54 protein-coding genes, 3 tRNA genes, 2 rRNA genes and 3 pseudogenes (2 of these 62 only partly in view) are annotated in these 57671 nt (G+C 54.2%); 22 read left to right on the forward strand and 40 right to left on the reverse strand.

Annotated features, from left to right (window positions below):
* The 16 genes from WM46_RS13495 to WM46_RS13570 all read right to left on the reverse strand — a co-directional run.
* A protein-coding gene (locus WM46_RS13495; protein ID WP_102602529.1) for a hypothetical protein crosses the window boundary here: on the reverse strand, positions 1 to 1132 show its beginning. It extends 1760 nt beyond the left edge of the window; the window shows 1132 of its 2892 coding nt (coding positions 1-1132); the start codon lies at positions 1130 to 1132; its stop codon lies off the left edge, out of view.
* Positions 1132 to 3840, reverse strand: coding sequence for a transglycosylase SLT domain-containing protein (locus WM46_RS13500; RefSeq protein WP_102602530.1), 2709 nt, complete (start codon positions 3838 to 3840; stop codon positions 1132 to 1134). The genes WM46_RS13495 and WM46_RS13500 overlap by 1 nt, the downstream gene beginning before the upstream one ends.
* Entirely contained in the window at positions 3840 to 4283 is a 444-nt protein-coding gene (locus tag WM46_RS13505) for a hypothetical protein (protein ID WP_102602531.1), read from the reverse strand. The genes WM46_RS13500 and WM46_RS13505 overlap by 1 nt, the downstream gene beginning before the upstream one ends.
* Positions 4283 to 4729, reverse strand: coding sequence for a GNAT family N-acetyltransferase (locus WM46_RS13510; protein WP_102602532.1), 447 nt, complete (start codon positions 4727 to 4729; stop codon positions 4283 to 4285). The genes WM46_RS13505 and WM46_RS13510 overlap by 1 nt, the downstream gene beginning before the upstream one ends.
* 2 nt (positions 4730 to 4731) lie before the next feature.
* Complete coding sequence (locus WM46_RS13515; RefSeq protein WP_102602533.1) at positions 4732 to 6720, reverse strand: hypothetical protein; 1989 nt, start codon at positions 6718 to 6720, stop codon at positions 4732 to 4734.
* Between the two features lies 1 nt (position 6721).
* Complete coding sequence (locus WM46_RS13520; protein WP_102602534.1) at positions 6722 to 7285, reverse strand: hypothetical protein; 564 nt, start codon at positions 7283 to 7285, stop codon at positions 6722 to 6724.
* A 57-nt stretch (positions 7286 to 7342) separates the two neighbouring features.
* Complete coding sequence (locus tag WM46_RS13525) at positions 7343 to 8254, reverse strand: phage capsid protein (protein WP_102602535.1); 912 nt, start codon at positions 8252 to 8254, stop codon at positions 7343 to 7345.
* A gap of 213 nt (positions 8255 to 8467) precedes the next feature.
* On the reverse strand, positions 8468 to 8827 hold the full coding sequence (locus WM46_RS13530; protein WP_102602536.1) for a Gp49 family protein: 360 nt from the start codon (positions 8825 to 8827) through the stop codon (positions 8468 to 8470).
* Positions 8828 to 8860: 33 nt separating this feature from the next.
* Positions 8861 to 9691 (reverse strand): hypothetical protein, encoded by an 831-nt coding sequence (locus WM46_RS13535; RefSeq protein ID WP_102602537.1) that lies wholly within the window; start codon positions 9689 to 9691, stop codon positions 8861 to 8863.
* Complete coding sequence (locus WM46_RS13540) at positions 9678 to 9911, reverse strand: hypothetical protein (protein WP_102602538.1); 234 nt, start codon at positions 9909 to 9911, stop codon at positions 9678 to 9680. Before WM46_RS13540 ends, WM46_RS13535 begins: the two co-directional genes overlap by 14 nt.
* Positions 9908 to 11530 (reverse strand): portal protein, encoded by a 1623-nt coding sequence (locus tag WM46_RS13545; protein ID WP_102602539.1) that lies wholly within the window; start codon positions 11528 to 11530, stop codon positions 9908 to 9910. The genes WM46_RS13540 and WM46_RS13545 overlap by 4 nt, the downstream gene beginning before the upstream one ends.
* 3 nt (positions 11531 to 11533) lie before the next feature.
* The gene (locus WM46_RS13550; RefSeq protein WP_262360390.1) at positions 11534 to 11812 is read right to left on the reverse strand and encodes a hypothetical protein; all 279 of its coding nucleotides are present in this window, start codon (positions 11810 to 11812) and stop codon (positions 11534 to 11536) included.
* Positions 11813 to 11823: 11 nt separating this feature from the next.
* Positions 11824 to 12204, reverse strand: a complete 381-nt coding sequence (locus tag WM46_RS13555) for a hypothetical protein (protein ID WP_102602540.1) — start codon at positions 12202 to 12204, stop codon at positions 11824 to 11826.
* Between the two features lie 278 nt (positions 12205 to 12482).
* Positions 12483 to 12758 carry a hypothetical protein gene (locus WM46_RS13560; RefSeq protein WP_043001672.1) on the reverse strand — a complete coding sequence of 92 codons (276 nt, stop codon included), beginning with the start codon at positions 12756 to 12758 and terminating at the stop codon, positions 12483 to 12485.
* 285 nt (positions 12759 to 13043) lie between these two features.
* The gene (locus tag WM46_RS13565; protein WP_102602541.1) at positions 13044 to 15236 is read right to left on the reverse strand and encodes a VapE domain-containing protein; all 2193 of its coding nucleotides are present in this window, start codon (positions 15234 to 15236) and stop codon (positions 13044 to 13046) included.
* A 3-nt stretch (positions 15237 to 15239) separates the two neighbouring features.
* Positions 15240 to 15452 carry a helix-turn-helix domain-containing protein gene (locus tag WM46_RS13570; RefSeq protein WP_102602542.1) on the reverse strand — a complete coding sequence of 71 codons (213 nt, stop codon included), beginning with the start codon at positions 15450 to 15452 and terminating at the stop codon, positions 15240 to 15242.
* A 120-nt stretch (positions 15453 to 15572) separates the two neighbouring features.
* On the opposite strand from WM46_RS13570, the gene WM46_RS13575 reads away from it, so the two are divergent.
* The 9 genes from WM46_RS13575 (at position 15573) to WM46_RS13615 (ending at position 24086) form a co-directional block, all read left to right on the forward strand.
* Positions 15573 to 16196: a LexA family protein gene (locus WM46_RS13575; RefSeq protein WP_102602543.1), complete on the forward strand. Its 624-nt coding sequence runs from the start codon at positions 15573 to 15575 to the stop codon at positions 16194 to 16196.
* A 547-nt stretch (positions 16197 to 16743) separates the two neighbouring features.
* Positions 16744 to 17670 carry a hypothetical protein gene (locus WM46_RS13580; protein WP_102602544.1) on the forward strand — a complete coding sequence of 309 codons (927 nt, stop codon included), beginning with the start codon at positions 16744 to 16746 and terminating at the stop codon, positions 17668 to 17670.
* Between the two features lie 2 nt (positions 17671 to 17672).
* Entirely contained in the window at positions 17673 to 18974 is a 1302-nt protein-coding gene (locus WM46_RS13585; protein WP_102602545.1) for a DUF2800 domain-containing protein, read from the forward strand.
* Between the two features lie 14 nt (positions 18975 to 18988).
* Positions 18989 to 19537 carry a DUF2815 family protein gene (locus tag WM46_RS13590; protein WP_102602546.1) on the forward strand — a complete coding sequence of 183 codons (549 nt, stop codon included), beginning with the start codon at positions 18989 to 18991 and terminating at the stop codon, positions 19535 to 19537.
* Positions 19538 to 19584: 47 nt separating this feature from the next.
* Positions 19585 to 20223 carry an Nmad5 family putative nucleotide modification protein gene (locus WM46_RS13595; RefSeq protein ID WP_102602547.1) on the forward strand — a complete coding sequence of 213 codons (639 nt, stop codon included), beginning with the start codon at positions 19585 to 19587 and terminating at the stop codon, positions 20221 to 20223.
* A gap of 73 nt (positions 20224 to 20296) precedes the next feature.
* Complete coding sequence (locus WM46_RS13600; protein WP_102602548.1) at positions 20297 to 22363, forward strand: DNA polymerase; 2067 nt, start codon at positions 20297 to 20299, stop codon at positions 22361 to 22363.
* A gap of 4 nt (positions 22364 to 22367) precedes the next feature.
* Complete coding sequence (locus tag WM46_RS13605; RefSeq protein WP_088730989.1) at positions 22368 to 22583, forward strand: ANR family transcriptional regulator; 216 nt, start codon at positions 22368 to 22370, stop codon at positions 22581 to 22583.
* Between the two features lie 88 nt (positions 22584 to 22671).
* Entirely contained in the window at positions 22672 to 22965 is a 294-nt protein-coding gene (locus tag WM46_RS13610; RefSeq protein ID WP_102602549.1) for a VRR-NUC domain-containing protein, read from the forward strand.
* The gene (locus WM46_RS13615; protein ID WP_187394378.1) at positions 22938 to 24086 is read left to right on the forward strand and encodes a DNA cytosine methyltransferase; all 1149 of its coding nucleotides are present in this window, start codon (positions 22938 to 22940) and stop codon (positions 24084 to 24086) included. The genes WM46_RS13610 and WM46_RS13615 overlap by 28 nt, the downstream gene beginning before the upstream one ends.
* 2 nt (positions 24087 to 24088) lie before the next feature.
* Here the strand turns inward: WM46_RS13615 and WM46_RS13620 are convergent, their stop codons facing one another.
* Positions 24089 to 25018 (reverse strand): hypothetical protein, encoded by a 930-nt coding sequence (locus tag WM46_RS13620; RefSeq protein ID WP_102602551.1) that lies wholly within the window; start codon positions 25016 to 25018, stop codon positions 24089 to 24091.
* 110 nt (positions 25019 to 25128) lie between these two features.
* Here WM46_RS13620 and WM46_RS13625 point away from each other — a divergent pair, with 110 nt between their 5' ends.
* Together WM46_RS13625 and WM46_RS13630 are read left to right on the forward strand one after the other, a co-directional pair.
* A complete protein-coding gene (locus tag WM46_RS13625; RefSeq protein WP_102602552.1) occupies positions 25129 to 26523 on the forward strand; it encodes a DEAD/DEAH box helicase in 1395 nt (464 codons plus the stop codon).
* 23 nt (positions 26524 to 26546) lie between these two features.
* Positions 26547 to 26708, forward strand: a complete 162-nt coding sequence (locus WM46_RS13630) for a helix-turn-helix transcriptional regulator (protein WP_229233755.1) — start codon at positions 26547 to 26549, stop codon at positions 26706 to 26708.
* On the opposite strand, the gene WM46_RS13635 is transcribed toward WM46_RS13630, so the two are convergent.
* From WM46_RS13635 to proB, 4 genes are all read right to left on the reverse strand, one after another.
* Positions 26705 to 27877 (reverse strand): tyrosine-type recombinase/integrase, encoded by a 1173-nt coding sequence (locus WM46_RS13635; protein WP_102602553.1) that lies wholly within the window; start codon positions 27875 to 27877, stop codon positions 26705 to 26707. The two genes, WM46_RS13630 and WM46_RS13635, sit on opposite strands and share 4 nt — an antisense overlap.
* A gap of 153 nt (positions 27878 to 28030) precedes the next feature.
* Positions 28031 to 28106: transfer RNA gene (locus WM46_RS13640), tRNA-Thr, on the reverse strand.
* Positions 28107 to 28220: 114 nt separating this feature from the next.
* Positions 28221 to 29474 carry a glutamate-5-semialdehyde dehydrogenase gene (proA, locus tag WM46_RS13645; RefSeq protein ID WP_102602554.1) on the reverse strand — a complete coding sequence of 418 codons (1254 nt, stop codon included), beginning with the start codon at positions 29472 to 29474 and terminating at the stop codon, positions 28221 to 28223.
* A gap of 11 nt (positions 29475 to 29485) precedes the next feature.
* Positions 29486 to 30589 (reverse strand): glutamate 5-kinase, encoded by a 1104-nt coding sequence (proB, locus tag WM46_RS13650; RefSeq protein ID WP_042324793.1) that lies wholly within the window; start codon positions 30587 to 30589, stop codon positions 29486 to 29488.
* Positions 30590 to 30877: 288 nt separating this feature from the next.
* On the opposite strand from proB, the gene phoE reads away from it, so the two are divergent.
* Complete coding sequence (phoE, locus tag WM46_RS13655) at positions 30878 to 31930, forward strand: phosphoporin PhoE (protein WP_061076521.1); 1053 nt, start codon at positions 30878 to 30880, stop codon at positions 31928 to 31930.
* 81 nt (positions 31931 to 32011) lie between these two features.
* Here phoE and crl read toward each other — a convergent pair whose 3' ends face one another.
* From crl to gpt, 3 genes are all read right to left on the reverse strand, one after another.
* Positions 32012 to 32413 carry a sigma factor-binding protein Crl gene (gene crl, locus WM46_RS13660; RefSeq protein WP_102602555.1) on the reverse strand — a complete coding sequence of 134 codons (402 nt, stop codon included), beginning with the start codon at positions 32411 to 32413 and terminating at the stop codon, positions 32012 to 32014.
* Positions 32414 to 32470: 57 nt separating this feature from the next.
* A complete protein-coding gene (frsA, locus tag WM46_RS13665; RefSeq protein WP_061076519.1) occupies positions 32471 to 33715 on the reverse strand; it encodes an esterase FrsA in 1245 nt (414 codons plus the stop codon).
* Positions 33716 to 33814: 99 nt separating this feature from the next.
* Positions 33815 to 34273: a xanthine phosphoribosyltransferase gene (gene gpt, locus WM46_RS13670; protein ID WP_061076518.1), complete on the reverse strand. Its 459-nt coding sequence runs from the start codon at positions 34271 to 34273 to the stop codon at positions 33815 to 33817.
* Positions 34274 to 34597: 324 nt separating this feature from the next.
* Here gpt and pepD point away from each other — a divergent pair, with 324 nt between their 5' ends.
* Positions 34598 to 36055 carry a cytosol nonspecific dipeptidase gene (pepD, locus tag WM46_RS13675; protein ID WP_102602556.1) on the forward strand — a complete coding sequence of 486 codons (1458 nt, stop codon included), beginning with the start codon at positions 34598 to 34600 and terminating at the stop codon, positions 36053 to 36055.
* Positions 36056 to 36193: 138 nt separating this feature from the next.
* Here the strand turns inward: pepD and WM46_RS13680 are convergent, their stop codons facing one another.
* The 3 genes and pseudogenes from WM46_RS13680 to lafU form a co-directional block, all read right to left on the reverse strand.
* Positions 36194 to 36646 (reverse strand): GNAT family N-acetyltransferase, encoded by a 453-nt coding sequence (locus tag WM46_RS13680; protein WP_102602557.1) that lies wholly within the window; start codon positions 36644 to 36646, stop codon positions 36194 to 36196.
* Positions 36643 to 37698 (reverse strand): DNA polymerase IV, encoded by a 1056-nt coding sequence (dinB, locus tag WM46_RS13685; protein WP_061076515.1) that lies wholly within the window; start codon positions 37696 to 37698, stop codon positions 36643 to 36645. The genes WM46_RS13680 and dinB overlap by 4 nt, the downstream gene beginning before the upstream one ends.
* A 112-nt stretch (positions 37699 to 37810) precedes the next feature.
* Positions 37811 to 38670 (reverse strand): annotated as a pseudogene (gene lafU, locus WM46_RS13690) (putative lateral flagellar export/assembly protein LafU).
* On the opposite strand from lafU, the pseudogene WM46_RS13695 reads away from it, so the two are divergent.
* A pseudogene (locus WM46_RS13695) lies at positions 38642 to 40354 on the forward strand (flagellar biosynthesis protein FlhA); the annotation flags it as partial. The pseudogenes lafU and WM46_RS13695 overlap by 29 nt on opposite strands.
* 105 nt (positions 40355 to 40459) lie before the next feature.
* Positions 40460 to 40696, forward strand: coding sequence for a hypothetical protein (locus tag WM46_RS13700; protein WP_102602558.1), 237 nt, complete (start codon positions 40460 to 40462; stop codon positions 40694 to 40696).
* On the opposite strand, the pseudogene WM46_RS13705 reads toward WM46_RS13700, so the two are convergent.
* Positions 40693 to 41442, reverse strand: a pseudogene (locus WM46_RS13705) (C40 family peptidase). The gene WM46_RS13700 and the pseudogene WM46_RS13705 overlap by 4 nt on opposite strands.
* Before the next feature lie 348 nt (positions 41443 to 41790).
* Here WM46_RS13705 and dpaA point away from each other — a divergent pair.
* On the forward strand, positions 41791 to 42531 hold the full coding sequence (gene dpaA / locus WM46_RS13710) for a peptidoglycan meso-diaminopimelic acid protein amidase (protein WP_061076514.1): 741 nt from the start codon (positions 41791 to 41793) through the stop codon (positions 42529 to 42531).
* Here dpaA and WM46_RS13715 read toward each other — a convergent pair.
* Together WM46_RS13715 and lpcA are read right to left on the reverse strand one after the other, a co-directional pair.
* Positions 42502 to 43269, reverse strand: a complete 768-nt coding sequence (locus WM46_RS13715) for a class II glutamine amidotransferase (RefSeq protein ID WP_061076513.1) — start codon at positions 43267 to 43269, stop codon at positions 42502 to 42504. The two genes, dpaA and WM46_RS13715, sit on opposite strands and share 30 nt — an antisense overlap.
* A gap of 44 nt (positions 43270 to 43313) precedes the next feature.
* The gene (gene lpcA / locus WM46_RS13720) at positions 43314 to 43892 is read right to left on the reverse strand and encodes a D-sedoheptulose 7-phosphate isomerase (protein ID WP_028017728.1); all 579 of its coding nucleotides are present in this window, start codon (positions 43890 to 43892) and stop codon (positions 43314 to 43316) included.
* Between the two features lie 239 nt (positions 43893 to 44131).
* On the opposite strand from lpcA, the gene fadE reads away from it, so the two are divergent.
* A complete protein-coding gene (gene fadE, locus WM46_RS13725; protein WP_102602559.1) occupies positions 44132 to 46576 on the forward strand; it encodes an acyl-CoA dehydrogenase FadE in 2445 nt (814 codons plus the stop codon).
* A 109-nt stretch (positions 46577 to 46685) separates the two neighbouring features.
* Positions 46686 to 47456 (forward strand): amidohydrolase, encoded by a 771-nt coding sequence (locus WM46_RS13730; protein ID WP_102602560.1) that lies wholly within the window; start codon positions 46686 to 46688, stop codon positions 47454 to 47456.
* A 62-nt stretch (positions 47457 to 47518) separates the two neighbouring features.
* Here WM46_RS13730 and WM46_RS13735 read toward each other — a convergent pair.
* Together WM46_RS13735 and dnaQ are read right to left on the reverse strand one after the other, a co-directional pair.
* A tRNA-Asp gene (locus tag WM46_RS13735) sits at positions 47519 to 47595 on the reverse strand.
* Between the two features lie 131 nt (positions 47596 to 47726).
* Positions 47727 to 48455 (reverse strand): DNA polymerase III subunit epsilon, encoded by a 729-nt coding sequence (dnaQ, locus tag WM46_RS13740; protein WP_102603839.1) that lies wholly within the window; start codon positions 48453 to 48455, stop codon positions 47727 to 47729.
* Between dnaQ and rnhA the strand changes: the two genes are divergently transcribed.
* Complete coding sequence (rnhA, locus tag WM46_RS13745; protein ID WP_187394379.1) at positions 48409 to 48987, forward strand: ribonuclease HI; 579 nt, start codon at positions 48409 to 48411, stop codon at positions 48985 to 48987. The two genes, dnaQ and rnhA, sit on opposite strands and share 47 nt — an antisense overlap.
* Here rnhA and WM46_RS13750 read toward each other — a convergent pair.
* Positions 48984 to 49706 carry a class I SAM-dependent methyltransferase gene (locus WM46_RS13750; protein ID WP_102602561.1) on the reverse strand — a complete coding sequence of 241 codons (723 nt, stop codon included), beginning with the start codon at positions 49704 to 49706 and terminating at the stop codon, positions 48984 to 48986. The genes rnhA and WM46_RS13750 overlap by 4 nt on opposite strands.
* A 37-nt stretch (positions 49707 to 49743) precedes the next feature.
* Here WM46_RS13750 and gloB point away from each other — a divergent pair, with 37 nt between their 5' ends.
* Together gloB and mltD are read left to right on the forward strand one after the other, a co-directional pair.
* Positions 49744 to 50499 (forward strand): hydroxyacylglutathione hydrolase, encoded by a 756-nt coding sequence (gloB, locus tag WM46_RS13755; RefSeq protein WP_102602562.1) that lies wholly within the window; start codon positions 49744 to 49746, stop codon positions 50497 to 50499.
* Positions 50500 to 50570: 71 nt separating this feature from the next.
* Positions 50571 to 51938 carry a murein transglycosylase D gene (gene mltD / locus WM46_RS13760; protein ID WP_102602563.1) on the forward strand — a complete coding sequence of 456 codons (1368 nt, stop codon included), beginning with the start codon at positions 50571 to 50573 and terminating at the stop codon, positions 51936 to 51938.
* Positions 51939 to 51986: 48 nt separating this feature from the next.
* Here mltD and WM46_RS13765 read toward each other — a convergent pair whose 3' ends face one another.
* The 3 genes from WM46_RS13765 to WM46_RS13775 form a co-directional block, all read right to left on the reverse strand.
* On the reverse strand, positions 51987 to 52757 hold the full coding sequence (locus WM46_RS13765; protein WP_102602564.1) for a class I SAM-dependent methyltransferase: 771 nt from the start codon (positions 52755 to 52757) through the stop codon (positions 51987 to 51989).
* 77 nt (positions 52758 to 52834) lie between these two features.
* Positions 52835 to 53635 (reverse strand): endonuclease/exonuclease/phosphatase family protein, encoded by an 801-nt coding sequence (locus WM46_RS13770; protein WP_042324835.1) that lies wholly within the window; start codon positions 53633 to 53635, stop codon positions 52835 to 52837.
* A gap of 131 nt (positions 53636 to 53766) precedes the next feature.
* A complete protein-coding gene (locus WM46_RS13775) occupies positions 53767 to 54945 on the reverse strand; it encodes an MFS transporter (protein ID WP_102602565.1) in 1179 nt (392 codons plus the stop codon).
* A 104-nt stretch (positions 54946 to 55049) separates the two neighbouring features.
* On the opposite strand from WM46_RS13775, the gene yafC reads away from it, so the two are divergent.
* Complete coding sequence (yafC, locus tag WM46_RS13780) at positions 55050 to 55964, forward strand: DNA-binding transcriptional regulator YafC (protein WP_102602566.1); 915 nt, start codon at positions 55050 to 55052, stop codon at positions 55962 to 55964.
* 22 nt (positions 55965 to 55986) lie between these two features.
* Here the strand turns inward: yafC and dkgB are convergent, their stop codons facing one another.
* The 4 genes from dkgB to WM46_RS13800 form a co-directional block, all read right to left on the reverse strand.
* Positions 55987 to 56790, reverse strand: coding sequence for a 2,5-didehydrogluconate reductase DkgB (gene dkgB, locus WM46_RS13785; protein WP_102602567.1), 804 nt, complete (start codon positions 56788 to 56790; stop codon positions 55987 to 55989).
* A gap of 164 nt (positions 56791 to 56954) precedes the next feature.
* Positions 56955 to 57031 (reverse strand) — tRNA-Asp (locus WM46_RS13790).
* A 54-nt stretch (positions 57032 to 57085) separates the two neighbouring features.
* Positions 57086 to 57201 (reverse strand): 5S ribosomal RNA (gene rrf / locus WM46_RS13795).
* Positions 57202 to 57399: 198 nt separating this feature from the next.
* Positions 57400 to 57671 (reverse strand): 23S ribosomal RNA (locus WM46_RS13800); it runs 2634 nt beyond the window's last position.

A 57671-nucleotide genomic window follows, 5' to 3' on the forward strand; every position in this document is an offset into this window, starting at 1 on the left:
CCGTTTCTTGCACCACGGGGTTAGCATGCACATCGCCGCTACGCATGGCGTTGCCGACTTCCTCCCGGAACGATGCAAAGCTCATATCGCCGCCATCCGATTTATATTTTGCGTATGCCTGTTTGTTAGTTACCACCACCGCAGCTTCTTCCCTACGCCACCCACGGACGCGGGTTTCCGCTGCAACGGGCGTTTCAATACCCCGCGCGTTTCCCTCGAGAGTGAAGTTATTCTCTGCCAGTTCCAGCGCCGTACGGCGTGCTGTTTTCGACGGTGACTCCATCAGGCGGGTGATCGGCGTCAGGTAGCTACCTGCCCTACGCGCGGCCTTTCCGAGTGGCCCACCAGCAACCGGAGTTAAATCTTCGAGTGTCGCTTCGCTGATCCGCGCCGCGCCAATACTCCCGCCGTCAGGAAGCGAGGCTGCTGCGGTATCCACCGGCGATGTGACGCGCATATTATCCAGCGCCTCCGCAACTTCCCGCGTGGCCGCATTTTTTACCGAAGGCGTGAGCATGGTTCCGGCGCTGGCAAAAACACCGCTCATCAGCGCGCCGGCGGCGACGTGTGCGGCGCTCTCACCCCACGTACGTGTTATCTGCTGGTTGTTGAGCGCAACCTCACTCAGCGCGGTACCCGCAGCGCCAATAGCGACCTGTGAACTGATACGCGCCAGTGCACCGCCTTGCGTACCGGGAATAAACATCGATGCGACAGTTACCGGATCGACAACCCCGGCGGCGATGCTGGCTAACACACCCTCGCCCCCCGCCTCGGACAATACGCGACGGTCCTCGTTTTCGTCATCAATCTGCTGTTTCAGCCAGGCGGTTTCTTCCGGCGAACGGGAATCAGCGAACGCGGATCCCCACTGTTCGTAACCATGCAGTTCGTTTTTATCCATATACGGGTTGTAACCCTCCGCCGGTTCAAACTGTTTAGACGGGCGGAACATATCGCCCAGCAGGTTATTCTGGCGGAATGCCGCGCCCCAGACAGAAGGCTCCGGCTGCTGTGGCTCTGGGTTTGCCCCTTCAGGAAGAGGAACATCAAAGCCTGTCGGTTCGGCCAGCACGTTGCCCGACGGGGTAAATCCGTTATTCAGTTCATCAGGTGCTGCGTAGACTGGCATCAATTTGCCCCCCCGCCATAAATAAACTTAGGTACGCTGTTAATGCGTTCGTTATGCAGCCGCTTGTACTGCTCATCCAGCGCACGATGCTTGTCTTTAAACCCACGGATAGCCTGACCGCGCGTAATTTCTTCCTGGTCACGCTGTTCACGTTCCTGCTGCATTTTCTTGTACGGTTCCCATTCTTCAAGCGACGGTTTCCAGCGCATGGGGCGACGATGCTTATCGTAATACGGCTGCACTGCCTCGATACCATCTTTATCCTTCGTTCGCACCATGATGGCGTAATCCCCCTGGCGGGATGTCAGCACGTCGGGAGTAATCTCCAGTTCACCACCGATACGGCTTTCAGGCGTTTTTGTCTCAACTACAGGGGCGTTACCTGACGTGATCCCGAGCTGCGTCGGACTGGTGGTTATTGTCTCCTGGCGGTCGCCGTACATAAGCAGCTCTTTTTCGGCTTTCCACTGTGCCGCCTGCCAGCCTGATGGGCCGTAGTTATAGAGCGCCTCCGGCGCGTACTTCATGAATTTAGCGTCGCCGTTCACCTCGCTGATACTCCAGGTGCGGGCTACCTGCTGGTTGGTCATTTTCTTCGCCGCATCGGCGTTACCGCCAGTGGTGCGATAGTTAATGTCATACAGCGCCTGATAGTCATTACGGAAGCGCGCCGCTTCTGGAGTCTGGTCATCCGCAGACGGATCCCGGCGGAACCACTGCGCCATGCTGCTGGCAGCAGAGTCCATCGCCTTGCTGCGATCCTTTTTGTACTCTTTAGTGCCCTGTGCGGAGGCCAGTTGCGCTTTAAGCGCGTCGGTCTGGTTGTATGTCAGGTTCTGCGCCTGCTCAATGGCCGTGTCAGAAGACATACCGGAATCAGTAAGCTGTTTGACCGTCAGATAAAAACCCTGCATATCCTTCGGCATGTCGCCGACAGACGCAGGATCTGTATCGTACAGTCGGTTGAACAGCTCCGCCCCCTGCCGTACTGCCTCAGGACTACGGGCGCGCGAAATGGCAGAAAGCTGTGTTGTCACCTGTGACGGGATAATGCCGGTCTGCGCCACCTGCTGCACGATGCCGTCGTGCGTGGTGGCATCATTAATACGGAAGCTCTGCGCGGTATCGGTCGCATCAGCGGCTTTCTGCATGGATTTGTTCGACGGGTCGAGTTTCTCCCCCATCGACAACGCTTCGTTGAAGCGACGAGCGTCACGCTGTGCCTGCATAGCTTCATTACTTTTTTGTACCAGCGCGCCCAGTTTGCCGTAAGCGTCGAGTTTCAGTGCATAGTCCGGGTCATTGGCCTGAGGCTTCGCCTTTGCCAGTTCTTCCTGTTGTTCGGCGGGGGATACGTACTGGATAGCCTGAAAGATACGGGCGTTATCGATGGCAATATCCAGTTGTTTGACCTTCTGCTCCCCCTCTTCTCCCCAGGCTTGCCTGATCGTTCCCTCGTCCAGCATGGCATCTGGGATGTCTCCATTATTTAATTGTGCCAATGTGTTATCGAAAACAGGCTCAACCTGTTCGCGTAAGGCTTTCCTCTGCTCGCGAAGCTGAGACTCTGCAATATTATCGACTTTATAAACAGATACCGGATCCAGCCCGGTTTTATTTTTACGGTACCGGGACAGCCAGCCGCGCGTTTCGGTTGGGAGTTTACTGATAAACTCCGCCTCGGAAATCTCACCCTTACGCGGGTCACCTACTTTCTCGATCAGATTATCAACATTACCCATACCCCAGTTATACGCGGCCCCGGCCAGCGTTTCAGAGCCGTATTTACCGTACAACTGGTTAGCGTAATCGCTCGCCAGCAGCGCGTTCTGCTCTTCGTCAGCCGGGTTATATTCAACACCGCGTTTTGCAGCCAGTTCTTTCCCCGTGTCAGGCATTAACTGGTATTTACCCTGAGCGCCCGCCCTGGATGTCAGAATGCTGCCATCAGGTTTAAAATGTTTACCGCCGGACTCAACAATGCTGATTGCTCGCATATCCATGCCGCCGCTGTCTTTAACGGGGAACTCACCGTTAAGCCAGCCCTGCGGATTGGTAACCGCATAGTTTTGCGCGCGCTGTTCCAAAGCGTTTAAATCAGCGGATGAAATAGCCTGCGCTATCTGTTCTGCTGACCATCCCTGTGCCTGCCCGTAAAGTTCAATCGAATGCTTACGCGCCCCCCGTGCCAGTGCTGCGGCTTGTGGATCGTCGTATGCGTTGGCTTCCTGCTGAACAGACGTTTTTACCGTGGTTTCAAACTGATTTTGCTGTGCTGTCGCTGTCTGAGCACGTTCGAAAGTATTGTAGGTGCTAAATCGCTTAACCTGGCTTGCCTTCCACTGTGCGTCAAAATAGTCCAGTTGGCTGGGCGGAATTTTTTTGCGGGCCTCCTCATAGTCCGACGCATCAAGTTTATCCATATCTGCGCCAACACCCGTAGAGTTAAACCCCTGTCTGGTGACCAGGGCACCTGTTTCCGGGTTTTCCCATCGATCTGTTGATTTGGCATAGAGATCATTTAACGCCGCCTGCGTCGCTGCAAGGTCTTTCTTATTCTGTTCTGCCTGTATTGCATCCGACACATTTCCCAGCGATGCGCCAACACGTGAAAGGGCCGCACCGACAGCTCCAACATTTCCCTGAGAGATTCGCCCGGTTGTTGCCTGCGGCGTAAGGTTGCCGAAATTACCCGTTGGTATACGCATTATCGTTTCCACCCGCTATACATCTGAGATCCCGAAGACAGCAAAGAACTACCCGCATTCATCATTCCGGCTTGCTCCGCTTTTTTACCGCTGATCACGTCCGCCTGTGCCTGCGTACGCATCCGGTTAGAGCTGTTGACACCATTAAGAATGGTTGTGTAAGCATCCTGTTCAGCGTCACCCGCAATACCTGATGTGACACGCAGCGCGGTACCAGAATCTGTTTCAACACCGGACGCGCCAAAAGCGGATGTTGCCTGTGATGCCTGTTGCGCTCCCTGCTGACGAATACGCTGCGCCTGCACTTTGGCTGCAGCGGTATTGGCATCCGCATCTGCTTTTGCCTGCGCAGCGTTGTAATTCGCCGCCGCTTTTTCATCCTGCCCCTGTTTCATTGCGCCAAGCGCAGACACAGCCGCAGCCGCCAGAGCAACCCACGCCATTATTTACCTCCTGAAAATACAATGCCGACGTGCTTAAGCCCGAGACGCTCATACATTCGTCCGGTACGTTCTTCATCAATGCCCGTCGTGATCCCCATGTCGATCTGGTCAACATCTTTTGACTTCGCCCAGGAGATGTACTCTTTTGCCAGGCGGTAACCGGCTAACGTTCCGCGATGAGCTTTTTCAACATAAAGCCCCAGTTCGTACGAAATCGTCGCATCGGCAAAGTAGTGTTCGGTAACAACCGCAGCGATCGCGCCGATGATAGCTCCGTCTTTTTCCGCCACAGCGACCATACCGTCGGGGGAATCGATCAGGCGACGTAACAGAGCAGAAAACTTGACTCCGTTGTATGGCAACGTCCGGTACCGGGATTCCTGGTGCATAATTTCCGAAAGTCGAATAATTTCCGGGATATCTGCGGTGCTGGCTGGTCTGATCATGTTTAGCCCCCGTTACTGGTGAACGTGAAAATAATGGCGAGGATATGGAAAGGCAGCGGCTGACGCTGTTGAATAAGCAGAGAATCTTCGCCGCGTTCCCAGCCGAGCTTTCCCCAGTAGTGATCGCCGGTGAACAACGGCGCGGGCTTATCCAGGACCTGCGGTCCGAAGCGACGGAACGGGATAACCTGACCGTTACACTCTGCGCCGGTAGTCTCAAGAAAACGCATGGTCACTTCGCTGGTCCGTTTTTTCGCGTTCTGCGTTGTGCCTTCTGACGTGGCGACTTCCGGCGTTAGCGTCTGGATTGTGGTTTCGTAATGCAGGCCAGCTTCGATTGATTTCGCTTTTCGGGTTAGCGTGATTTGACCGCCAGAAACTACCGCCTGCGGCATAACGGAACCATCCGCAACCACATCAATGGTTTTCCCCTCGAGGTGGGCGAATCCAGTCCATGTAGTGGCGCCTCCGGTACTCGTTCCTGTTACGGCGGAATCGGTACGCAGGGTACTGTCCAGAACCTCAACAAAGCGTACCGTCTGCCCGTTCACCTCACGGCGAACCAGTACATAAACCACATCGTCAGTATCGGAAGGGATACTGGTGACAGATTCGAAAGCGCCATCGGTGGCATGGCGTGACCATGCGATCACATCCTGCGTACGGTCTATCGCCATTGATGCCGCTGAACCATCCTTACGCGCTATCCACACGAACGGATCCGGTTGCTGCTGATATGCCATGTCGCTGATACCGCTGGCCGTAATGTGCTCAGCCAGCACCGTCATATCATTGGCGGTGTACGCAACAAATGAATCGGGATCGTACGCTGCTGCGTAAAGCTTTCGACCGGCTCGTTGCACAAACATAATTTCGGTACCGACACGGATCGGACGGATATTATTACAGCCGTATGGACTGGGGTTTTTAACCGAAATATTGGTCGGAGTGATAGCGGATTCATTGCCCGCAGTGATCGTAAACTCACCGCCATAGGTCAGCGCTATAAGGGTGTTCATCTGTGCCAGATGCACAATAGGATTGAGTTGATCAGAAGACAGCGTAAAGCTCATAGCGTTATCGTCGTCTGTTCCCAGCTCGAACGACAGATAAACACCGGTTTCACTGAACCAGATCGTTTGTGGAAAACGCGGAGAACCGGCCAGAACCAGACGCTGCTGATACAGCGTAACTGCGCCGGGGTATCCCATACTGCCACCCCAGACGGAATCCTCACGTGTCCACGCGCCGGGTGATGCAGCCTGTGTAGCAGAAAGTACCTTGCGGATGGTTCCAACGGCCTTCTGTGAACTGGTTATGCTGTCAATCAGCACCAGCCCTTCATTGATGCGGACATAAGAACCCACATCTGCTGACACCCACCCGGCCCCTGTGAGCGTACCGTCACTACCTGCAGGCGGTTCGTCGTCGCTGAGGGTGAGCGTAACTTCTGAGCCGATAAATTCTTTGACGGAGGGCTTACACCACTTCTGCGGTGTATCACGAATCTCGTCGAATGGTTCAACAATAAACGGTGCCGGCTCAAGTACCCAGTTTGTCTGTCCGAGGCGTTGCAGACGTTGTGGCGGGACATTCTCATGCGCCAGAAACATGGTGTCAGCGCCCTGCACATAATTCACATCTGGCAACATAGCGGCGGTGTAGGGACTGGCAATTTCATACGGCGTATTGTCGCTGTTGACCACCTGCTTACCATTCTGAAATACGCGCATGTAACCGTCGCCAAACTCCAGAACGTACGCCTGTGAGCGATTGAACACGTAAGGGATAAGGCGGGCTGTTTTGTTGCCGAATTTCGCAGCGGCCGCAAATCGCGTACCCGGTCGGCGCACTACCCCACCCTGAACCACAACAACGCCATTCTCGATCACTTTGGCACCGTTGGCATAACGTGCAATATCAACACGTCCCATCAGACGGGGGGACAACTCACCGGCGGTAAAATTGGTTTTTATCAGATTAGCGCGCATGTCAGAACCTCGATTCCAGCGTGGGATAACCGTCCAGCGTTTCCGGTGGTTCCTCCTGCCCGTCGATAGATTTAGCCTGGCGCAGCAGGTAAGCCGCTTCCTGGGTCAGCGTGTCGCGCAGACTGGTGGATCCGGTGACCGCATAGGCAAGTTTCGCCTGCATGGTGGCTTCGGCAACGTTCACAAGCGCTGCGTCCCACGTGGATTCGTCTTCATTGCGGAAGACATAGCGCAGCAGTACAGCGTTGACGTTTGCCAGCAGTTTGTTGCCCTCAATGCGGTACGGAATATCATCCTGTGGCTCACCGATGGACAGAACGCGGATTAAATCGCCGGGGAGAGAAAACTGGTATCCGAACCCAAAAATCGGGGTGTCGCTGACAGGGGAAAGAACAACGCGCTTAATGGCGCAGTTCCACGGATGCGCGCGCAACAGGTTATTGCGAACGGTCGGATAAAGGTTTGAGCACAAGCGGGCGTGGTCGGTATCTTCGACAAAATCGTTGATTGGATGCGCACCCAGCGCCAGCAGTGCGTTTGAACAAATCGAGACGCTCGACGTCATGGTAATACCTCAGATGGAAAAAGGCCGGGGGTTACCCCGGCAAGTACACCAGCGGCATTAAGCAACAAAATCGATGGCGACGACTTTCTTCTCGTTGGCACGACCTGCACCGTAGGACGCATCAACAGAGATCTGAATGGTGTTGTTTTTATCGCGGCGCGGGCCGATATCGACGTTATACTCAGCGCCGGTACCGAAATGCACAGCGGATTTACACCACGCAGCTGCGGTTTTGGTGGTTACAGCTGGGTCACCTGCGGTCGCAGAGTCCAGCTTTTCGTAAGCCAGCCAGTTAAAGCCCAGCCACTTGGAAGACACCGCGCCTTCCTGGAGCATTTTCACCGCCATAAAATCAGCAGAAGTCAGCGTGGTATCGCTGAGGATCTGCGTCAGCATGTCGGCGTTGTACGTCATGTACAGCTCTTCGCCGTTCTGCTCGTCACACTCGTTACGGCGGAACATCGCTTTCGCGGCGATCAGCTTGGCCTTGGTCATACCTGTGCCACCCGCAACGATTTTCTGCGCAGCCGGGAGAGCAACCGGAGCGTATGCGCCGTTGTTCTCTGTCTTACGCAGAACGGTATCGAGCAGCGCGCGATAGATAACATCGTCTTTTTTGCGGTTGGCTGCTGCCAGGGTGAGTTGCAGATACGGCCCCTGCGGGTCAGCGATCAACTTGCGCAGGTCGCGTTTTTCAACCGGGACGAATACGCCATAGTCAGCCATCAGCGCATTACGGGTACCGGCTTCCGGCACATCCCAGACGGTGTCACCGAAACGCGTGGTGATCTGCGTCATTTCGATGGTGCCCATGTCGTTGATGGTGAACGACGCACCGGTAATCATTCCACGATCGTTTACCGCAGCCTGCAGGCGGGAATCCTTCTGCTGTGAGGCAATTTCAAAGGAATCATGAAACTGCGTTACAAACGCTGCGGTGATCATGTTTTTGTTAGCATCAAAAGCCATGACAATCACTCCAAAAATTATCGCCTTGCGGGGTGTCGGTTTCCCGGCCCGAATATCACAATGCGACTGGCGCTTACGCACTGCGGGAAAAATCAGGTATCCGGCGTCCCCGCCGGGCTGGTTGTGGGGAGATTGTTAGCGAGATGCGCGGTCGGAATCCCGACCAAATGAAAAAAGCCAGCAATTAGCTGGCCTTTGGGTGGGGAATTACAACTAGCTTGATTCGTGCAGGCGCTGTTTCAACAGATAACCTTCCAGCATCCAGATTTTATTAACCGCGTTTTCACGGGCAATTTTACGCCCGATCTCAGGGTCGAAGTTTTCAGGGCTGGCACAGGCGCTTTCGCCAGTCACAGTAAATCCGTTGCGCAGCACCAGAACGCAAATGGTTAAAAGGTTTAACGTTGGGCTGCAAGCATCCATCGCCGATTTATCGGGCCATGCATCTTGAATCTTTTCACCAACATTCAAATAATGGCACTCAGAAATAATATCTTCGACATGCTGCGGCGTTACACGCGGCGCGGTTAAGCCTTTGGCCTTAATTTGCTGCTCGATATCTTTGTCGCTCATCGGTCTTTCCTCGATTTAAGTTGTCGTGACATGTCACGCTACGGACTGATCGCCGTAGGTTTTCTGGTAGAACGCTTTGACCTGGGCGGATACGCGTTCGTGATCAGCGTGTTTCGGGTCCATATACGCCGGGGATTTCATCAGGTCGCGAATGGTCTGCTGCTCTGCGAGATTAATTTCGCCGCCCGCTGGCGCGTCTTCCTGCATTTCCGCGCCCACTTTCGCCAGCATGCGAATGACCATAGGGTTATTGCCGATCGCGTTGATATCGTCGCCCTGCTCTGCCAGTTGCGTAAACGCGCGGTAAGCCAGGCCGATATTCTTTTTAAAATCCGCGTCTGTCTTCCAGACTTCACGCAAAGACGTGGTGGCCGCTTCGGCATCCAGTTCCGCCGAACCAGTGGCAATCTGCTGGGCGTTCTTCACGTACTCGCCCAGGATAAAACTCATTTGGTCATTGGTAATGCCTTTGGCATGAGCAGCTTTCAGAAAGTTTTGGGTGCCGGGGTCGGCTTTAAACTCATCCCACTTAAAACCCTCGACGTCTACCTTTGGCGCATACTCATCTGATGTTTTCGGCGCCGTGCCGATGCTCCCCATGCGCTTCTCCAACGCGACATGAGCCTCCGCCAGCTTACGGGCTGATTGCTCAACGTTAAGCGCACCATCTTCGCCACTGACACGGTATTTTTCCGGTAACCAATCATTCGCGCCCGGTTCGCTCGCGCCGGTGCTGAGTAAAGAATTACCAGAAGGATCGCCAGCCCCCGGATTATTACCGCCATCGTTACCACCTCCGTTCCCGCCGCCTGGCTGTTCTGCACCCGGTTCGGCATTCATGAATAAGTGTTTAAGCTTCCACATCGTCTTCAACTCCATCGGCTTTGTTGATTTCGCGCAGGATGAAATCCAGTACGGATCGCTGCCCTGCCCGGTAACATGTTTCACGGTCGCCCTCGGTACCGCCGGAGACATATGCCTCACGCCCGAAGCGGCGGGTTAGTGCTTCAAGCACCTGCTGACCACCAGGCATTTCCTCGAAAACGCGTTTGAAGTCAGCGGGGGTTACCTGTTTTTTCATCAGCCACCTGCCAGTTGTTTGCCTAAGGCAGCGCCAGCGGTCTGGCCTGCTGCACCCGCCGCCTCACTTCCTGCCTGCATCATCAACGCCTGCTGTTGGGCGTCAGCCTGTTCTTTACGGCGACGTTCGCGCAGGTCTGCTATCGCATCCGTTGAGCGCATGACTTTAGCCGGTACGCCCAGCGCCTCACCCACAACGCGACTCGCTTCGTCGCTGTCCATGTTGTCCGTGACATCCGGGAATATTTGGGCCAGTTGCATGATGTTCTGGCCGTAACGTTCGATTGCAGTGACGTCCTCCAGCTGCTGCGCGCGTGCCAGCGGGGAGATGTAGCGTACGTTGAAATTCGCGTTCTGGAGGCTTTCAGGCGGTTGTGGGAATACCCCGGCGCGGAAGGCAATGCCGAAACAGCGCACAACCAGCGGTTGCAAATACTCAGCCTGGAAGCGTCCATAGACCGGGCCGAGCAACTGGCGGATAAGTGCAACGCGCACATGCACTTCCGTGGCGGTCATAGCCGGTCCGTCCTGCGGCTGGAGCTGGTCGGCCATCATGATCTTGCGGATAGATGCCTGCAGACGTTCTTCTGCGGTGAATGCAACGTTGAAGTCCGCGCCAGTCAGCAAAGGTTTCATGCTGTCGGTGCTGTTCGCCACGATGATGCGACGTGGACCAACCTTGACCGTGCGCGGGTTGAGTACGCCATCGTCTTCGGCGATCCACATGCCGGAGATAGCCAGGTCCTGCGCGGCCTTCTCCATGCGTTTGGTTTCGTTCAGCTCTTTGCAGTCAGGCAGCGCGTCGTACACCGGGCCGATACCGTACGGACCACCGGGGATTTTCATCCAGCGCGGAACGCAGCAGGGAAATTCGTGATAACCGGATTCGCGCACAACGCGCTTATTGCTCACATCGATGTTGAACGATGCAAAACGCATGTTCTTCGCCATGCGGGCGTTAACGAGATAGGTGTCACGCGGGAAGATGCAGTGCAGGAAATCGAATTTGTCATCGGGTTTTTTCTTCGCCGCGTCGAGGATTTTCTCGCTGACATTATCCCTGCCAAACTCTTTGATGGCCTGCTCTGCCGTGAGCTGGTAGCGGCGGTATATCGTGTCCACGATGCCATCCTTGCGGGTGGACGTGACAAAGCACTGCGCCAGCGGCCACTGCTGGAACATGAAGCCGCCCTCTTCGCGGTCTTCGTCGATGTACAGCACGAACCAGCCCGCGCATACTACATCGAGATTGGCCTCGTATCCTTCCGCGTCGAAGTTGGCAGCGTGGATATTTTCCCACACCAGCGTTGCGCACTCAGACAGCCAGGCTTTCGCATCGTCCGGAAGCGACTCGCTGTCGAGGTTCAGCCACTGCGCGTTTGCCGGGGTCATGCCGGACATGAGCGCAGACGCCAGCATGCGGGCGCTGTCGGTGGCTGTGCCATCCAGTAGCTTAGCCACCTTGTGTTTTGCGCTCTGGGCGTCGAGCACCTCATCAGAGAATCCCGCGCCGCGCAGCGGATAGGTGTAGTCATAGCACTCGCGCCAGACGCTTTCGTGTTGCTGGCGGTTTGCTTTCAGCGTGTCAGAACGCTTGATCAGCTTTACGGCGAGTTCATCCATCAGTTACGCCCCCAGTGAACGTTTTGTTCCGGATGCCGCAGCACCGGAGCCGAGCAAAGAGGTGCCGGAATCGTCCGTTCCGCCTGCGCCACTTGCCAGCAGGGAAGAACCCTGTTTACGTTTCTTGCGTGCTGCTGCGTCAGCGTTAGCCGCTTTGGCTGCTGCGTTCGCTGCTGCATCGGCTTCCGCCTGTGGATCCGTGGTCTGGACGTCGGGCGTTTTGTCCTTAGCCCAAAGACCAGCTGGATCCAGTATTTTTTTAGGGTCAAATCCGCCACACATAGCGATTCTCCTTAGCCTGGTACGTGCCAGCCGTGTTCAGTCAGCACGGGCTTACCCGTCACCGGCTGGCGCTTGCCCTCTTCGTTCGTCACGTAGCCGTGCGGCGCAGCGGGTGCCGCCGTGGTGGCCTTTTTAACGAGTTCGAGGAAATCAATGCAGTTGGTCAGCGGGTTACCGACCAGGTCGGTGAAGGCGTAATCTTCAAAGCGAGCGATGATAGCCGCGCCCTGTTCGTTGATGGTTGTCAGCACCGTATTGCGCTCATTAAGCGCTGCGTCGTCGAGCAACTCACCAACGCGCTGCTGAACGGTCTGTTCGTCTGCACGTGGTGCATCTGCCTGCGGTGCGGAATCCTGCCCGGGGACTTCAACGGTTTTCTTCTGTCGTGCCATTGTGATGGCTCCTGTCGATGATGGAGCCGTAAGTGTGAAACGGGGTCGCGGTCGGGATCCCGACCAAATGGAAGATTTGCTAAAAACAGGGCCTATTTAACATAATGACCGTTACACGCCCCGGCGAAAGTGGACTCATAACGGATTCAGCGTAAAGGGGTTATTTGTTGCGGTTTGCTGGCGGGAAATGGTGAAAATGGACTGCATAAATCGTGCATAAAACAGGGCAGTTTTTGCATAGCGTTTTTTATCATTGAACGCCCCGTTTTTGCAGGTTTTCATTGCGGTAATCGCTTTGTGCGCCAGGCGTAAACGAAACGCCTTGATGTGACCTGCGCAGGCAGTTCGGAGCGCGGGCGTTGCGTTACGTAGCACCAGAAATCTATCAGCGCTTCACCTGTGTGATGGTTCGGTGCTGCGCCCTGCTTCCAGCCGATGATAGCAGACTTTGACACGTCCAGCTCTCTGGCAATCTCCTGCAGGGGAATGCCGCTGCGCGTGATGTCGTTAATCACCCGGAACCAGTCTGTTTTGAACGTTGCGACAACTGGCATAGATCACCTCGCAAAACGCGCGCACGCGCGAGCATAGAGAGCAATTTTATTGAGCTGCTGGCGCTCGTTAATCGCCGTGATGGAATCAAATCGTGTTTGCATATCGCTACCCGCAATAAATTACATGTTCGCCCTGTACCAGCCTGTACCCACCTGTACCAGCTCTTTTCAAACCTTTCCCCCAAACGACTTATATATATATATGGGGTTCTTAGTAATTAGGTTGGTACAGTTGGTACAGTTGGTACTGACGTTTAAATTCAATTAGTTAAAATGTACCAACCTCTATTTTGAGGTTGGTACAGGTTGTGACACTGCCTCGAATATGCGAGTCATTTTCCCGTCAACACGACGCTGAACGCGCTTATATCCGCAATTTTGCAAAACATTACTAATTCGCATTTCTTCGCGTTTTCCGATGCGGTCGGGATTTAAGCCAATCGCATCGCGCATAACGTCACTAGCGCGTAAAAATTCGCAATTTCGCGGAATGTCGTTAGTCATCAGGTCTGGCGTGTCGAGCCATTTCTCGACCGTTTCGAGCCAAGCGTCCTTAATGGTGTACTGCTCATGGACATTTACGCCGAGGCGCTCAGCATCGCGGAACTGGATACCGCCAAGCCGCTTAAACGTATCGCGGGCCTCAGCCCACAGCAGCAGCAAATCGCGCTTAATGGCCTGCACATCGACGCTGGAGACCTCGACAGGGAGCCAGCGACGGTTACCGGTCTTGTCAGCGAGGAACTCGTCTTCGTTGGTGGTACCGATGAACACCAGGCGACGCGGGAACTGGGTAGCGAACTCGCGGTATTTGGGGATCCAGTTCTCATGCGTACGCGTCACGAATGCCTTAATGCTTTCCAGCTCTTTGGTATTGAGGCCGCGCAGCTCGCCAATCTCCGCCACCAGACGCCCACGCATCTTGCGTGCTAGGTCGTCGTCTTTCTCAGCGAACGATATCTCGGTGAAGAACGCCGGATCGGGTGATAAAGCCTCAACGCCGGACGATTTGCCGCAGCCCTGCGGGCCGACCAGGATCGGCACCATATCGGCTTTGACGCCGGGCTCCAGTACCCTGCCCGCCAGCGCCGTCCACATATACATGGACACCGCGCGGGTGTATGGCGTGTCGGCGGTACCGAAGTGCGTATGGTAGAAAGATTCAATGCGCGGTACGCCGTCCCACTCCAGCCCGTTCAGCCAGGTAGTCGCCGAATCGAATGGCTGTTCGTCAGCGGCCAGCAGAACAACGTCGCGAATGAGCTCGCGCCCGACGGGTTTAAAGCCACGCTTTTCCATCGTGATGCGCAGGCGCGCATAATCTGCATCGGTGAACGCCTGCCACTGGCCGGAGCCTGCCTGGGCGAACATGATTTCATCGCGGAACTGGTCAAAGCGGATATCGATGTCAACAAAGTCAGAACGCACAACGGCTTTCGCCGCGTTGCTGATGGTGGCCTCAATGCGGCCCCACTTATCGCGCTCGAACGCCGGCAGAGGTAACGGCTCGGCTACTTCGGTACCGGTCAGGTCTTCGAAATCGTCGTTGCGGATCCCGATGGCATTAAGGAAATCGCCGTCATCGCGGTGCGCGCAACTGGCGTGCAGACATTTGAAATGCCCCTGCTCAAAGCCAGCGGTACCGCCCGGGAAGTAAACCGTGCTCGTCGGGTCGCCGCCGGTGCTGTGGCCATCCTCGAACGGGCAGCGGATGTATCGCTCACCATTCGCGCCGTCGAGCAGCGTCCAGCCGTTCGCGTCCAGATAATCCGCTGTCTCATCCGTGGCGCCGGGCATGAACGTTGAGCGGTCGCGCATCTTCGTGCTGCCCGCTTCGGTGGTGACCGATACAGGCAGCTCATCAGCCAGGCTCTGCCACAGCGTCTCGAGCTGGTCAGCAGTTATGGCTGGAGGTTCATCCGGCAGACCGCCATCCCATTCAATACGTGCGCCGCTGCTGTGTGTACCACATGCGACGAACTGCTGCCCGTTCGCCAGTAGCTCAATAATGCCAAGCTCGCCCTCGAGGCGGTGGATGCGCTTACGGAAATCGCCGTCAACACCCAGCAGGTACAGACATTTGTTGCTGTTGGCGCGCCAGCGTCGCGGCGGCAGCTCGCCAAGCAGCTGCACCAGCGTCTTGCGAATATCGGCCTGGATGTCTTCGTCTTCGCTGTCGCAGTCCAGCGCCAGCCAGCCGAAGCCGGTGCGCACACAGATGCCGTAATCAGGCTCTTTCGACCAGCGGGCAAAGTCGCGTTCCGTTACGACGTGCTCGGTCCAGTCCTTGATCCCGGTAGCCAGGCGGTCGCGGTTATACAGGCTCGGCGTCTTGCCAAGCGCTTTCAGTTTACTGTTGGGGGATATCGTCGCACCCGGGTTGCACACGACCGGCAACAGCTGGTCAGTACGCCCCAGCACCAGATCGAAGTGGAACCATTCGTCAGGCGTCGCCCCCCAGTTCTTTTTCTCTGGCATGGGTTACGCCTTTTTATCGTTTTGTGAGCCGTGCAGCAGCCAGTTAGGGTCGCAATCGAGCGCAACAGATATCTCAATAATGTAACGGGGGCGGGAGATAACACCGCTTTCGATTCTGTTAATTGCCTGCTGACTAACCCCTGTTAGCTCAGCCAGCGTGACCTGCGTCATTTTAAGCTCTTTACGTCGCTCTTTTAATCGGGTTGCCAGAGTCATAGTTATCACCTCATACAATTTTAGTGGTATTTAGCAACAACCAATGATGTTTGTCAAATACAACAAAAATTGTATTTAATAGTGGGAGGTCATAATTTCAACTATTACAAGGTACTAAAAATGTCTCTCGCAGCACGCTTCAAATCCCGCCGTCTTGAACTCGGAATGACACAAGTAGAGGTCGCAAACTCTGCTGGGGTCAGCCAACAGTCGATTGAATCCATTGAAAGCGGACGAACAAGAAAGCCGCGCAACCTTCTCGATCTGGCTAAGGCATTGCAGTGCAATCCAGACTGGCTTTTGAACGGAAAAAACATCATGCCACTGGCAGAAATAAGCACCAGGCGGATTCCTGTTTTAAGCTATGTGCAGGCAGGTGAATTAACAGAGGCGAGAGACGTGACCGATCTGACTGGAGAACTCGAATATGTTCTGGCGGATTCCGACGTACCGGAAACGTGCTTTGCCCTTCGCATTGATGGCGACAGCATGCAACCTGAATTTAAAGAGGGGGATATTGTAATCATCGACCCCGATCTGTGCCCTATGCCTGGAGAATTTGTTGTAGCCAAGAATGGCGGACACGAAGCCACTTTTAAGAAATACCGTCCGTTAGGGATCGGTATTGACGACTTTGAATTGGTACCGCTAAACCCTGACTATCCTGTTTTACGTAGTGCGGATATGAAGTTACAAATCATAGGTGTGATGATTGAACACCGTATTTACCGCCGTAAACGCTAGTATCTCCCATCCTTTCTGGAGGGCTTAACAGCCCTCCCCCACCTTACATGTAAAACCTTACAAACTAAATTCACTTAAATATCAATTACGTGGTATTTGCACGCTACAAAATACCACATTTGTGGTTTACACAATACAACTCAAATTGTAGATTTAATCCCAAGTAGTAATGCTCTTTAACAAACAGAACCGCGTGACAGGCAAGCCGCTGTGCCCTGGCAAAACGAAATAGCGCCGCGAAGGATCGCAGGCAATCGGGGGACGCAAGGCGAACCAACCCGTAGAGGACTACACCGCGACAAGCCCATACGTCACGCAAGTCGAAACGCCCCGATGATGGGGCGTGCAGTGAATTAATAAAAGGCTTCGGCCTTTTACTAATCCACTTAGGAGCACCACCGATGAAACCTGAACACCTCCACCGGCTGACGGGGCGCGACGTGCTCCGCTATCGCCGCAACCACTTCGATTTAGTTACCGGCCTGGCCCTCGCCACTGCGTGCGGTCTGGTTATTACCTTCATTCTCCTTGTAGCGAGGACCGCAGTATGAGCTTAGAAACCAGTCTCGAACTTAATAACAAGCTGCTGACGCAGCACAACGCCCTGCTTGAACAGCTGATTACGGCGCTGGCTTCAGGCCAGACAATTCAGCCGCAGACCGTCGTCACCCAGGTACAGGAATATCGCGAAACGGTACCGGACAAATCGGCTACAGATGACGAACGGCCGGATCTGGAAACGCTGGAAACGCTGGAATTCAGTGATGTTATCGCGCTGGCCTGCTTCTACCCGGTGCCGGTTATGTACAGCTCTGAGATGTTCCAGCGCGCTATTGATTATCGCGATGCTGTTGGCGAAAAACGTGTGGTGCAGATCGATGCACTGGACATGGCATTGGGCGGGGTGAAACGCGCCAACCATCTGAGCAAGCCAGCACTGTTAGATCTGGCTCGACACGTTATTCGCTTCTGGGATGATTTGCCGACGATTGAATCACGCCGCGATTTTGCCGAACGCCTGCTGGATGCACCTGCTGCTGGGCGCGATGAAGTAAAACCGAAGAAGGCCAGCGGCAAAGACAAACAGTCTGAAGAACGCACCGGGCCGTTTTACTGCAAAAGCGTAGACGGCACTGCTGCCAGCGAACTCCACTCTTTACGCAAACTGAACGCGATGCTGGAGAAAGGCCACGTTGAGATCAGCCGGGTTGAATACCTCCAGTTACAGGAAGAATTCGCACGTAAAGATGCCGCAAATAACAATCAGCAAGTGACCACTGACACTGAAGACAAACCTGATTTTGCGGCTCTGCGTAAACAGGCCGAAGGCCTGATCCTGCAACTGGCAAAAGGCGGTTACCGCGCAGAGGCTGTCGCCATTCTGGAAAAACAGGGCGCTCAAAAACTTGGCGGCGTTGCTGACGAGAAGCTCGCAGACGTGATCGCTCAGGCCGAAAAAGCACTGGAGGGTTAACCATGCCAGACGTTCATGCACGACTTTCCCCGTCTTCAGCGCATCGGTGGATGCGCTGCCCCGGTAGCCTGGCGCTGGAAGCCACTCAGCCTGACAAAGAAACGTCCTTTGCTTTAGAAGGTACAGCAGCGCATACACTTGCCGAAAAGGTGCTGCGCAACCGCCAGAGCCACCCGGAACACTATGCGGGTTGCAATGTCGCAATGTTCCTCGGCTCCTATCCTCTTGCTGAGCACCCGGATGATACTTCCGGTCCTCAGGTAGATGAGGAAATGGTCGAAGCCGTTGGCCGTTACGTCGACACCGTCTGGTCGCTGGCCGACGGCAACGAGTTGCTGGTCGAGCAGCGCGTCGACTTTTCTCACATCGTGGGCGTTCCCGACTCATTCGGTACCGCCGACGGCGTAATCATCGCGGGCAACGAGTTACAGATCCACGACCTGAAATACGGTAAGGGTGTGCGGGTCGATGCTGAGCAGAACGAGCAGCTGCAGCTGTATGCCCTGGGTGCGCTCGAGCAGTTCAGTATGCTGTACGACTTCGAGACGGTACGTCTTTTCATCCACCAGCCGCGGCTTAACCACGTTTCAGAGTGGGCGCTGACGGTGGAAGAGCTCCAGGCGTTCGGCGAACGGGCGCAGGAAGCGGCGGCCAGCGTGATTGTGATGTTCAACATCGCCGATTGCGAAGGCGTCGAAACCCTGCCGCTGGATAGCTTTATCCCTGGTGAAAAACAGTGCCGGTTCTGTAAAGCAAAAGCCGTCTGCACTGCTCAGAAAATGCAGCACATGCAAACAGCTGCCAACGATTTCGAAGACCTGACAAAACCTGTCAGTGAAATCATCACTGCTGCCAGCACGCGCGTACCGCTTCTGACCATCGAGGAACTGGCGGAGATCTACAGCCAGGCAGATGCTATCGAATCGTGGCTAAAGGCAGTGCGCGACCGGGTGAATAGTGAGCTGAACGCCGGGCATCCGGTACCGGGCTTTAAGCTGGTTACTGGCAAACAGGGCAATCGTGCCTGGAGCGATGAAGAAGCCGCCCGCGCGCTGCTGAAAGACCAGTTCCGTTATAAAACTGAGGAGGTTTTCGACCTTAAGCTGATTAGCCCAACCAAAGCCGAGAAGCTCATCAAAAAGGCCAGCCCTCGCCGCTGGACGAAAGTCGAAGCGCTGATCACCCGCGCTGACGGTAAGCCCACCGTCGCCCCCGAATCCGACCCGCGCCCTGCGCTCAATATCAACCCTGTTAATGATTTCGACGACGTGTCCGACGACGCGCTCGCCGCAGACCTCATTTGATTAAGGAAATACTCATGAAAATTAAACTGAACAACGTCCGCCTGGCCTTCCCTGCTCTGTTTGAAGCAAAAACCGTAAACGGCGAAGGCGACCCGCGCTTCTCTGCTGTTTTCCTGATGGATCCGAAACACCCGCAACTGGAAGAAATCCGCAAGGGCATGAAGCAGGTAGCGAAGGAAAAATGGGGTGAGAAGTGGGAAACCATTTACAACCAACTGGAGAAAAAGCTCAACCTCTGCCTGCACGACGGCGACGAGAAAGCCGAATACGAAGGCTTCCCGGGTAACTTCTTCCTGAACGCTGCCAACAAAGCGCGCCCTGCAGTCATCGATCGCGACCGTTCTCCACTCATCCAGGCTGATGGCCGTCCTTATGCGGGTTGCTACGTCAACGCGGTAATCGACATCTGGGCGCAGGACAACAACTTCGGCAAACGCGTCAACGCATCGTTGGGCGGCGTCCAGTTCCTGCGTGATGGCGACGCATTCGCTGGCGGCGGTGTGGCAAGCACTGACGACTTCGACGATATCAGCGAAGGCGCAGACGCCGACGCGCTGATTTAACCCATTATCACCCGGCTATGTGCCGGGTGCTTTCCGAGGTCAGAACAATGGCACAAACGATATTAACCAGCGGTATTAAAGAACAAATCATCTGTAACGCGCTGACAAAAGCAGGAATACCTAAGCGCAAAGCGGCTTTGCGTGCTGCGAGAGTTGCATGGGCCGAGCGTGTTCGCCTTGCGGCGATTGGTGGTCAAGAAGTTGAGGCCGAGATAACCAAAAACCTCAAAAAAATAGAAACGCTGGCGTCCAAGTTCCCCGAATCACTCAAAACCGCCAATAGCATTATCCGTAAAGATAACGACATGTATCTGAATCTGGCAGGCTCCAGGGTTAACGTGTATTTCAACGGTAACTACCGGGGGTACGAATCAGGATCCCCAGACCATATTCACAAAATCGCACCGAGTGAATTTACCCTTCTGGCTGATGACCCCCTCGTTACTGAGTTTTACGGGTTTGATGCACTTTATAAGCAGATTCAGAGCGATGAGTCAGACATTCGCCAGAACGTCAGCGCCGCATTGAGCAAAGTACGCACTGTTAAACGTCTGCTTGAAGAATGGCCCGAAGCTAAAGAGCTTTTGCCGGCCGACGCACCATCGGTTCCGCTACCACCAGCGATACGACGCGAAACCCTCAACGAAATGATCGGCCTCCCTTCTGACGAAGAAGCCACTGCGTAAACTCCCACCCGGCAATGCGCCGGGTGTTTTGCAAAGAGCCACCCTTTTCGCAAAGCACCCGCGAGGACTATCTATGCCTGAAACCATTCTCTGGGGCGACCTGGAAACCTATTGCGAAATACCGATCAACAACGGCACACACGCTTATGCGGAGGGCGTCGAAGTAATGTTGTTCGCCTGGGCTATCGATGACGGCCCTGTCAGTGTCTGGGATCTGACTGCTGGCGAGCCGATACCCGAGCCGTTGTGGTTCGCCCTTCGTGACCCCGATACTCTGCTTTATTTTCACAATTCTCATTTCGACCGTACCGTTCTGCGCCACGCTCATCCTCGACTGGCGCCTGACGTCACCCGCTGGCGCGACACGATGGTGCAGGCGCTGGCGCACAGCCTCCCCGGCGCGCTGGGGGCACTCTGTGAGGTGCTCGGAGTCCCGCAGGACAAGGCGAAGGACAAAGAGGGTAAAGCGCTGATCCAGCTGTTCTGTAAGCCCCGCCCGAAGAACAGCAAACTGCGCCGGGCCACCGGCAAAACACACCCGGAAGAATGGCGGCGCTTTGTAGCGTACGCTGGCCTTGATATTGAGGCCATGCGCGAGGTGCATAAACGCCTGCCGAAGTGGAATTATAAGGGTGCAGAACTGGCGCTGTGGCACCGCGACCAACGGATCAACGACCGCGGCGTCTGCATGGATGTGCAGCTCGCGCAGGCGGCGATCGAGGCGGTAGAGCAGGAACAAAAACGCCTGGCAAAACGCACGCAGGTGATGACCGACGGCGAAGTGCAGGCGGCCACGCAGCGCGATGCGCTGATTAAGCACATTGTTGAATCCTACGGCGTGGATCTGCCGGACATGCAGCGCAGCACGCTGGAGCGCCGCATTGCGGATCCTGATTTACCGTCTGCGGTGAAAGAGTTGCTACACATCAGGCTCCAGGCCAGCACCACCAGCACCAGTAAGTACAAATCGCTGATGAAGGGGGTGAGCAGTGACGGACGTCTGCGCGGCACGCTGCAGTTCTGCGGCGCATCGCGAACCGGGCGCTGGGCCGGACGATTATTCCAGCCCCAGAACCTGCCCCGCCCTTCGCTTGAGCAGGAGCAAATCGACGAGGGCATCGAGGCACTGAAAGCCGGTTGTGCCGATCTGCTGTTCGATAACATCATGGAGCTGACCAGCTCAGCGCTACGCGGCTGCATCATGGCCCCCGCAGGCAAAAAGCTGGTGGTTAGCGACCTGTCGAACATCGAAGGCCGTAAGCTGGCCTGGCTTGCCGGCGAGCAGTGGAAGCTGGACGCGTTCCGCGAGTACGACGAGGGAACCGGGCCTGACTTGTATAAACTGGCCTACGCCCGCGCCTTCAATATCTCGCCGGACGATGTTGATAAATACCAGCGTCAGATCGGCAAGGTGATGGAGCTGGGCCTCGGCTTTGGCGGTGGCGTTGCTGCGTTTCTTACCTTCGCACAGGTCTACGGCCTCGACCTCGACGAGCTGGCGAACGCCGCACTGCCGAACATCCCCCGCGATGTTATCCGCGAAGCAAAAAGTTGGTATGACGAATCCGTTAAGCGTAAGGCGACATATGGCCTGTCAGAGCGTGTATTCATCGCCTGCGACTCGCTTAAACGTCTCTGGCGCAGAGCGCACCCGGCAACCTGCGATTTCTGGTATGAGCTCGAGCGCACCGTCCGTACAGCAATAGCCACACCGCAAAAAACGCTGTACTGCGGTTATCTGAAAGTCCGCCGCGATGGCGCATGGCTGCGCATCCAGCTGCCATCCGGGCGCGCGCTGTGCTACCCGTCCCCGTCCATCGAGAAGGGGAACATCACCTATCAGGGTGTTAACTCTTATTCGCGCAAATGGCAACGGCTCAAAACCTACGGCGGGAAACTGGTGGAAAACGTCACACAGGCGGCCGCCCGCGACGTTCTGGCCGGAAACATGCCGCTGATCGAGGACGCCGGTTACAGCATTGTACTGACGGTACACGATGAGGTGATTTGTGAAGCGCCGGACACTGACGATTTCAACGATAAAGCGCTCTCCGCGCTGCTCTCCACTAACCCCGAATGGGCACCCGACATCCCGCTGAACGCTGGCGGCTTTGAGGCATACCATTACCGTAAGGATTAACTCTATGTCATTCAAATATCGGGACAGTCCGCTGTATTACCGGTCTGCGCGGGAGGCCGTTCAACTGGAACAGGCGGGCGAGTATGACCGCGCGGCAAAGGTCTGGGCGAAAGCCAACCGCGAATCGCGCAACGAACTTAATCAGGACTGGAGCGAACGGCGGAATGATTTCTGCCTGATGCAGAACATGCGCGAAAAACGTAAGGCGGTGGACGAATGAGCTTACCCCCTGTGAAAATCATTGTTATCACCGTCGTGTTAATTGTGATTTGCCAGGTTCTCGCCGAAACATCGTGGGGGATCTGGTGATGACATATGAGCGTGAAAGCATTATCGAAAAGCACCTCGTCGCCGAAGTGAAAAAGGCTGGCGGGGTCGCCTTTAAGTTCGTCTCCCCCGGTCGCCGCTCGGTACCGGATCGCATTGTCCTGCTACCCGGCGGCCGTCTCGTTTTCGTTGAATGCAAAGCACCCGGCAAACCACCACGCGCCGACCAGCTGCGCGAGCACAAACGGCTTCGCGCGCTGGGCTTTACCGTGGTGGTGCTGGATAGCAAAAATCTGGAGGGGATATTGTGCGGGGAGCCTATTACAACGAAATAGACCCGAACGCAGCGCAATGGCTGCGCAACCTTATTGCGGCGGGGCATATCGCCCCGGGTGAAGTTGACGAGAGGAGTATCGAGGATGTCGCACCAGACGACTTGCGCGGCTTTACACAATGCCATTTCTTCGCCGGAATCGGCGTCTGGTCTTATGCTCTGCGTCTGGCCGGATGGCCGGATAACAAACCGATCTGGACAGGAAGTTGCCCGTGCCAACCTTTCAGCTCGGCTGGTAAAGGCGCTGGGTTTGATGACGAGCGGCACCTATGGCCAGCACTATTTCACCTCATCAGCGAGCGACGCCCTGAGCTGGTATTTGGCGAACAGGTTGCGGGAGTCAATGCCTGGTTCGATCTTGTACAAACTGACGTGGAAGCAGTGGACTACGCCTTTGGGCTTGTCCCGTTTCCGGCTGCGGGCGTCGGTGCCCCGCATATCAGAGACAGAGCTTATTGGGTGGCCGACACCAGCAGCGACCGATCACAGCGGTGGCGGAAGCGCCTCGATAGCACTGAGGAAAATGTCTGGGGATCGGCGGCCGTCAGGCAACCCCTTGCACAGCTCCCTAAGGGACTTTTCCCACCTAGCGGGATGGTACACGCCAACCTGCAACACCAATCCACAGCCGGAGACAAAACGCGGTCTGGAAACCTTAGCGGGGCTATCCAGACTTGCGGGCTGGCCGAGCCCTCTAGCGAGCAATACCAAAACGGCCTATCAGGATGTAGAGAAAGTGATAGCACGTCAGCAGGCAGGACGGCAGCCGAACTTGCAGGATTATGCCTGCTTGAGCGGATGGCCGACGGTGACGACGATCGACAACAATCAGGTTCGGGGCGAGGGAGCCGCAGCCAATCATACCGAACGGGGAACTACTCTCGGCGGCGCAGCGAGAATCTGCGGCCCAATACGATTAACGGCTGCTGGGATGATGCTGACTGGCTCCTCTGCCGGGATGGTCGCTGGAGGCCAGTTGAATCCGGCTCATTCCCGCTGGCTCATGGGGTTACCGCCAGAGTGGGACGACTGCGCGCCTACGGCAACGCGATAGTCGCGCCAGCTGCCGCAACCTTCATTCGCTCGTTTATGGAATGTGCCGGATATGACCTCATCTGTTGATATTATTGGTTAGGCAATGCACGATTATTAAAATTATCAATAATTTGCAACGCCGCCGTTTGTCCGCCAGCCAATAGCCCTGCTTTACCCAGAAGGTATTTGGGGAATTTGGTTGGCAAATAAACCGCACGAAGCCAGTGCCTGAATGCAGCTAAAGCATTATCAGGGTACGCATAAATCATTTGGGGATTACTTGCAGATTGGTTGAATTCTTCAGGGTAATAGTGCTGGCAGCGTTGTCTAGGGCCAATCGTCGTATCGTAGTTGGAAGAAGACCAGTAGCGAGCCCAGTGCTGGCCCACACTGATATCCGGTACAGTATACTGGTTTACTGCTAATCCAGCATGGATAAGGTCTACCATTAAACCGGCAATTTCATTAAACACAATGAAGTGTCCAGCAGGAACCGAGTTTGCCCCATGCATGATTGACACACGAGAGTGGTAATGGCGCCAAGGGTCATCAGGTATGTAGCCAAGCGCTGTATAGATGTAACCACGCATACCCGCACGGGATAGCTCGCGGAAAAACTGTAGCGCAGTAGGAGTCGCAGCACTTTGAGATACAAATGCGTAGAACTCCAGAATAGCCATACATACTACTTCTGGGTACGCATAGTGGACGGATCCATCTTTGTGGATTGGGATATAAAGAGTCGGCTCATTATATTGCTCACGATGTAAATATGAGCTGATAAACTCCATACGCCCTCGAGCGAAAACTCCGTGGCGGAAGCTCTCTTCCCACTCTCGAGAAATATCCGCGATATTACTGCGATGCACCCCGCAAATTCTGGCCAGCCCATTTTGCGTAAGGTAGGAGATCCCGTTCTGAAGAACCCCCATTTCTATTTCGTTAAAAACACCCTCAGTACTAACACCTAAGTCCAGTACTTGTTGGGGTGCGGGTTGCTGACCACCAAATCCACTCATCTTATTGTTTATCCTTACATTTAACCCTGTGGGTTACCTTCACTGTGAATAGTAAAAATTGCCAGGCCAACTGGTGCGACTTCTAACTAGCAAAAATTTGCGAGATTATAATGCCTCAGAACTTTATCCCTCGCCCCTACCAAGATCTCATTATCAATCATGAAATTGACAACCTACGCTGCAACATTTGGGCGGGCATGGGCATGGGTAAAACCGTGGCGACGCTCACCACTCTGGAAGATCTCTTCATGGCGGGAGCGGAGACACAGCCCGCGCTGGTTCTCGCGCCGCTGCGCGTGGCGGCCAGCACCTGGCCGGATGAAGCGGTGAAATGGGGGCATCTGCGCAATATCGAGGTGCAGCCGATTGTCGGTAACGCCAAAACACGCGCGGCGGCGCTGGCGAACAGTAACGCGAGCGTGTTCACCATCAACTACGACAATCTGGTCTGGCTGGTGGAAGAACTGGGCGGCCGCTGGCCGTTCGGCACCGTCATCCCGGACGAAAGCACCCGGCTGAAATCCTTCCGGCTGCGCGGGGGTGGTAAGCGTGCGGCAGCGCTGGGGAAAGTGGCGCATAAGCATATCCGGCGCTGGATGAATCTCACCGGTACGCCAGCGCCGAACGGCCTGGTGGATTTGTGGGGGCAAGCGTGGTTTGTGGATCAGGGGCAGCGCCTCGGACGCACTTACGGCGCGTTTACCTCCCGCTGGTTCAACTCGATACAGTTTCCGGGGCAAAGCTGGACGAAACTGGAGCCGTTCGCCCATTCGCAGGACGAGATACAGCGAGCGCTGGCCGACGTCACTATCTCACTGGACGCCGCCGACTGGTTCGACATCAAAGAGCCCATCCATAACGTGATCCGTGTGGATATGCCGCCGAAGGCCCGCCAGCAGTATCGCGAGATGGAAAAGGAAATGTTCCTCGAACTCAACGGCGAAGGTATCGAAGCGCCGAATGCCGCGGCAAAGACGGTGAAGTGTCTGCAAATCGCCAGCGGCGCGGTGTACACCGACGACGCCGGGAGCTGGTCAGAACTGCACGACGCGAAGCTGCAGGCGCTGGACAGTATCCTCACCGAAGCAGCAGGCGCACCGGTGCTGGTGGCCTATCACTGGAAACACGACCTTGAGCGCCTGCTTAAAGCGTTCCCGAAAGGTCGCCATCTCGACCAGGATCCGCAGACGCTGCGCGACTGGAACGCCGGAAAAATCCCGGTGCTGTTCGCGCATCCCGCCAGCGCGGGCCACGGCCTGAACATGCAGGACGGCGGCAACATACTGGTGTTTTTCTCTCACTGGTGGGATCTGGAGCAGTATCAGCAAATTATCGAACGTATCGGGCCAACCCGGCAGATTCAGGCCGGGCACAACCGCCCGGTATTCATTCACCACATTATCGCCGCCGACACTATGGACGAAATGGTAATGGAGCGGCGCAATTCAAAACGAACAGTGCAGGACATCCTGCTCGATGCCATGAAGAAGAGAGGCGTACTATGACACCTGCAATCTCTGATACCGACATGATTACAATCAAAGAAGTAGAGCGATCTGTCGGTCATAAAAAATCATTTATTTATGACCGCATAAGTAAGGGCGAATTTCCGTCCCCGAAGAAACTAGGCTCCCGAACCTCACGCTGGTTACGCAGTGAGGTTGAAGCATGGAAAAAGCAATTTCTTTAAATCAACCGCAGTTGGTCAATATAGTCCGCATACCACTGCATCATTTCCCGACGCCCTTCCATATACAGGGCATGGTTATAAACCCCGCGTATATTATTCTTGTCCACGTGAGCGATCTGGAGTTCAACCCAGTCAGAGTTGAATCCTTTATCGTTCAGGATGGTACTGAACGTATGCCGGAAGCCATGCCCCACTACCCTCCCCTTATACCCCAGCATGTGGATCATCCTGTTTATTGTGTTCTCGCTCATGACCTTCGACGGGTCATTTCTGCCGGGGAACATATTCACGTATCGACCTGTCATACCGTGCAGCTCTTTCAGCAAAACAACAAGCTGATCGGAAAGCGGTACCAGGTGCGGACGGTCCATCTTCATAAATTCGGCGGGTATCTCCCACAGCCGGTTATCGAAATCTACCCATTCCCATTTTGAATGTCGCAGTTCGTAAGTACGTAGCCCCGCCAGCATCATGATCTGCAAGCCTAACCGTGGGAGCGGACTTCCCATATAACTTTCAACCGCTACCAGAAAATCGGGTAGTTCTTCCGCCGTCAGGAAAGGAAAGGACTCACCTTTATGGCCGGTCATTGCACTGTTCAGTTCGCTGACGGGGTTATACTTCGCACGCCCGGTCGCGACGGCATAACTGAATACCTCACCGCACCACCGGCGCGTTTTCGCCGCTTTCTCAGTTGCGCCGCGATTCTCAATTTTGCGTAGCGCCGTCAGCATCTGGACAGGTTCGATTTCTGCAACTGGTAATTTGCCAACCGCGGGGAAAATATCTTTGTTGAACGCTTCGAGAATGTCAGAAGCATAGCCAGAGGACCAGCGCGGCTTCTTGAATTCATGCCACTCTATGGCAATATCTTTAAAGGTAATGGAGTTTGCTACAGCAGTTGCGACATGATTCTTTGCCTTCACCGGGTCAACACCCGCCGCAACGTTACGCCGGGCTTCGTCTCGTTTTTCGCGAGCTGCCGCCAGCGAAACAGCCGGATACACACCGAGCGCCAGCATCTTTTCTTTACCCGCGAAGGTGTAGCGATAGCGCCAGTATTTTGCCCCGCTGGTTTTCACCAGAAGAATAAGCCCGTTACCATCCGGCAACTTGTAGTCTTTCTCGCCAGGCTTTGCCGTCTCGACTTGCCGCGCGCTTAGTTTCATAGGTACCCGCCTCAAACTCAGATACCCGATTATGTACCCGTTTTAAATTCGGATTGCAACGGCTAAAAGCGGATTACTACGGACAAACATTACGACGAAAGCCGCGTAAAATGGGAGTTTTTGGAGGTCAGGGGATGTTAGCGGATGAAAAATTGGTGCCGATAATAGGAGTCGAACCTACGACCTTCGCATTACGAATGCGCTGCTCTACCAACTGAGCTATATCGGCCCTGATAAGGACGTGGCCACGAGTGTGAACACGGGGTAGAAGGTTAAAACTAACCGAGTGATGCGTCAATAGTCTTGCGAATCAAGTGGCTGATTTTGCATCACCCGGCGTTAATTAGGCACGAATCGTATCGTCACCAAAGCCGATCCACTTATAGGTGGTCAGCGCTTCCAGCCCCATTGGACCGCGGGCATGTAATTTTTGCGTGCTGACGGCGACTTCCGCACCGAGACCAAACTGCCCGCCATCGGTAAAACGGGTCGAGGCGTTGACGTACACCGCAGACGAATCCACTTCGTTCACAAAACGGTTCGCGTTGTGCATGGTACGCGTCAGGATGGCGTCGGAGTGCTGGGTACCGTGCTCGCGAATATGCGCGATGGCGTCATCCAGGTCAGCGACGATTTTGACGTTCAAATCCAGCGACAAGAACTCGTCGTCAAATTCTTCTGCTTTCACCGCCACCACGTTTGCTGGCCCCGCGTTCAACAGGGCAAACGACCGCTCGTCCGCATGCAGCGTCACGCCGCTCTCCGCCATCTGCTGACTCAGCGCCGGCAGGAAACGCGTCGCGATGTCCTGATGCACCAGCAGTGTCTCTACCGTGTTACAGGTACTCGGACGTTGCGTTTTCGCATTGACGATAATCTTCAGCGCCGGGGCAATCTCTGCACTGTCGTCGACAACGATATGACACACGCCAATCCCGCCGGTGATCACCGGGATGGTCGACTGCTCGCGGCACAGCTTATGCAGACCCGCGCCGCCACGCGGGATCAGCATGTCGATATACTTGTCCATGCGCAGCATCTCATTCACCAGCGCACGGTCGGGGCTTTCAATGGCCTGAACCGCCGCTTCCGGTAAACCGCAGGAGGTTAACGCCTGCTGGATCACGCGCACGGTGGCCGCGTTGGTGCGATATGTCTCTTTACCGCCGCGCAGAATCGCCGCATTGCCCGTTTTCAGGCACAGGGAGGCGACATCGACGGTGACGTTTGGACGCGCTTCATAAATGACGCCAATCACGCCAAGCGGCACGCGGCGACGCTCCAGACGCAACCCGCTGTCCAGCAGTCCTCCGTCAATCACCTGCCCGACCGGATCCGCCAGATTGCAGACCTGACGGACGTCATCAGCAATCGCCTTCAGGCGCGCAGGCGTCAGCGCCAGGCGATCGAGCATCGCCTCGCTCAGGCCGTTCGTGCGCGCTTCGGCCACGTCCTGCGCATTAGCGTTCAGGATAGTGTCAGTTTGTGCTTCAAGCTCATCAGCTATTTTTTCCAGCACGCGATTTTTTTCGCGGCTGGAGAGCAGCGCCAGTTTGTACGACGCGGCTTTGGCAGCAATGCCCATTTGTTCCAGCATTTATCTGCTCCTTAACGGGTAATCATGTCATCACGATGGACAGCGACAGGGCCATATTCGTAACCCAGAATCGCGTCAATCTGCTGGGAGTGGTGTCCGGCAATGCGGCGCAGCGCGTCGCTGTTGTAGCGGCTCACGCCGTGGGCGATGTCGCGCCCTTCCAGATTACAGATGCGGATCACTTCACCACGCGAGAAGTTGCCTGTCACGCTTTTAATGCCTTTGGGCAGCAGGGAACTGCCACGTTCCAGAATCGCCGCCGTCGCCCCTTCATCCACGGTGATTTCACCGGCAGGCGGCGCGCCGAAGATCCAGCGTTTGCGGTTCTCCAGCGGGGAAGCCTGCGCGTGAAAGCGGGTGCCGACAGAGATGCCTTCCATCACGTCACCAATCACTCCCGGCTTGCTGCCAGCAGCAATAATAGTGTCGATACCGGCACGGCAGGCGACGTCAGCTGCCTGTAGCTTGGTGCCCATGCCTCCTGTTCCCAGCCCCGACACGCTGTCACCGGCGATGGCACGCAGGGCGTCATCAATCCCGTAAACATCTTTAATCAACTCGGCTTGCGGATCGGTACGCGGATCGGCGGTAAACAGCCCCTGCTGATCGGTTAACAACAGCAGTTTGTCCGCTCCGGCGAGGATCGCCGCCAGCGCGGAGAGATTGTCGTTATCCCCCACTTTAATTTCCGCCGTGGCAACCGCATCGTTCTCGTTGATAACCGGAACGATATTGTTATCCAGCAGCGCACGCAGAGTGTCTCGCGCATTCAGAAAACGCTCCCGGTCTTCCATATCCGCCCGCGTCAGCAGCATCTGCCCGACGTGAATGCCGTAAATCGAAAACAGCTGTTCCCACAGTTGAATCAGACGGCTCTGCCCGACTGCCGCCAGCAGTTGCTTGGTGGCAATGGTTGCAGGCAGTTCCGGATACCCCAGGTGTTCACGCCCGGCGGCGATAGCGCCCGACGTGACAATAACAATACGATGTCCTGCGGCATGCAGCTGCGCGCACTGACGAACAAGTTCTACGATGTGGGCACGGTTAAGGCGGCGCGATCCGCCCGTTAGCACACTGGTGCCGAGTTTTACCACCAGCGTCTGGCTGTCACTCATGATTCTCTGCCGTTCAAAATAGGGAAAATGATAGTAAACGAACGTTTTAGCAGGACTGGCCCCGGTTGCCAACAAGCAGCGCACAAAGCATGAAATTTTGTTGTGCTGGATCAGCAAGCGTAGCGGCAATGTTTGACGTTTTTATTACCGAAACAGAAAAACATCCTTTTTTAAAATTATTCTTACTTTGTCATAAAACCTTCACCCCAGAACGATAAAAACCCTCCTGTCTTTCAACGGGGATCACACCCAGTAAATATTAGCGCGTACTTTAAATCAGGACTGAAAATGAAAAAGAGCACTCTGGCATTAGTGGTGATGGGTATTGTGGCATCGGCATCCGTGCAGGCAGCGGAAGTGTTTAACAAAGACGGGAATAAACTGGATGTGTATGGCAAAGTCAAAGCGATGCACTACTTCAGCGATAATGATGACAAAGACGGCGACCAGACCTATGTCCGCTTTGGTTTTAAAGGCGAAACGCAGATTAACGATCAACTGACCGGCTACGGTCGTTGGGAAGCGGAATTTGCAGGCAACAAAACCGAAAGCGAATCCGGTCAGAAAACGCGTCTGGCGTTCGCCGGGGTCAAGCTGAAAGATATCGGCTCTTTCGATTACGGTCGTAACCTGGGCGCACTGTATGACGTTGCCGCCTGGACCGATATGTTCCCGGAATTTGGTGGTGACGGCCTGGCGCAGACCGATAACTTTATGACTAAACGCGCCAGCGGCCTGGCGACATACCGTAATACCGACTTCTTCGGCGTGATCGACGGTCTGAACATGACCCTGCAATATCAGGGCAAAAACGAAGATCGTGACGTGAAGAAACAGAACGGTGACGGATTCGGGACATCACTGAGCTACGACTTCGGCGGCAGCGATTTCGCGATCATTGGCGCCTACGCCAACTCTGACCGTACTAATGAGCAAAACCAGCAGGCACGCGGCCATGGCCAGAATGCTGAAGGTTGGGCGACCGGTCTGAAATACGATGGCAACGATATCTATCTGGCGACCATTTATTCTGAAACCCGCAATATGGCGCCGATCTCCGGTGGTTTTGCCAACAAAGCGCAAAACTTCGAAGCCGTCGCACAATATCAGTTTGATTTCGGCCTGCGCCCGTCCATCGGTTACGTTCAGTCGAAAGGCAAAGATATTGAAGGTATCGGTGATGAAGATATCGTGAAATATATCGATGTCGGCGCAACCTATTATTTCAACAAGAATATGTCGGCGTTTGTTGATTATAAAATCAACCAGATTGATGATAACAACAAACTGGGCGTCAACAGCGATGACATCGTGGCGCTGGGTATGACCTATCAGTTCTGATGCCAGAATGGTCCGGATAGTCTGACTTATCCGGCGAACAAAACAGAGAAGCCGGATGATTCATCCGGCTTCTTTTTTGGATTACGCCGTTAGCTTCACCGGTTCATCACGGAAATCGTCAGCGGGTTCCAGTGACAGATGCAGCGTGTTTAACAGCTCACGCAACTTCTCATGAAACTCACGAAGGGTATATTCCAGTCGCTCAACCACTTCTTTATCTTTGATCGCCACAGTCGTCCAGTCGCCCGCTTTGTCAAACAGACCAAATTTGTAGCTATAGGTAAAACGCTTTTCCTGTGCTTCCAGCTCCATCCACCAACCCCAGAATTCGCGCAGTTCAGGCGCGGGCTTCACGTTGACGCAAACGGCCAGACAATCGAAAAAAAATCGATTATCTTCGCACTTTCCTTCCCGGATATAGGGGCCAAGCGCGGTGAATTTCTTGATCAATCTGCTCTTCGGGTGTCCACTCGGTAACGTCATTGCGATCTCCTGTTGTGAAGCAACTGTTTTACCAAAACAGTAGAATTTAGCAAATTATTAACACAATCTCTTTTCAATCCAGCGGGCGATTTCCTGTAGCGCGTTGTCAAAATTGCGATACACCGGATTAAATGGAATCTCCAACAGCTTACCGTCAGAAGATGAAGAGGTGATTAAACGCGACTCCTCTTCCGGACTGAACGGATCGTTCTTCCAGAAGCCCGACAGCATTGGCGTCGGGCAACGTCTGCCAAGCAGTCCCTGTACCTTCAGCGAGTAGCGATTGAGCTCCACGCGCAGCGCTTCATCGGACGCATCGTGCATCCCCAGTCGGCTCGCCAGAACGTCAAGATACATTTCCGGTACCGCTCCCTGACGCAGCGGGTCGCTCAACAACGCATGCACAACCGGACCGAGACAGGCCACCGCTTTCAGACGCGGCGATTCAAGATAGGCCAGACGCACCGCCACGTTGGCGCCAAAACGGAATCCGAACGCCGCCACCCGGGTATGATCCACCCACGGCACATTTGCCAACGCTTTCAGCACATGCTGATGCAGCAGACTGGAATCCTGAGAGAGCTTCCACTTTGACGAGAAACCGACGGAAGGCATGTCCAGCGTCAGCATAGCGATGCCGCGCGGCGCGAAATAGCGCTCATACAGGGTGTAGTAATCGGTTTGCATCGAATCCAGACCGCCGCACATGAGCACCGTCGGGAACGGGCCATCGCCTTTTGGCATATGCAAGAACCCGGTGACGGGAGAGCCGCCGGGTACCGAGAACTCCATCTCGCGCAGCGTACCGGGCAGTCGCTGCGCGGCTTCCTCATAAGCGCGGTTGGCTAACGCCTGCGCCTGCTCCGCCAGATCGTCCCCTTTCAGGTGGGGATAGGCGGCGATGTTGTACAGCGTCGAGGCGTGCAGCCAGTAGCGGCCACTGCGCTCAGGATCCGTTTCCTGGCAGGCTTTCTGCTGCCAGTCCATCGCCTGCTTCGCCCATTCATAAATCCAGTTGCCGCCACGGTAACCAATCACCGTATCGTAAAGCTCGGCATCGGTGCGCTCGGCGTCACTCATCACGATGCGCGCCTGAACATCAAGAATTTCTCGCGGATCCACCCCGCGCCAGATCCACATCAGGCGGTTAATCATGCGATACCAGTGGGGAACGTTCTTGCCATCCAGCGCCGATTGCACAGGCGGCTGCGTCCCGGCATTAAAACGGCGGACAAGGGTCGACGTTTCGGGATGTTTAAAACGGGGTTTGAACAGGATTTCGCTAAGATTAGCCTGTGACATGCGTACAGCCTCCTGAAGTACTCACTGAGGCTTATTGTAACCCGACACCGGCTAAATAGAACAACGCCCGGCAATGCCAGGCGTTGAAAAAGTCAGAGATTAGCGGCCAGAAATCGGCGGAACGAAGGTCACGCCCATGTCCCACGGCTGCTCAATCCAGGTATCCTGCGGGATATCAATCACATAATCGTCGACTAACGGACGACCCGCTGGTTTGGCGAAGATAGTGACAAAATGCGCTTTGGGATACATATCACGGATAGCCACGGCGGTACCACCGGTATCCACCAGATCGTCAATGACGATAAAGCCTTCACCGTCGCCTTCAGCGCGTTTCAGAATTTTCAGCTCACGCTGGTTGTCGTGATCGTAGCTGGAAATGCATACGGTATCGACATGACGAATGCCCAGTTCACGTGCCAGCAATGCGCCCGGCACCAGACCACCACGACTAACGGCAATGATGCCTTTCCACTGTTCTGAAGGCATCAGGCGGTTTGCCAGTTTGCGTGCATGGATCTGCAGCATGTCCCAGGTGACGACGTATTTTTCGCTCATGTGAAGTGTCCCAGCCTGTTTATCTACGGCTTAAAATGTGTTCAAGGGGGAAATGGGTTGCGCGAGATTATAGAGATCTGAGCCACCAAAAACCAGTGTTTCGCGGAATCGGGCCCTCTTTTTACGTGCTTTATACTCGCAGCGGACGCAGAAAGTGGTATTCTCAAGCGCATCTCGCAAGCCAGACTTGTGGTAATAATTAACCTGCTAACCCTGTGACCTGCAAGCCTGTTTGCAGAGCATCGATACCTTAAATCATTCGCGTTGCAGGAAAACCAACACCCATGCAACCTGAAGTATGACGGGTATACAAGGAGAATTATCGTGTCTGAATTATCTCAACTCTCCCCGCAACCGCTGTGGGATATTTTTGCAAAAATCTGTTCTATTCCTCACCCGTCCTATCATGAAGAGCAGCTCGCTGAGCACATCATCGGCTGGGCAAACGAGAAAGGTTTCCACGTAGAGCGCGACCAGGTAGGGAATATCCTGATTCGCAAACCGGCTACTGCGGGTATGGAAAACCGTAAACCGGTGGTTCTGCAGGCGCACCTGGATATGGTGCCGCAGAAAAACAACGACACTGTGCACGATTTCACCAAAGATCCGATCCAGCCTTATATTGATGGCGAATGGGTGAAAGCGCGTGGTACCACGCTGGGCGCCGATAACGGCATCGGGATGGCGTCCGCATTGGCGGTTCTGGCTGACGACAGCGTCGTTCACGGCCCGCTGGAAGTGCTGCTGACCATGACCGAAGAAGCGGGTATGGACGGGGCATTTGGTCTGCAGGCCAACTGGCTGCAGGCAGATATTCTGATCAACACCGACTCGGAAGAAGAAGGTGAGATCTACATGGGTTGCGCGGGTGGGATCGACTTCACCTCTAACCTGCCGCTGACCCGCGAAGCCGTTCCGGCGGGTTTCCAGACCTTTAAGCTGACTCTGAAAGGGCTGAAAGGCGGTCACTCCGGTGGCGAAATCCACGTTGGTCTTGGCAACGCGAACAAACTGTTGGTTCGTTTCCTGGCCGGTCATGCCGAAGCGCTGGATCTGCGTCTGGTCGATTTCAACGGCGGTACGCTGCGTAACGCGATTCCGCGTGAAGCCTTTGCGACCGTTGCCGTTGCGGCGGACAACGTCGAGGCGCTGAAAGCGCAGGTCAACGCTTATCAGGACATCCTGAAAAACGAACTGGCTGAAAAAGAGAAAAACCTGGTGGTTCTGCTGGAGAGCGCCGCGAACGATAAAGCCGCGCTGACCACGCAGTCTCGCGATGGCTTTATCCGTCTGCTGAACGCCACGCCGAACGGTGTGATCCGCAATTCCGACGTCGCAAAAGGCGTGGTTGAAACCTCACTGAACGTGGGCGTCGTCACCATGACCGACGACAACGTCGAAATCCATTGCCTGATCCGTTCGCTGATCGACACCGGTAAAGACTATGTCGTTAGCATGCTGGATTCGCTGGGCAAACTGGCGGGCGCGAAAACCGAAGCCAAAGGGAGCTACCCTGGCTGGCAGCCGGATGCAAACTCGCCGGTGATGCATCTGGTGCGCGAAACTTATCAGCGTCTGTTCAACAAGACGCCAAACATCCAGATTATCCACGCGGGTCTGGAGTGCGGTCTGTTTAAGAAACCGTACCCGGATATGGATATGGTCTCTATCGGGCCAACCATTACCGGTCCACACTCACCGGATGAGCAGGTGCACATTGAAAGCGTCAGTCATTACTGGACGCTCCTGACCGAACTGCTGAAAGCGATTCCGACGAAGTAAGTCACGATCGTTATGCTTTAAAAATGCCGGATGGCGGCGCGTTGCGCCTTATCCGGCCTACGAACTCTCAGCAAATTTGTAGGCCGGATAAGTGAAACGCCATCCGGCAGTTTTCATACCCGTTCTTGCAAAATGCATTTATGACGCGTGCTGATATTGCATCCGATAATTAACAAACCATTCCCCCCGACATTCCACATTTTGCCGGGCAACGACCAGAAACCCCTGACGTTCAAAAAAGGGTTTTGCAGTAATACTGGCATCAACAGTTAACACATCACCCCGCGCAATCCACGGTTTCAACAAGTGATGTGCAATCCCCTGACCATTGAATTCCGGCGCAACAAATAACAGATCAATATAGTTCCCCGCCACGCTTATAAACCCAACGGGTTGTTCATCAACGACAGCAACCTGTACTTCAGAGACGGCAAGCTTTTGTCGCCAGGTCGCTTCGTCAATTTGCGCCCAGGCCGCAACTTGCGATGCGGAATAATCGCGACGCGCCGTTTCCTGAACGGCTCGCAGGAATATTTCACACAGGGCCAAAAAATCACTCTCTTTATATTCTCTGATGTTCATCGCGGTTATAACCCCAGTAATAACTGCCGTTCCAGTTGCGGATCAAGCAGTGTAACGTGCAGCCCCACCAGACGTACGCCCCGCCCTCCCCGGCGCTCGTCCCAGGTTTTACGCGCGGTAGAAATCAGGTCTTCTTTATTCAGTCGCGGCCAGACGTGTTCCTGGGTGGTTTGCTGAAAATCATTAAACTTTAGCTTCACGCCCTGACGGGCGATGAGCAGATCGGGTTTCACTTTCGCCAGTCGCCGCTCAAGTTCCGGATATAATCGCTCAATAATCGCTTCACAATCAGACCACTGATGAATATCTTCCGCCATAGTGCGTTCCACGCCGACCGACTTGCGTAAGCGTTCATTATTGACGTCCCGTTCGTCGATTCCCTGGCAGCGCTCCCACAATACCCGACCAAACTTACCGAAGCGCTTAAGTAATGTCGCCAGATCGCACTGCTGAACATCACCGCAGGTGCGTAGCCCCATGCTTTCCAGTTTTGCCGCAGACACTTTACCGACGCCAGGTATTTTCCCCAGCGGCAACGTTTTGAGGAACGCCGGCACATCATCTGGCGTGATGACATATTGTCCGTTGGGCTTATTCAGATCGGAGGCGATCTTGGCCAGAAACTTAACCGGCGCCACGCCCGCGGAGGCGGTGAGTTGCAGCTCGTTGAAGATAGTCTGGCGGATCTCCTGGGCGATGAGCGTTGCCGAACCATGACAAAGCGTGCTTTCCGTGACATCCAGATACGCTTCATCAAGAGACAGCGGCTCAATTAATGAGGTGTAGCGTGAAAAGATGTCCTGAATCTGGCGAGACGCGTCCTTATAGGCTTCGTAGCGTCCGGGTAATAGCGTGAGGTGTGGGCACAGCTTCAGCGCCATTCCGGTCGGCATCGCGCTGCGTACGCCAAATTTACGGGCAGGATAGTTTGCGGTACTGATAACGCCTCTGCGCTCACGACTACCGCCAATCGCAATAGGAATGTCGCGCAGCGCCGGGTTGTCACGCATCTCAACCGCTGCGAAAAAACAGTCCATATCAACATGTATGATTTTACGCATCACTCACCTCCAAAGTACTGTTTAAGTATACAGTGCAATACAAAAATGGGAAGTGATTGCTCACACCGGAAAACGCGACCGCAGAGTGGTCTGGCGCTTCACAGCAGTGTGATTACTGTGACGGCGCTGGGCGGTGCAATGCTGCCAGTTGCTGTTTCTTATCGAGTTTTTCGACCAGCGGTTGAACCACTTTTTCACCATGCTGACCAAAGTACTGATACAGCGTATCTGCTGCACTTTGCGTGAGTATCATAATCTCAATTCGCCGGTTCCCGGCGCTGTCCGGATTCTTTGTATCTAACAGCATCTGGTCAGCCATCGCGCTCACCTGCATAACCTTATCCTCTGGCATTCCGGCTTCTTCCAGCACCCGGCGCGCGGATAACGCTCTGTCTCCCGACAAATTCCAGTTGTTATAAATATTATTTTTATAGCTAATGGCATCCGTATGCCCGGTAATAATGATCTTATTGTCCAGTGAGTCAAAAATCGGTGCCAGCTCAATCAACAACGATTTAAAGAACGGCATGATCCGTGCGCTGCCGCGTTCAAACATACTGCGGTTCTGGTCGTCTTTAATCAGCACACGCAGCCCCTGGGGCACAATCCCATTTCCAGGTTAGTTTCCATGTGCGCATTTCGGGCGACGGTATTAATGCTGGTTGCTAATTCACCTAACTCGGAGGCCGATTTTTTCTTCAGCAGCGCCGTCTTCTCATTCACGTCACGCGCTTTCCTCTCGGTTTCGTCGCTCACGTTCACCCACTCTTTCGGCGGCGTTGCGCCCCCCTTCGAGGGGGTTTTGCGGGCAGAATGTTTACTGCTTGCGACGGAGGTCACAGGCTTCTGCCCAATTTTATTCAGCGCCGTCAGACCGCCACCTGTAAAGATCGACTGGCCATGCAGCGCCGCCACGATGTTTTCACGCTCGGTTTTACTGACGCTATTCACAATTAACTTTATCGTGGTCACCAAAGGCGCCGAACGTACCTCCGAAGTGTCCGCCCGCTTTACCCTTGATGCGATGCCGGGCAAGCAGATGGCGATCGACGCCGACCTGAATGCCGGACTTATCAATCAGCAGCAGGCGCAGACGCGACGTAAGGACGTCGCCGGCGAAGCCGATTTCTATGGCGCGATGGACGGGGCCTCGAAGTTCGTTCGCGGCGATGCCATCGCCGGGATGATGATTCTGGCGATCAACCTGATCGGCGGCGTGTGCATCGGGATTTTTAAATACAATCTCAGTGCCGAAGCGGCATTCCAGCAGTACGTGCTGATGACCATCGGTGACGGTCTGGTGGCGCAGATCCCTTCCCTTCTGCTCTCTACCGCCGCCGCGATCATCGTGACCCGCGTCAGCGACAATGGCGATATCGCCACTGACGTCCGCGCACAGTTACTGGCCAGCCCGTCGGTGTTGTATACCGCCACCAGCATTATGTTTGTGCTGGCGGTGGTGCCGGGGATGCCGCATTTCCCGTTCCTCGCGTTCAGCGGCCTGCTGGGCTTCACCGCCTGGCGGATGAGTAAACGCCCGAAAGCCGCCGAGGCTGAAGAGAAAAACCTCGAAACGCTGACGAAAACGATCGTCGAAACGACCGAGCAACAGATTACCTGGGAGACCATTCCGCTGATTGAGCCAATCAGTCTGAGCCTGGGATATAAGCTGGTCTCACTGGTGGATAAATCAAAAGGCAATCCGCTGACCCAGCGGATTCGCGGCGTGCGCCAGGTGATATCCGATACCAACGGCGTGTTGCTACCGGAAATTCGCATCCGTGAAAATTTCAGATTAAAGCCCAGCCAGTACGCGATCTATATCAACGGTATTAAGGCCGATGAAGCCGATATTCCGTCCGATCGCCTGATGGCGCTGCCTTCCAGCGAAACTTACGGCGAGATTGATGGCATTCTCGGTAATGACCCGGCGTACGGTATGCCGGTCACCTGGATTCAGGCAGCCCAGAAAGCGAAGGCGTTAAATATGGGATATCAGGTGATCGACAGCGCCAGCGTGATTGCCACGCACGTGAATAAGGTGGTGCGCAGCTATATTCCCGATCTGTTTAATTATGATGACATTACTCAGCTTCATAACCGTCTCTCGTCAATGGCGCCGCGACTGGCGGAAGATCTCAGCGCCGCGCTCAACTACAGCCAGCTGCTGAAAGTGTATCGCGCGCTGTTGATTGAAGGCGTTTCATTGCGCGACATCGTGACCATCGCCACCGTGCTGGTCGCCAGTAGCAGCGTGACAAAAGATCCCATTCTGCTGGTCGCTGATATCCGCCTTGCGCTGCGTCGCAGTATTACGCACCCGTTTGTCCGCAAGCAGGAACTGGCGGTCTATACGCTGAATAACGAACTGGAAAACCTGCTTTCTAACGTGGTGAATCAGGCGCAGCAGAGCGGTAAAGTGATGCTCGATAGCGTGCCGGTGGATCCGAACATGCTCAATCAGTTCCAGAGCAATATGCCGCAAATTAAGGAGCAGATGAAAGCTGCCGGCAAAGAGCCGGTGCTGCTGGTCGCGCCGTCGCTACGTCCGCTGTTGGCGCGCTACGCCCGACTCTTCGCGCCAGGTCTGAACGTTCTGTCTTATAACGAAGTGGCGGATGAACTGGAGCTGAAAATTATGGGGGCACTGAGTTAAAAAATTACCCGGCGGTTTAAGTTGGCGTTTTTTCTGCCGCTTTATAGAGATGACGCGACAAGGAGGTTGCGTTTCAAATGCCTGCTCATGTTAAAGGATGAATGAGTGACCATTCAGCAGAATATCCCAGACCCTTTCGAAAACGACGCTCAGCACGATGACGTCAGATTGTACTGGCGCACATACCGGGAATTTGTGCACCAGCAAGAGTTAAAACAACATAATGAAATGCTATCAGCAGATGACGCGATGCCCTTGCCCGTCGCGCTCATCGAGCCCGTCGATCTGCTGCTGGCAGGAACGATGATGCTTGTCTTCATCATCCTGCTGCTTGCCTGTTAGATGATGGTATTTTCCTTCAGGATCCGCCGTGCGCCGAGGAAGTGATCCTGCCAGAACGGGTCGGTCAACTGGCTCACCCGGATGGTTTCGCCAGTACGCGGTGACTGGATAAACTGCCCATCCCCCAGATAAACCCCCATATGATCGGCAATCTCCTGGCTATGGATGTGAAAGAACAGCAGATCGCCACGGCGCAGATCATGATTAGAGACAATCGTTGCCCGACGGTAGTGATACATTTCATTTGCTGTGCGCGGTAATTTTGCCGCCAGGATTTTATTGTAGGCGTAGAAAACCAGCCCACTGCAGTCAAATCCGCGATCCGGATTGACGCCCCCCCACACATAAGGTTTTCCGAGCTGAGCTTCCAGGCGATGAATGGCCACGTCCGTGATGTTCTGTAAATGATCGCTGCTGAGGAAGGTGTTATTTTCCGCCAGTTCCTGCCAGCGATGGTTATCCGATCACAGCGGCCCCGGGAACCATTCCGGGTGCTGTTCAAGCAGGACACGGTTGTGCTGGCGCAGCGCTTTTTTGCTACCCGGCGTTCCGGAAACCATATAATGCGCCTGCCTTCTGAGTTTTGCCTGATATTTGCCGAGCAGCCGTTCACGGTTATGCATCCGCAACTTCGCGGCATAGCTAAACGTCTGATGGGAAGAGACAGCTGCAGACAATGGTGAATAGAGGACACACAACGAAAGCAGCCCCGGCAGAATGGAGCGCGGAGCACCTGATAAAAACATAAAAAAACATAACCTAAATAAACAGTGAGACCACAGTTTAACCAGGCGAAGAATTGACCAGGCTTAATAATCAATAATTAAAAAATTAATGGTTTATTATCAGTTAATTATACCCGGCAAGCCGCTGCCGACGAGCCTGATATGCGTTCTGCGGAAATGGACAAATTAGGGCCGGTTCTGACAGCCATTGTCGCTAACGTTCTGTATAAATTGTAAACGCGCCACGAGGGACTTGCGAAAAACTGTCGTGGTGTTAATGTGAGCGTTCCAAATCCAGATTAGTCCGATTTGGGGATCTTATTTTTGCCGTTCTGGCGTGTGCAATCGTTTTATCAAGGAACAAGCAGTATGCGTAAAATCGCATTATTTATTGCGATGCTTTTGATCCCGTGCGTGTCATTCGCCGGCTTGCTGAGTAGCAATAGCTCCACAACACCTATCAGCAAAGAGTATAAGCAGCAATTGATGGGATCGCCGGTCTATATTCAGATCTTCAAGGAAGAGCGCGCGCTTGATCTCTACGTCAAGATGGGCGAGCAGTATCAACTTCTCGACAGCTATAAAATTTGTAATTACTCCGGCGGATTAGGTCCAAAACAACGCCAGGGCGATTTTAAAAGTCCGGAAGGTTTTTATAACGTCCAGCGCAGCCAGCTCAAACCTGACAGCCGCTTTTATAAAGCCATTAATATTGGCTTCCCCAACGCCTATGACCGCGCTCATGGTTATGAAGGCAAATACCTGATGATTCACGGTGCCTGCGTCTCGGTTGGCTGTTACGCCATGACCGACAGCGGTATTGATGAGATTTTCCAGTTTGTTACCGGCGCGTTGGTCTTTGGTCAGTCGAGTGTGCAGGTCAGTATTTATCCCTTCCGCATGACTGATGCCAACATGCAACGCCACAAGTATTCCTATTACAAAGAGTTCTGGTCGCAGTTAAAACCGGGATACGATTACTTTGAGCAAACCCGCAAGCCACCGACCGTGTCGGTTGTCGATGGCCGCTATGTCGTCAGCAAACCGTTGAGTCACGAAGTGGTTCAGCCGCAGCTGGCGTCAAACTACACGCTCCCCGAGACAAAATAACGCCCACTCGCCTGGCATAATCTTTTGCCAGGTTTCGTTGCCTGTCAGCGGTTGTGTGGCAATGACGGTGACCACATCATTAGGTGTGGTCTCTGAACTGAAGTCAATTTCCACATCCTGATCCAGCAGCGTCGCCACACCAAACGGCGCGCGACGAGTGATCCAGAACAGATTCGTTGAGCAGAATGCCATCACGTAGCGGCCATCTGACAACAGCATGTTAAAGACCCCCTTCTCACGCAGTACGCCCGCCAGCGTCGCGATATATCTGAACACCGCCGTCATATTGCCCGGCGTACGCGGGTAGCGCTGAGTGAGTTTGTGCAGCAACCAGCAGAACGCCTTTTCGCTGTCGGTTTCACCAACCGGGCGAAAATTGCCGGTTTCCAGCGTTTTATAGCCGGAAAGCTGCCCGTTGTGCGCGTAGGTCCAGTTGCGGCCCCACAGTTCACGCGTGAAGGGATGGGTGTTCTCCAGCGCCACTTCACCCCGGTTCGCCTGGCGAATATGGGCAATCACCGAACAGGATTTGATCGGGTAGTCCTGTACCAGTCTGGCGATGGGGGAATTAAAGCTGGGTTGCGGATCTTTGAACGTCCGGCAGCCTTTGCCTTCATAGAAGGTGATGCCCCAGCCGTCTTTGTGCGGCCCGGTTCCCCCTCCTCGCTGAACCAGCCCGGTAAAACTAAAGCAGATATCGGTCGGCACATTGGCGCTCATCCCGAGCAGTTCGCACATACATCACCTCCACAACAGCGGGGGCGTTAGCCCCCGGCGAAGACTTACTTAACCATCTCTTTTTCGATCAGCTGAATCAGGATATGAATCACTTTAATATGAATTTCCTGAATACGGTCAGCATAACCGAAATGCGGAACGCGGATTTCGATATCGGCAGTACCGGCCATTTTGCCGCCGTCTTTACCGGTCAGGGTGATCACTTTCATCCCCTTTTCGCGTGCCGCGGCGATGGCTTTGATCACGTTACCTGAATTGCCGGAGGTTGAGATGCCTAACAGCACATCGCCTTCGCGCCCTACCGCTTCCACATAACGAGAAAAGACGTAGTCGTAACCGAAATCATTGCTGACGCAGGAGATGTGGCTGACGTCGGAAATCGCAATGGCCGGATAGCCCGGACGGTTTTCGCGATAACGCCCTGTCAGCTCTTCTGCAAAGTGCATGGCGTCACAATGAGAGCCGCCGTTACCGCAGGAGAGTACCTTACCACCCGCTTTAAAACTGTCTGCCAGCAGGACCGCCGCGCGCTGAATGGCGTGAATATTGGCGTCATCTTTTAAAAAATTAGCCAGCGTTTCCGCCGCTTCGTTCAGTTCGTTACGAATAAGATCCTGGTACATGAGGATATCCTTCAGCATGAATGTAAATGACAGGATGCAGTGTACCGGATAGCACTGGCAGCGAGAAGCATAAGCCACACCAATGGCGACGGCTTTTGATTTTTCGTGCCGCAGAAAACGGCAACAATGTGAGCTTTGTTGTAATTATTTTGTAAACGCATTGCTAAAAGATTTCACATCCACTACAACCATAACATCACAAGTGGTCAGACCTCCTACAAGCAAGGGAGCTTTTCGTTATGATGATTTTGAGTATTCTCGCTACGGTCGTTCTGCTCGGCGCGCTGTTTTATCACCGCGTGAGCTTATTTCTCAGCAGCCTGATTTTGCTCGTCTGGACGGCGGCGCTTGGCGCTGTCGGACTGTGGTCCGTCTGGCTGCTGGTACCTCTGGCCATTATCCTCGTGCCATTCAACTTTACGCCAATGCGTAAGTCGATGATCTCCGCGCCGGTGTTCCGCGGCTTCCGTAAGGTAATGCCGCCGATGTCGCGTACGGAGAAAGAAGCGATTGATGCCGGTACCACCTGGTGGGAAGGCGATCTGTTCCAGGGCAAACCGGACTGGAAAAAACTGCACAACTATCCGCAGCCGCGTCTGACCGCCGAAGAGCAGGCGTTCATCGACGGCCCGGTGGAAGAAGCGTGCCGCATGGCGAACGACTTCCAGATCACCCACGAGCTGGCCGATCTGCCGCCAGAACTGTGGGCGTTCCTGAAAGAACATCGCTTCTTCGCGATGATCATTAAGAAAGAGTACGGCGGGCTGGAATTCTCCGCTTACGCCCAGTCTCGCGTGCTGCAAAAACTCTCCGGCGTCTCCGGGATCCTGGCGATTACCGTGGGCGTGCCGAACTCCTTAGGCCCAGGCGAGCTGTTGCAACATTACGGTACACAAGAGCAGAAAGACCATTACCTGCCTCGCCTGGCGCGCGGTCAGGAGATCCCTTGCTTTGCACTGACCAGCCCGGAAGCGGGTTCCGATGCGGGCGCCATTCCGGATACCGGTATTGTCTGTATGGGTGAGTGGCAAGGCCAGCAGGTGCTGGGGATGCGTCTGACCTGGAACAAGCGTTACATCACTCTCGCGCCTATCGCCACCGTCCTGGGGCTGGCGTTTAAACTCTCCGACCCGGATAAACTGCTGGGCGGCGATGAAGAACTGGGGATCACCTGTGCGTTAATCCCGACCTCCACGCCAGGTGTGGAAATTGGTCGTCGTCACTTCCCGCTTAACGTTCCGTTCCAGAACGGTCCGACGCTCGGTAAAGACGTCTTTGTGCCGATCGATTACATCATCGGCGGCCCGAAAATGGCCGGTCAGGGCTGGCGTATGCTGGTGGAATGTCTGTCCGTCGGGCGCGGCATTACGTTGCCGTCGAACTCGACTGGCGGGGTGAAATCCGTCGCGATGGCGACCGGTGCCTACGCCCATATTCGTCGTCAGTTCAAAATCTCCATCGGTAAGATGGAAGGGATCGAAGAACCGCTGGCACGCATTGCCGGTAACGCCTACGTGATGGATGCCGCAGCGTCCCTCATCACCTACGGCATTATGCTGGGTGAGAAACCGGCAGTGCTGTCGGCAATCGTCAAGTATCACTGTACTCATCGCGGTCAGCAGTCGATTATTGACGCGATGGATATTACTGGCGGCAAGGGCATTATGCTGGGCGAAGGTAACTTCCTCGCGCGGGCCTATCAGGGCGCGCCGATTGCTATCACTGTGGAAGGCGCCAATATCCTGACCCGTAGCATGATGATCTTCGGTCAGGGGGCGATTCGTTGCCATCCGTATGTGCTGGAAGAGATGGCGGCGGCGCAGAATAACGATGTGAATGCGTTCGACAAACTGCTGTTCAAACATATCGGCCACGTCGGCAGCAATAAGATGCGCAGCTTCTGGCTGGGTCTGACGCGCGGCTTAACCAGCCAAACGCCCACCCGCGATGCAACGAAGCGCTATTATCAGCACCTTAACCGTCTGAGCGCGAACCTCGCGCTGCTGTCTGACGTTTCGATGGCGGTACTGGGCGGCAGTCTGAAACGCCGCGAGCGCATCTCGGCCCGTCTGGGCGATGTACTGAGCCAGCTGTATCTGGCCTCTGCGGTACTGAAGCGTTATGACGACGAAGGCCGCCATGAAGCCGACCTGCCGCTGGTTCACTGGGGCGCTCAGGATGCGCTGTATAAAGCGGAACAGGCAATCGACGATCTGCTGCAAAACTTCCCGAACCGTCTGGTTGCCGGTCTGCTGAAGGTAGTGATCTTCCCGACCGGTCGTCACTATCTGGCCCCATCGGACAAGCTGGATCACAAAGTCGCGAAGATTTTGCAGGTTCCGAGCACCACCCGTGACCGTATTGGTCGTGGTCAATACCTGACGCCGAGCGAACATAACCCGGTGGGATTACTGGAAGAGGCGCTGCTGGATGTAATGGCCGCCGACCCGATCCACCAGCGTATTTGCAAAGAGATTGGCAAAAACCTGCCGTTTACCCGTCTGGATGAACTGGCGCAAAACGCCCTGGCGAAAGGCTTAATCGACAAAGACGAAGCCGCCATTCTGGTTAAGGCGGAAGAAAGCCGTCTGCGTAGCATCAATGTGGATGACTTTGCCCCAGAGGAGCTGGCGACGAAGCCGGTAAAGCTGCCAGAGAAAGTGCGTAAAGTCGAAGCCGCATAACGCTTACGCATGACCTTTTAGCCTCGCTTCGGCGGGGCTTTTTATCGCCCACGCTTCCTGAAATCACGTGCTACAGTGTCAGAATGCCGTTCAACAAGGAGACTCTACCGTGCCTGGTTTGAAAATTACGCTGCTGCAACAACCGCTGGTCTGGATGGATGGCCCGGCGAATTTGCGTCACTTTGACCGTCAACTGGAAGCCGTGACCGGACGCGACCTGATCGTGTTACCGGAGATGTTCACCACCGGCTTTGCGATGGAAGCCGCCGGACAGTCGCTTGCGGAAGAAACGCTTATCACCTGGCTGCGCGAGAAAGCGCAGCAGACCAATGCGCTGGTGGCCGGAAGTGCCGCCGTCTCCGGTGAGCAGGGGGCGGTGAATCGTTTTTTTCTGGTTGAGCCGCAAGGCGCGGTTCACTTTTATGACAAGCGCCACCTGTTTCGAATGGCTGACGAACATCATCATTACCAGCCAGGCAACCGCCGCGTGATCGTGGAATGGCGCGGGTGGCGCATTCTCCCGCTGGTCTGTTATGACCTGCGCTTCCCGGTGTGGTCACGCAATTTGAATGATTACGATCTGGCGCTGTATGTCGCCAACTGGCCAGCCCCCCGCTCTCTTCACTGGCAAACACTTCTGGCGGCGCGCGCTATCGAAAATCAGGCCTGGGTGGCTGGATGTAACCGCGTCGGCACCGACGGCAACGGCCATCATTATCGCGGAGACAGTCGGGTCATCAATCCTCAGGGAGAAGTGATTGCTACGGCGGAAGCCCACCAGGCCACGCGCATTGATGCAGACCTGTCGCTAAGCGCACTGAAAGAGTACCGGGAAACCTTCCCGGCCTGGCAGGATGCCGACCCGTTTATCCTGCGCTGATTTTTTGACGAAACTAAAACGACGAAAGCCTGAATCATTGCTGACTCAGGCTTTCTGAATGTTGGCGGAACGGACGGGACTCGAACCCGCGACCCCCTGCGTGACAGGCAGGTATTCTAACCAACTGAACTACCGCTCCGGGTTGTTCCACTTGGGAACGAAGCGAATATTACGGATTGCCACGCACCTCGTCAACGCTTTTTCTCATGTTTTTAATCGTTTGCTGTAAAAATCACCCGAGCGGCGGTTTTTACCTCATTAGCAGACTTTCTACGCCCGCCAGAGGCAACTTCCCCCTTTCTTTTCCACCAGGTCGAGACGCGATTCATGGGCCGCCACTTCCTCATCAGTGGCAAAAACGACGCGTAGCCTGCTGGCCTGACGTACAAGTCGCTGGATCCCCGTATTGCCCTGCTGCTGGGTTTCACCTTCCATCGAAAACGCCATCGTCGTCTGACCACCGGTCATCATGAGATAAACATCAGCCAGAATCTGGGCATCGAGTAATGCGCCGTGCAGCGTACGCTTGCTGTTGTCTATCTCATAACGCGAGCACAACGCATCCAGGCTATTACGCTTGCCAGGGAACATCTTCCTCGCCAGCGCCAGGCTATCGGTGACTTTACAGAAGGTGTTGGTTTTCGGGATATCGCGGTTGAGCTTACTGAACTCGTAATCCATGAAGCCGATATCAAACGACGCGTTATGAATGACCAGTTCCGCCCCGCGGATATAGTCGAGAAATTCATCCGCCACCTCGGCAAATGTCGGCTTGTCCAGCAGGAATTCATCCGCAATTCCGTGAACGCCGAACGCTTCCGGGTCCACCAGCCGCTCAGGCTTCAGATAGACATGGAAGTTATTCCCCGTCAGACGGCGGTTCACCACCTCAACGGCACCGATCTCAATGATCTTGTGCCCTTCGTAGTGCGCGCCGATCTGGTTCATACCGGTGGTTTCGGTATCGAGGACGATCTGTCGTGTAATTGCAGTGCTCATAGCGGTCATTTATGTCAGACTTATCGTTTTACGGTTCGATTCAATTACAGGAAGTCTACCAGAGATGCTTAAACAGGTAGAAATTTTCACCGACGGTTCGTGCCTGGGTAATCCAGGTCCGGGCGGTTACGGGGCAATTTTACGCTATCGCGGGCGCGAAAAAACCTTTAATGAGGGCTATACCCTCACGACCAATAATCGCATGGAGCTGATGGCGGCGATCGTCGCGCTGGAAGCCCTGAAAGAACAGTGTGAAGTCATTTTGAGCACCGACAGTCAGTACGTGCGCCAGGGGATCACCCAATGGATCCATAACTGGAAAAAACGCGGCTGGAAAACCGCCGACAAAAAACCGGTAAAAAATGTCGATCTCTGGAAGCGTCTTGATGCCGCGCTCGGGCCGCATCAGATCAAATGGGAGTGGGTAAAAGGCCATGCCGGTCATCCGGAAAACGAGCGTTGCGATGAGCTTGCCCGTGCCGCCGCTATGAATCCAACTCAGGAAGACGTTGGTTATCAGCCTGAAGCCTAAACGTCCGGCTTGCGATACTGCCGGGTCGCGCCGACGGCCTGCGGTATGCGCGCTTTCGCCTTGCTCTGTTTCATCGGATTGAGCGTAAGCGGAATCGTTCGCTTACGCGCCACAATCATCTGCATACAGCCCAGCGCAGGAAGGTGCGCACTTAACATCTTTCCCCCCTGCTTTTTCCACGGCAGGACGTGAAAACGGCTGTAGTGCAGCACTTCAAAATTCAGCAGCGACAGCCAGTCCAGTTGGCGCATCAGCGTAAACATACGACTATTATAAGGCGACGATTTACGCAATACCGGCACCAGCTTGCGCAGTCCCATCAGGCTCACCGGGTTGAACCCGCTCAGTACCAGCCAGCCATCATCAATGAGTACCCGATCGGCTTCACGCAACAGGCGGTGGGGATCGGCGCACCAGGGTAGCGTGTGCGCCAGCAGACAGACATCGACCGATTTATCGGCAAAAGGCAGATGAAGCGGATCGGCCTGAACCTGAACCGGCGAGCCTTTGGCAGAAACGTTAACCTGATGCGAAACCGCACAGGCTTCCGAGTTGATTTCTGCACTTAAATTGCCCACCTTAAGCAGGTGAAAACCATACATTTTTGCAAACCACGGGTTAAGCTGTTTTTCCAGCGCCTCACGATAGTACTCTCCCCAGGGCAAATCGCTCCAGCGTTCGGGTGCTACGACTGTTTGAGGGTTCCTTGCCGGTTTCATCACAACCATCCGTTATGCATAGACAGAGAGGTAATTTATGAATCTTAACAGTATTCCGGCGTTTCAGGACAATTACATCTGGGTTCTGAGTAATGATGAAGGCCGTTGTCTGATCGTGGACCCGGGTGACGCCGCGCCGGTGTTAAAAGCCATTGCCGAAAATCAGTGGCAGCCAAAGGCCATTTTACTCACACATCATCATCAGGACCATGTGGGCGGCGTGAAAGAACTGGTACAGAACTTTCCTGAATTAGTGGTTTACGGACCGGCAGAGACACAAGATAAGGGGGTCACTCATATAGTCGAAGATGGCGATTCCGCCCTCATTTTGGGGCATGAATTTAGTGTATTTGCTACACCCGGTCACACTTTAGGACATATCTGTTACTTTAGTCATCCTTATCTTTTTTGCGGGGATACGCTGTTCTCCGGTGGTTGTGGACGCCTGTTTGAAGGCACAGCAAGTCAGATGTATCAATCGCTTAAAAGAATATCCGCACTTCCAGACGATACGCTTATTTGTTGCGCCCATGAGTATACTTTAGCAAATATGAAGTTTGCGCTGAGCATCCTGCCGCACGATTCGTTCATAAATGATTATTATCGTAAAGTTAATGAGTTACGGGTAAAAAAACAAATGACACTCCCCGTTATTCTGAAAAATGAGCGACAAAATAATATTTTTTTGAGAACAGAAGATATTGATTTAATTAATGAAATCAACAAAGAAACAATATTGCAACACCCTGAAGAGCGATTTGCCTGGTTAAGGTCAAAGAAAGACAGCTTCTGATAATTCCTGGTTGCCTTTTCAAAACTTCACCGTTATGATCGGTCGTCTTTTAAGCAACTATTGACACACACATGAAGGCAAAAGCGATCTTACTCGCCTCTGTCCTGCTCGTGGGTTGCCAGTCGTCTCAAAACGCCGGCAATGTCCAACAGCACGCACAGAGCCTTTCTGCAGCTGGTCAAGGGGAAGCAGGAAAGTTTACGAGTCAGGCACGATGGATGGACGATGGGACGTCCCTCGCGCCGGATCAAGATTTGTGGGCTTTCATTGGCGACGAGCTAAAGATGGGAATTCCGGAAAACGACCGGATTCGCGAACAAAAACAGAAGTATTTACGCAATAAGAGCTATCTCCACGATGTAACTTTACGGGCAGAGCCGTATATGTACTGGATAGCCGGGCAAGTTAAGAAACGTAACATGCCGATGGAACTGGTACTACTACCCATAGTGGAGAGCGCTTTTGATCCTCACGCGACGTCTGGCGCCAATGCCGCAGGCATCTGGCAGATCATTCCGAGCACGGGGCGCAATTATGGTTTAAAACAGACCCGCAGTTATGACGCGCGTCGCGATGTGGTGGCTTCCACAACCGCAGCGCTCGACATGATGCAGCGTCTGAACAAAATGTTTGACGGCGACTGGCTGCTGACCGTTGCGGCTTATAATAGCGGTGAAGGTCGGGTCATGAAGGCGATTAAAACGAACAAAGCGCGTGGGAAATCCACCGACTTCTGGTCGTTGCCATTGCCTCAGGAAACGAAGCTGTACGTGCCAAAAATGCTGGCCCTGAGTGATATTCTCAAGAACAGCAAACGTTATGGCGTACGTCTGCCAACCACAGACGAAAGTCGTGCACTGGCGCGTGTTCGTTTAAGCAGTCCGGTTGAAATGGCGCAGGTTGCCGATATGGCGGGGATTCCCGTCAGCAAGCTGAAGACCTTTAATGCTGGTGTAAAAGGCTCCACGCTGGGCGCAAGCGGCCCGCAATACGTGATGGTACCAAAGAAGCATGCAGAGAAACTGCGTGAATCTCTGGCCGCCGGCGAAATTGCTGCCGTGCAGTCCACTCTGGTAGCAGATAACACCCCGCTGAACAGCCGTAGTTATACCGTTCGCTCTGGCGATACGCTTTCAGGCATTGCTTCACGTCTCGGCGTGAGCACGAAGGATCTGCAGCAGTGGAATAAACTGCGCGGTTCAACGCTGAAAGTGGGCCAAAATCTGACGGTGGGTGCAGGTAACAGCGCACAACAACTGGCTAAAAACAGCGACAGCATTACCTATCGTGTACGTAAGGGCGATTCGCTTTCGAGCATTGCTAAACGTCACGGCGTTAACATCAAAGATGTTATGCGCTGGAACAACGATACGGACAATCTGAAGCCCGGCGATCAACTGACGTTGTTTGTCAAAAACAACAACACGCCAGACTCCTGATAGCTCACAAGATTAAAAGGCACCGATTTCCCCCGGTGCCTTTTTTCTTTATGCCGCTTTGTGTGCTTCGGCCATGATGGTATCGCTGGTAAACGATCCCTCGTCCTGTAAAGCGAAGTAAGCTTTCACCTCCGCGGAGGCGCTCACCTGATACAGACGAATCGCCTCCACCAGTTCAGCGGGCGTACGCATTCTCGTCACCCATGAATTGAATTCCAACGGTAAACGGTCGGTTACCAACGAATCGACGACCAGGTTCGCATCATTCATCAATGCCAGCCACTCGCCGCTGGAATAGTTGCGAACGTGCGACGTGTCGCGCAATGCCTCCACCGTCTGTAACCAGACATCGCGGACCGGATGCCCTGGGGACATGACATCCATAATAATCAGCACACCGCCCGATTTTAATACCCGATTAACTTCACGCAGCGCTCTGCCAACGTCATGCCAGTGATGTGCGGAATAACGACTGATAACCACGTCAAAGACCGCATCTTCAAACGGCAGGCTTTCGGCATAGCCCTGCTTTGTGGTGATGTTGGCTAATCCCTTCTCTTTTGCTGCCTGCGCTACAACGTCAAGCATCTGCGAAGATAAATCGTAAGCCACCACTTGTTTTACATTCTGCGCGGCGATAAAGCTGGCATGCCCGGCGCCACAGCCCATATCCAGTACGCTGGCCTGAGGGAGCACAGACAGGCGCTCAGCCAGCCGCTGCAAGTCGCGACCGGATGCATGCACGGCACTGGTTAAATAGGCGTTCGCCTGGGAGCCAAACTGCTTTTCGACGTTGTCGTGGTGGGAGTGTGTTGTCATTATGCTGTCCTTTGGTTGTTTGCAAGATAAAGGGCAGCACCACTACAGGTCTGCCCCAACGGCAGACCTGACATACCTTACTGCACAGGTTTGCCGGGACTGAATTCAACGAGTAGCGGATTGTGATCGGATGCGCGTGTGACCAGTACAGAAGCCTCACTGACGTTCAGACCACGATAAAAGACAAAATCCAGAGGGCGACCAAATGCGCGACGGCGCTGATCGTCAGTAAAACGAACCTGGCGCAACGACATTTCGCGCGCGAAGCGATACAGCGCATTCATGCGGCGTCGGCTCCAGGCATTAAAATCTCCGGCCATAATCACCGGGCCACTGTGATGCGCAATCTGGTCACCGATTGGAAGTAACTGCTTACTATACACATCGACCCCCAGACTAAAGTTAACCGCATGGATATTAACGACCATCAACAGTCGCGTATCTGGCAACGGATAGACGGTAACCAGCGCCGATTTTGCCAGGCGCAGGATAGGCTCACGCTCACGAAGCGGGCAACAGTACACAGGATGCGCGGATGAGAGCGTCATCACCCCTGACGGATGCTGCGGCAGAACAAATGCCGGCACCTGATCGGCCGCCAGATAATTCGCCGTCGCAAACCTCACCAGCTCCGGCGTCGTCTGCGCTTCCTGTAACAACACCAGGTGCGCATCTTTGCCAAAATTCTTCAGCACCGAAAGCCATTCCGCTCGCTGCTGCTTAAAGATATTCCACACCAGGATGCGGATCCGATCTTCACTGCTTAACGGCGCCCCGGCGGGTAATGCCTGGCCGATGCTCGAAAATGACCCGGGCGGCAAAATCCGCTCAGCGGGTTGTCCGGCAACATAGCGCATGGCATAGGTGTTTTTTCGCACTTTTGACTTTCAAACCTCTATAACGTCAACCAGTCCGGTGCCGGACTGGTTCTTCTGTTATAGGGATTTTAGCTCACACTTTCAACGACCAATTGCAGATTGTTTTGTAAGCACTCGCTTACATCAAGTACTTAGCCCAGCACGGCAACGCGTGCAGGTTTATCCAGTCGACCACTAATTCCCATCAACAGGAAGGCGCCCAACACAATCAATGCCCCAATCCACGGTGTTTGCGCCAGACCGAAGTGCTCCACCGTCTGTCCACCAACAACAGAACCGATCGCAATCCCGATGTTAAAAGCCGCAATGTTAAGACCGGATGCCACGTCCACTGCGTTCGGCGTAAATTGCTCGGCTTTTTGCACCACATAAACCTGCAGACCCGGTACGTTACCGAAAGCAAAGATCCCCATCACCAGTACGGTTGCCAGCGCGGCGTACTGCATGGAAGCTGTAAACTGAAAAACGAGCAACAGAACAAACAATGCGGCGAAAATAAACTTCAGCGCAGGCACCGCACCATGTTTATCCGCCAGTTTTCCGCCCCAGATGTTACCTATCGCGACGGATACGCCATAGCCTAATAAGATCCAACTCACTGCGGCAGGCGAGAAACCGGCCAGATCCTGCATCATTGGAGCCAGAAAGGTAAATGCGGTAAAGACGCCACCATAGCCCAGTGCAGTGATCGCATAGATAATCAGCAAGCGTGGGTGTGTTAAGACGCTTACCTGGTCACGCAGTGTTGCCGCCGCACGCCCCGGAATGTTCGCCGGAATAAGCCACTGACTGCTGATCAACGCCATCACGCCTAACACGGAAACGGCGAGGAAGGTTTCGCGCCAGCCAAAATGCTGACCGATGAATGTTCCCAGAGGAACCCCGGTCACCAGGGCAACCGTCAGGCCACCAAACATAATGGCAATGGCTGAAGCCGCTTTTTCTTTTGCCACCAGACTGGTGGCAATGGTGGAGCCAATCGAGAAGAACACCCCATGAGCCAGACCGGTCAGTAAACGGGCCGCAATCAGCGTCATATAGCCAGGAGCCTGCCACGCCAGCAGGTTGCCCGCCGTGAACAGGACCATCAGCGCAACCAGCAGCTGCTTACGCGGCAGACGTCCGGTCAACGCCGTCAGTACCGGCGCACCAATCGCCACGCCGAGAGCATAGATAGAAACCAACATCCCCGCAGAAGGCAGAGAAATGGCCAGCTGTTCGGCAATTGTCGGCACCAGGCCTACAATTACAAATTCGGTTGTGCCAATAGCAAAGGCACTTATTGTCAGCGCAAATAACGCGAGAGGCATAAATCACTCCATATCATCAGTATTCGGATGACACGCAGTATGCCGGGATGGTTTAATAACAAAAATATCCAAAATCTCAATACAATTTTGCTTCGGGTGCAAAAATGAAAGCAACCTCAGAAGAACTCGCCATTTTTGTTTCAGTAGTAGAAAGCGGTAGTTTCAGCCGGGCGGCGGAACAGTTAGGTCAGGCAAACTCAGCGGTAAGCCGGGCAGTTAAAAAGCTGGAAATGAAGCTTGGCGTAAGTTTACTCAACCGCACAACCCGGCAACTGAGTCTGACAGAAGAAGGTGAACGCTATTTTCGCCGCGTCCAGTCTTTGCTGCAGGAGATGGCGGCGGCAGAAACGGAAATCATGGAGACACGCAACACTCCACGCGGGGTGCTGCGTATCGATGCCGCCACGCCGGTAATGTTGCATTTTCTGATGCCGTTGATAAAGCCTTTCCGTGAACGTTATCCGGAAATTACGCTCTCTCTTGTTTCCTCCGAAACCTTTATCAATCTGATCGAGAGAAAAGTGGATATCGCGATCCGTGCTGGTACCCTGACGGATTCCAGTTTACGCGCCCGACCACTCTTTAACAGCTATCGGAAGATTATCGCCTCGCCGGGCTATCTTGATCGATTCGGGAAGCCGGAAACAGTGGAAGAGCTGAAGGCACACCTGTGCCTGGGTTTCACTGAACCCGTATCCCTCAACACCTGGCCCATCGCCTGTAGCGATGGGCAACTTCATGAGATTACCTGTGGCATTTCGTCAAACAGCGGTGAAACGCTTAAACAGCTCTGCCTCAGCGGAAACGGCATTGCCTGCCTGTCGGACTACATGATTGATCGGGAAATCGCGCGAGGTGAACTGGTGGAGCTGATGGCTGATAAACGCCTGCCGGTAGAGATGCCGTTCAGCGCCGTCTATTACAGCGACCGTGCCGTGAGTACGCGTATTCGGGCATTTATCGATTTTCTGAGTGAACATATAAAAACAGCTCCCGGAGGAGCTGTTAAAGAGGGTTAAAGGCATTCAGGGGGTTAACGCATTAATCCCACTGCGGTGCCAGTCCTTCCGGGCTTACCAGGCGATCGTTGCAATCCAGAGCAGCGATCGCTTTTTTATCTTCGGCATCTAACGTTAGATCCTGCGCCTGCAGGTTGCTCGCCAGGTTTTCACGCTTAGTGGAAGAAGGAATGACCGAGTAACCTTCGCCCATCGCCCATGCCAGGATCACCTGAGCGGTGGTGGCATTGTGTTTCGCCGCAATGCGGGCAATCACTTCATCTTTCAGTGCCTTACCATATGCCAGTGTCATGTAAGACGTAATGTGGATACCGTGCGCTTTCGCCCAGTCAACCACTTTGCCGTTTTGCAGGTAAGGAGACAGTTCAATCTGGTTAGTCGCGATATTTTCCGCACCCACCGCCGCAATGGCTTTTTCCATCAACGGGATAGTGAAGTTAGAGATACCGATTTCACGCGTCAGCCCCTGTTTTTTCGCTTCCAGCAGCGCCTGCATGAATTCCTCAACCGATACAGCATCGTTTGGTGATGGCCAGTGGATCAGCGTCAGATCAACATAATCAGTACGCAGTTTTTTCAGGCTCTCTTTCAGGCTTGGGATCAGCTTGTCTTTGCTCAGATTCTCAATCCAGATCTTGGTCGTAATGTACAACTCATTGCGCGGAACGCCACTCTCGGCAATTGCCTGGCCAACTGCTGCTTCATTATCATAGATTTGTGCAGTATCGACAGCGCGGTAACCGAGCTCCAGAGCCGTTTTTACGGATGCAATAACAACATCGTCCTTAAGACGAAAGGTACCTAAACCGAATGCAGGGATAGTCATAATAATTCCTCTTTGATTCATCATGTTCGTTAACTGAGAGGATTATGACGTTTTGCGTTGTGTGGAAAAAGAGCGAAAAATGCAGAGGATTTTTGCGTTTTTAGCAACAATCAAATTTCAGGCAAAGAAAAAGCCCTGAGTGTTAACTCAGGGCTCTTAATAAGTGGCGGAACGGACGGGACTCGAACCCGCGACCCCCTGCGTGACAGGCAGGTATTCTAACCAACTGAACTACCGCTCCACCGAATTTTTCTACAACCACTGATTTTTACATCAGTTTACTGCTTAATTTGATGCCTGGCAGTTCCCTACTCTCGCATGGGGAGACCCCACACTACCATCGGCGCTACGGCGTTTCACTTCTGAGTTCGGCATGGGGTCAGGTGGGACCACCGCGCTACAGCCGCCAGGCAAATTCTTTTGTGCTCAGTACGCAATATTTTATCGCATCAGCTGCGCTGGCTGCATTCGTGAACCTCAGTCACATACTCATGTATGCTCCTTCCGTCACTTCATTTGCCGCCCTGCCGCTGCGCAAACTATTGCGCACTACAATCCGGTATCAAACTGAAAATTCTCTCTATTCCGCCAAAACATCTTCGGCGTTGTAAGGTTAAGCCTCACGGTTCATTAGTACCGGTTAGCTCAACGCATCGCTGCGCTTACACACCCGGCCTATCAACGTCGTCGTCTTCAACGTTCCTTCAGGACTCTTAAAGAGTCAGGGAGAACTCATCTCGGGGCAAGTTTCGTGCTTAGATGCTTTCAGCACTTATCTCTTCCGCATTTAGCTACCGGGCAGTGCCATTGGCATGACAACCCGAACACCAGTGATGCGTCCACTCCGGTCCTCTCGTACTAGGAGCAGCCCCCCTCAATTC

Source organism: Citrobacter freundii complex sp. CFNIH2, assembly GCF_002880615.1.
Taxonomy (GTDB): Bacteria; Pseudomonadota; Gammaproteobacteria; order Enterobacterales; family Enterobacteriaceae; genus Citrobacter_A; species Citrobacter_A amalonaticus_F.

Coding starts and splice junctions, on each gene's coding strand:
- frsA (WP_061076519.1), bottom strand. CDS start 33,715: ATGTCACAGGCTAATCTTAGCGAAATCCTGTTCAAACCCCGTTTTAAA.
- WM46_RS13525 (WP_102602535.1), bottom strand. CDS start 8,254: ATGGCTTTTGATGCTAACAAAAACATGATCACCGCAGCGTTTGTAACG.
- WM46_RS13610 (WP_102602549.1), top strand. CDS start 22,672: ATGACATATGAGCGTGAAAGCATTATCGAAAAGCACCTCGTCGCCGAA.
- dinB (WP_061076515.1), bottom strand. CDS start 37,698: ATGCGTAAAATCATACATGTTGATATGGACTGTTTTTTCGCAGCGGTT.
- WM46_RS13545 (WP_102602539.1), bottom strand. CDS start 11,530: ATGGATGAACTCGCCGTAAAGCTGATCAAGCGTTCTGACACGCTGAAA.
- WM46_RS13505 (WP_102602531.1), bottom strand. CDS start 4,283: ATGGCGTGGGTTGCTCTGGCGGCTGCGGCTGTGTCTGCGCTTGGCGCA.
- dnaQ (WP_102603839.1), bottom strand. CDS start 48,455: ATGAGCACTGCAATTACACGACAGATCGTCCTCGATACCGAAACCACC.
- WM46_RS13520 (WP_102602534.1), bottom strand. CDS start 7,285: ATGACGTCGAGCGTCTCGATTTGTTCAAACGCACTGCTGGCGCTGGGT.
- WM46_RS13580 (WP_102602544.1), top strand. CDS start 16,744: ATGAGCTTAGAAACCAGTCTCGAACTTAATAACAAGCTGCTGACGCAG.
- phoE (WP_061076521.1), top strand. CDS start 30,878: ATGAAAAAGAGCACTCTGGCATTAGTGGTGATGGGTATTGTGGCATCG.
- gpt (WP_061076518.1), bottom strand. CDS start 34,273: ATGAGCGAAAAATACGTCGTCACCTGGGACATGCTGCAGATCCATGCA.
- WM46_RS13715 (WP_061076513.1), bottom strand. CDS start 43,269: ATGTGCGAACTGCTCGGGATGAGCGCCAATGTGCCGACCGATATCTGC.
- lpcA (WP_028017728.1), bottom strand. CDS start 43,892: ATGTACCAGGATCTTATTCGTAACGAACTGAACGAAGCGGCGGAAACG.
- WM46_RS13585 (WP_102602545.1), top strand. CDS start 17,673: ATGCCAGACGTTCATGCACGACTTTCCCCGTCTTCAGCGCATCGGTGG.
- crl (WP_102602555.1), bottom strand. CDS start 32,413: ATGACGTTACCGAGTGGACACCCGAAGAGCAGATTGATCAAGAAATTC.
- fadE (WP_102602559.1), top strand. CDS start 44,132: ATGATGATTTTGAGTATTCTCGCTACGGTCGTTCTGCTCGGCGCGCTG.
- WM46_RS13595 (WP_102602547.1), top strand. CDS start 19,585: ATGGCACAAACGATATTAACCAGCGGTATTAAAGAACAAATCATCTGT.
- WM46_RS13535 (WP_102602537.1), bottom strand. CDS start 9,691: ATGTGGAAGCTTAAACACTTATTCATGAATGCCGAACCGGGTGCAGAA.
- WM46_RS13530 (WP_102602536.1), bottom strand. CDS start 8,827: ATGAGCGACAAAGATATCGAGCAGCAAATTAAGGCCAAAGGCTTAACC.
- WM46_RS13565 (WP_102602541.1), bottom strand. CDS start 15,236: ATGCCAGAGAAAAAGAACTGGGGGGCGACGCCTGACGAATGGTTCCAC.
- WM46_RS13575 (WP_102602543.1), top strand. CDS start 15,573: ATGTCTCTCGCAGCACGCTTCAAATCCCGCCGTCTTGAACTCGGAATG.
- proB (WP_042324793.1), bottom strand. CDS start 30,589: ATGAGTGACAGCCAGACGCTGGTGGTAAAACTCGGCACCAGTGTGCTA.
- WM46_RS13515 (WP_102602533.1), bottom strand. CDS start 6,720: ATGCGCGCTAATCTGATAAAAACCAATTTTACCGCCGGTGAGTTGTCC.
- WM46_RS13600 (WP_102602548.1), top strand. CDS start 20,297: ATGCCTGAAACCATTCTCTGGGGCGACCTGGAAACCTATTGCGAAATA.
- WM46_RS13620 (WP_102602551.1), bottom strand. CDS start 25,018: ATGAGTGGATTTGGTGGTCAGCAACCCGCACCCCAACAAGTACTGGAC.
- dpaA (WP_061076514.1), top strand. CDS start 41,791: ATGCGTAAAATCGCATTATTTATTGCGATGCTTTTGATCCCGTGCGTG.
- yafC (WP_102602566.1), top strand. CDS start 55,050: ATGAAAGCAACCTCAGAAGAACTCGCCATTTTTGTTTCAGTAGTAGAA.
- WM46_RS13625 (WP_102602552.1), top strand. CDS start 25,129: ATGCCTCAGAACTTTATCCCTCGCCCCTACCAAGATCTCATTATCAAT.
- dkgB (WP_102602567.1), bottom strand. CDS start 56,790: ATGACTATCCCTGCATTCGGTTTAGGTACCTTTCGTCTTAAGGACGAT.
- WM46_RS13765 (WP_102602564.1), bottom strand. CDS start 52,757: ATGACAACACACTCCCACCACGACAACGTCGAAAAGCAGTTTGGCTCC.
- WM46_RS13560 (WP_043001672.1), bottom strand. CDS start 12,758: ATGCCAGTTGTCGCAACGTTCAAAACAGACTGGTTCCGGGTGATTAAC.
- WM46_RS13570 (WP_102602542.1), bottom strand. CDS start 15,452: ATGACTCTGGCAACCCGATTAAAAGAGCGACGTAAAGAGCTTAAAATG.
- WM46_RS13510 (WP_102602532.1), bottom strand. CDS start 4,729: ATGATCAGACCAGCCAGCACCGCAGATATCCCGGAAATTATTCGACTT.
- WM46_RS13750 (WP_102602561.1), bottom strand. CDS start 49,706: ATGAAACCGGCAAGGAACCCTCAAACAGTCGTAGCACCCGAACGCTGG.
- proA (WP_102602554.1), bottom strand. CDS start 29,474: ATGCTGGAACAAATGGGCATTGCTGCCAAAGCCGCGTCGTACAAACTG.
- WM46_RS13555 (WP_102602540.1), bottom strand. CDS start 12,204: ATGGCACGACAGAAGAAAACCGTTGAAGTCCCCGGGCAGGATTCCGCA.
- WM46_RS13635 (WP_102602553.1), bottom strand. CDS start 27,877: ATGAAACTAAGCGCGCGGCAAGTCGAGACGGCAAAGCCTGGCGAGAAA.
- WM46_RS13775 (WP_102602565.1), bottom strand. CDS start 54,945: ATGCCTCTCGCGTTATTTGCGCTGACAATAAGTGCCTTTGCTATTGGC.
- WM46_RS13605 (WP_088730989.1), top strand. CDS start 22,368: ATGTCATTCAAATATCGGGACAGTCCGCTGTATTACCGGTCTGCGCGG.
- WM46_RS13590 (WP_102602546.1), top strand. CDS start 18,989: ATGAAAATTAAACTGAACAACGTCCGCCTGGCCTTCCCTGCTCTGTTT.
- gloB (WP_102602562.1), top strand. CDS start 49,744: ATGAATCTTAACAGTATTCCGGCGTTTCAGGACAATTACATCTGGGTT.
- WM46_RS13500 (WP_102602530.1), bottom strand. CDS start 3,840: ATGCGTATACCAACGGGTAATTTCGGCAACCTTACGCCGCAGGCAACA.
- WM46_RS13630 (WP_229233755.1), top strand. CDS start 26,547: ATGATTACAATCAAAGAAGTAGAGCGATCTGTCGGTCATAAAAAATCA.
- WM46_RS13550 (WP_262360390.1), bottom strand. CDS start 11,812: ATGTGTGGCGGATTTGACCCTAAAAAAATACTGGATCCAGCTGGTCTT.
- mltD (WP_102602563.1), top strand. CDS start 50,571: ATGAAGGCAAAAGCGATCTTACTCGCCTCTGTCCTGCTCGTGGGTTGC.